Source organism: Sphingobacterium sp. SGR-19, from assembly GCF_011043555.1.
GTDB lineage: Bacteria > Bacteroidota > Bacteroidia > Sphingobacteriales > Sphingobacteriaceae > Sphingobacterium.
In genome coordinates this window covers 1-57671 of the sequence record NZ_JAAKGS010000009.1, presented here as the reverse complement: position 1 = coordinate 57671, position 57671 = coordinate 1, and the positions used below count along the sequence as shown (strand labels likewise).

General features: G+C 40.7%; 44 protein-coding genes (1 of these 44 running past the window's edge). 12 read left to right on the top strand and 32 right to left on the bottom strand.

From position 1 onward, the window contains the following. Nucleotides 1-93, bottom strand: the 5' portion of a protein-coding gene (locus G5B43_RS15570) for a YbaB/EbfC family nucleoid-associated protein (RefSeq protein WP_165295732.1). Its footprint begins 225 nt before the window's first position; the window shows 93 of its 318 coding nt (coding positions 1-93); it begins with the start codon at nt 91-93; the stop codon falls past the left edge of the window. 106 nt (nt 94-199) lie between these two features. Between G5B43_RS15570 and G5B43_RS15565 the strand changes: the two genes are divergently transcribed. Beyond that, nucleotides 200-697 carry an ABC transporter substrate-binding protein gene (locus G5B43_RS15565; RefSeq protein ID WP_165295731.1) on the top strand — a complete coding sequence of 166 codons (498 nt, stop codon included), beginning with the start codon at nt 200-202 and terminating at the stop codon, nt 695-697. Between the two features lie 40 nt (nt 698-737). Here the strand turns inward: G5B43_RS15565 and G5B43_RS15560 are convergent, their stop codons facing one another. Then, complete coding sequence (locus G5B43_RS15560) at nt 738-1694, bottom strand: hypothetical protein (RefSeq protein ID WP_165295730.1); 957 nt, start codon at nt 1692-1694, stop codon at nt 738-740. 93 nt (nt 1695-1787) lie between these two features. Between G5B43_RS15560 and G5B43_RS15555 the strand changes: the two genes are divergently transcribed. Next, nucleotides 1788-2378, top strand: a complete 591-nt coding sequence (locus tag G5B43_RS15555; RefSeq protein ID WP_165295729.1) for a thymidine kinase — start codon at nt 1788-1790, stop codon at nt 2376-2378. Here G5B43_RS15555 and G5B43_RS15550 read toward each other — a convergent pair. Both G5B43_RS15550 and G5B43_RS15545 read right to left on the bottom strand, forming a co-directional pair. Beyond that, complete coding sequence (locus G5B43_RS15550; RefSeq protein WP_165295728.1) at nt 2373-2888, bottom strand: glutathione peroxidase; 516 nt, start codon at nt 2886-2888, stop codon at nt 2373-2375. The two genes, G5B43_RS15555 and G5B43_RS15550, sit on opposite strands and share 6 nt — an antisense overlap. A gap of 42 nt (nt 2889-2930) precedes the next feature. Further along, a complete protein-coding gene (locus tag G5B43_RS15545; protein ID WP_165295727.1) occupies nt 2931-3794 on the bottom strand; it encodes an N-acetylglucosamine kinase in 864 nt (287 codons plus the stop codon). 113 nt (nt 3795-3907) lie between these two features. Here G5B43_RS15545 and G5B43_RS15540 point away from each other — a divergent pair, with 113 nt between their 5' ends. Beyond that, complete coding sequence (locus G5B43_RS15540) at nt 3908-5641, top strand: M61 family metallopeptidase (RefSeq protein WP_165295726.1); 1734 nt, start codon at nt 3908-3910, stop codon at nt 5639-5641. Nucleotides 5642-5706: 65 nt separating this feature from the next. Here G5B43_RS15540 and G5B43_RS15535 read toward each other — a convergent pair whose 3' ends face one another. From G5B43_RS15535 to G5B43_RS15505, 7 genes are read right to left on the bottom strand one after another with little or no spacing between them, the layout of a single operon-like run. Next, nucleotides 5707-6876, bottom strand: coding sequence for a glycoside hydrolase family 76 protein (locus tag G5B43_RS15535; RefSeq protein ID WP_165295725.1), 1170 nt, complete (start codon nt 6874-6876; stop codon nt 5707-5709). 3 nt (nt 6877-6879) lie between these two features. Further along, nucleotides 6880-8001, bottom strand: a complete 1122-nt coding sequence (locus G5B43_RS15530; RefSeq protein ID WP_165295724.1) for a glycoside hydrolase family 76 protein — start codon at nt 7999-8001, stop codon at nt 6880-6882. A gap of 13 nt (nt 8002-8014) precedes the next feature. After that, on the bottom strand, nt 8015-9160 hold the full coding sequence (locus tag G5B43_RS15525; RefSeq protein WP_165295723.1) for a SusE domain-containing protein: 1146 nt from the start codon (nt 9158-9160) through the stop codon (nt 8015-8017). Between the two features lie 19 nt (nt 9161-9179). Next, entirely contained in the window at nt 9180-10817 is a 1638-nt protein-coding gene (locus tag G5B43_RS15520) for a RagB/SusD family nutrient uptake outer membrane protein (protein WP_165295722.1), read from the bottom strand. Nucleotides 10818-10829: 12 nt separating this feature from the next. Beyond that, the gene (locus tag G5B43_RS15515) at nt 10830-13949 is read right to left on the bottom strand and encodes a SusC/RagA family TonB-linked outer membrane protein (protein WP_165295721.1); all 3120 of its coding nucleotides are present in this window, start codon (nt 13947-13949) and stop codon (nt 10830-10832) included. Nucleotides 13950-13990: 41 nt separating this feature from the next. After that, on the bottom strand, nt 13991-15247 hold the full coding sequence (gene fucP, locus G5B43_RS15510) for an L-fucose:H+ symporter permease (protein WP_165295720.1): 1257 nt from the start codon (nt 15245-15247) through the stop codon (nt 13991-13993). A gap of 27 nt (nt 15248-15274) precedes the next feature. Further along, nucleotides 15275-16693: a glycoside hydrolase family 125 protein gene (locus G5B43_RS15505; RefSeq protein ID WP_165295719.1), complete on the bottom strand. Its 1419-nt coding sequence runs from the start codon at nt 16691-16693 to the stop codon at nt 15275-15277. 500 nt (nt 16694-17193) lie between these two features. Between G5B43_RS15505 and G5B43_RS15500 the strand changes: the two genes are divergently transcribed. Continuing rightward, nucleotides 17194-18813, top strand: a complete 1620-nt coding sequence (locus tag G5B43_RS15500; RefSeq protein WP_165295718.1) for a DUF6377 domain-containing protein — start codon at nt 17194-17196, stop codon at nt 18811-18813. 53 nt (nt 18814-18866) lie between these two features. Here the strand turns inward: G5B43_RS15500 and G5B43_RS15495 are convergent, their stop codons facing one another. Continuing rightward, a complete protein-coding gene (locus G5B43_RS15495) occupies nt 18867-19394 on the bottom strand; it encodes a hypothetical protein (protein WP_165295717.1) in 528 nt (175 codons plus the stop codon). Between the two features lie 174 nt (nt 19395-19568). Between G5B43_RS15495 and G5B43_RS15490 the strand changes: the two genes are divergently transcribed. Continuing rightward, nucleotides 19569-21329 (top strand): AMP-dependent synthetase/ligase, encoded by a 1761-nt coding sequence (locus tag G5B43_RS15490; protein ID WP_165295716.1) that lies wholly within the window; start codon nt 19569-19571, stop codon nt 21327-21329. Between the two features lie 16 nt (nt 21330-21345). Further along, a complete protein-coding gene (locus tag G5B43_RS15485; protein WP_165295715.1) occupies nt 21346-22287 on the top strand; it encodes a YihY/virulence factor BrkB family protein in 942 nt (313 codons plus the stop codon). Between the two features lie 85 nt (nt 22288-22372). Here the strand turns inward: G5B43_RS15485 and G5B43_RS15480 are convergent, their stop codons facing one another. Genes G5B43_RS15480 through G5B43_RS15435 form a run of 10 tightly spaced genes read right to left on the bottom strand, consistent with a single transcriptional unit; the run spans nt 22373 to nt 36523 of the window. Beyond that, nucleotides 22373-23608: a DUF5689 domain-containing protein gene (locus G5B43_RS15480; RefSeq protein WP_165295714.1), complete on the bottom strand. Its 1236-nt coding sequence runs from the start codon at nt 23606-23608 to the stop codon at nt 22373-22375. 36 nt (nt 23609-23644) lie between these two features. Further along, nucleotides 23645-25216 carry a RagB/SusD family nutrient uptake outer membrane protein gene (locus G5B43_RS15475; protein ID WP_165295713.1) on the bottom strand — a complete coding sequence of 524 codons (1572 nt, stop codon included), beginning with the start codon at nt 25214-25216 and terminating at the stop codon, nt 23645-23647. A gap of 32 nt (nt 25217-25248) precedes the next feature. Further along, on the bottom strand, nt 25249-28365 hold the full coding sequence (locus tag G5B43_RS15470) for a SusC/RagA family TonB-linked outer membrane protein (RefSeq protein WP_165295712.1): 3117 nt from the start codon (nt 28363-28365) through the stop codon (nt 25249-25251). A gap of 51 nt (nt 28366-28416) precedes the next feature. Next, a complete protein-coding gene (locus tag G5B43_RS15465; RefSeq protein WP_165295711.1) occupies nt 28417-29811 on the bottom strand; it encodes an Ig-like domain-containing protein in 1395 nt (464 codons plus the stop codon). Between the two features lie 22 nt (nt 29812-29833). Continuing rightward, on the bottom strand, nt 29834-30712 hold the full coding sequence (locus tag G5B43_RS15460; protein WP_165295710.1) for a glycerophosphodiester phosphodiesterase family protein: 879 nt from the start codon (nt 30710-30712) through the stop codon (nt 29834-29836). Nucleotides 30713-30746: 34 nt separating this feature from the next. Next, nucleotides 30747-31343: a histidine phosphatase family protein gene (locus G5B43_RS15455; RefSeq protein ID WP_165295709.1), complete on the bottom strand. Its 597-nt coding sequence runs from the start codon at nt 31341-31343 to the stop codon at nt 30747-30749. Between the two features lie 2 nt (nt 31344-31345). Then, on the bottom strand, nt 31346-32779 hold the full coding sequence (locus G5B43_RS15450) for an FGGY-family carbohydrate kinase (protein ID WP_165295708.1): 1434 nt from the start codon (nt 32777-32779) through the stop codon (nt 31346-31348). Between the two features lies 1 nt (nt 32780). Further along, the gene (locus G5B43_RS15445) at nt 32781-34229 is read right to left on the bottom strand and encodes an FGGY-family carbohydrate kinase (protein ID WP_165295707.1); all 1449 of its coding nucleotides are present in this window, start codon (nt 34227-34229) and stop codon (nt 32781-32783) included. Between the two features lie 2 nt (nt 34230-34231). Further along, complete coding sequence (locus G5B43_RS15440; RefSeq protein ID WP_240904887.1) at nt 34232-35245, bottom strand: NAD(P)-dependent oxidoreductase; 1014 nt, start codon at nt 35243-35245, stop codon at nt 34232-34234. 27 nt (nt 35246-35272) lie between these two features. Further along, nucleotides 35273-36523, bottom strand: coding sequence for an MFS transporter (locus G5B43_RS15435; protein WP_165295706.1), 1251 nt, complete (start codon nt 36521-36523; stop codon nt 35273-35275). Nucleotides 36524-36720: 197 nt separating this feature from the next. Here G5B43_RS15435 and G5B43_RS15430 point away from each other — a divergent pair, with 197 nt between their 5' ends. Next, nucleotides 36721-37503, top strand: coding sequence for a DeoR/GlpR family DNA-binding transcription regulator (locus G5B43_RS15430; protein WP_240904886.1), 783 nt, complete (start codon nt 36721-36723; stop codon nt 37501-37503). Nucleotides 37504-37552: 49 nt separating this feature from the next. Here G5B43_RS15430 and G5B43_RS15425 read toward each other — a convergent pair whose 3' ends face one another. Together G5B43_RS15425 and cls are read right to left on the bottom strand one after the other, a co-directional pair. Further along, nucleotides 37553-40273 (bottom strand): carboxypeptidase-like regulatory domain-containing protein, encoded by a 2721-nt coding sequence (locus G5B43_RS15425; protein ID WP_165295705.1) that lies wholly within the window; start codon nt 40271-40273, stop codon nt 37553-37555. Nucleotides 40274-40350: 77 nt separating this feature from the next. Continuing rightward, on the bottom strand, nt 40351-41847 hold the full coding sequence (gene cls, locus G5B43_RS15420) for a cardiolipin synthase (RefSeq protein WP_165295704.1): 1497 nt from the start codon (nt 41845-41847) through the stop codon (nt 40351-40353). Between the two features lie 212 nt (nt 41848-42059). On the opposite strand from cls, the gene G5B43_RS15415 reads away from it, so the two are divergent. Genes G5B43_RS15415 through G5B43_RS15405 form a run of 3 tightly spaced genes read left to right on the top strand, consistent with a single transcriptional unit; the run spans nt 42060 to nt 47860 of the window. Continuing rightward, nucleotides 42060-43163 carry an efflux RND transporter periplasmic adaptor subunit gene (locus G5B43_RS15415; protein WP_206367392.1) on the top strand — a complete coding sequence of 368 codons (1104 nt, stop codon included), beginning with the start codon at nt 42060-42062 and terminating at the stop codon, nt 43161-43163. Between the two features lie 59 nt (nt 43164-43222). Further along, a complete protein-coding gene (locus G5B43_RS15410; protein WP_165295702.1) occupies nt 43223-46381 on the top strand; it encodes an efflux RND transporter permease subunit in 3159 nt (1052 codons plus the stop codon). A gap of 12 nt (nt 46382-46393) precedes the next feature. Further along, entirely contained in the window at nt 46394-47860 is a 1467-nt protein-coding gene (locus tag G5B43_RS15405) for an efflux transporter outer membrane subunit (RefSeq protein ID WP_240904885.1), read from the top strand. Here the strand turns inward: G5B43_RS15405 and G5B43_RS15400 are convergent. The 7 genes from G5B43_RS15400 to G5B43_RS15370 form a co-directional block, all read right to left on the bottom strand. Further along, a complete protein-coding gene (locus tag G5B43_RS15400) occupies nt 47857-48549 on the bottom strand; it encodes a sulfite exporter TauE/SafE family protein (protein WP_165295700.1) in 693 nt (230 codons plus the stop codon). The genes G5B43_RS15405 and G5B43_RS15400 overlap by 4 nt on opposite strands. 5 nt (nt 48550-48554) lie before the next feature. Then, nucleotides 48555-48977 carry a FixH family protein gene (locus G5B43_RS15395; protein ID WP_165295699.1) on the bottom strand — a complete coding sequence of 141 codons (423 nt, stop codon included), beginning with the start codon at nt 48975-48977 and terminating at the stop codon, nt 48555-48557. Nucleotides 48978-48985: 8 nt separating this feature from the next. Then, nucleotides 48986-50377: a cytochrome c oxidase accessory protein CcoG gene (gene ccoG / locus G5B43_RS15390; protein ID WP_165295698.1), complete on the bottom strand. Its 1392-nt coding sequence runs from the start codon at nt 50375-50377 to the stop codon at nt 48986-48988. 83 nt (nt 50378-50460) lie between these two features. Further along, nucleotides 50461-51357 (bottom strand): cbb3-type cytochrome c oxidase N-terminal domain-containing protein, encoded by an 897-nt coding sequence (locus tag G5B43_RS15385; protein WP_165295697.1) that lies wholly within the window; start codon nt 51355-51357, stop codon nt 50461-50463. 6 nt (nt 51358-51363) lie between these two features. Further along, a complete protein-coding gene (locus tag G5B43_RS15380; RefSeq protein WP_130139505.1) occupies nt 51364-51558 on the bottom strand; it encodes a hypothetical protein in 195 nt (64 codons plus the stop codon). An 11-nt stretch (nt 51559-51569) separates the two neighbouring features. Next, nucleotides 51570-53714: a cytochrome-c oxidase, cbb3-type subunit I gene (ccoN, locus tag G5B43_RS15375; protein WP_165295696.1), complete on the bottom strand. Its 2145-nt coding sequence runs from the start codon at nt 53712-53714 to the stop codon at nt 51570-51572. 178 nt (nt 53715-53892) lie between these two features. Further along, a complete protein-coding gene (locus G5B43_RS15370; protein WP_240904884.1) occupies nt 53893-54585 on the bottom strand; it encodes a lytic transglycosylase domain-containing protein in 693 nt (230 codons plus the stop codon). Between the two features lie 364 nt (nt 54586-54949). On the opposite strand from G5B43_RS15370, the gene G5B43_RS15365 reads away from it, so the two are divergent. Then, the gene (locus G5B43_RS15365) at nt 54950-56122 is read left to right on the top strand and encodes a pseudouridine synthase (protein WP_165295694.1); all 1173 of its coding nucleotides are present in this window, start codon (nt 54950-54952) and stop codon (nt 56120-56122) included. Between the two features lie 98 nt (nt 56123-56220). Further along, nucleotides 56221-56688, top strand: a complete 468-nt coding sequence (locus G5B43_RS15360; protein ID WP_165295693.1) for a nucleoside triphosphate pyrophosphohydrolase family protein — start codon at nt 56221-56223, stop codon at nt 56686-56688. Here the strand turns inward: G5B43_RS15360 and G5B43_RS15355 are convergent. Continuing rightward, nucleotides 56649-57623, bottom strand: a complete 975-nt coding sequence (locus G5B43_RS15355; RefSeq protein ID WP_165295692.1) for a TIGR01212 family radical SAM protein — start codon at nt 57621-57623, stop codon at nt 56649-56651. The genes G5B43_RS15360 and G5B43_RS15355 overlap by 40 nt on opposite strands. Nucleotides 57624-57671: the final 48 nt, after the last annotated feature.

Here is a 57671-nt window from a genome sequence, read left to right as displayed (position 1 = left end):
ACCCCCTTCTGTTTCTCCAAAAACAGAAATACTATCTAAACGTTTTTTTACTTCTTCGGCCTTTTGCTGTGCCTGAAACAACTTGTCAAACATAATCTATCCCTCGTTTGTATGATGCAATTTACGAAACCTATGACATAGGGACAAAAAAGAACAAACAAAAACTTAACTTTACGGCAACTTAATGAGCGCAACATACATGCAAAATCTTAACTTTTATACTACGTTACTTAAAAATATACAACAAACTCAGCCGAATTTGGCTGAACATTTGGATGAAGAGATCAATATCCTCATACACAAACTTAAATTCATTCCCGAAGATCAACGCCCTTCAGTTCTTATACTAGCGCAGCAAACGGATTTTCAACCCCTATTTAATGAACGACTGGTGGACAGCATAGCTATTGCGGGAGGAAAACTGCTTACAGAGAAATACGATAATCCATCCTTATTATTCATCGTTCAGGAAAACGACAGGCTCTATACAGAGGTACCCGCTCTTCTTTTAGATGAGATATTAAGTAGGACGGATGCCATACAATCAAATAATGTATATATTATTCAAAAAAGAAATTTTGGAATGGAGAGCACCGATTTTCTACATGATATAGAAATATGTGCAGAGATTGTACAACCGAAATATTTTATTTTTGGACGGAAAGGAAAGGATTGGGTTCAGTTCGATATAGCCTAAAAAAGGTGTATCGCCTTTTTTTAGGCTATATCGAACTTTTCTAAAACATAAACTTTTTTCGCAAAATGGCGTACAGTTTCTCTACTGTTTGTGGTTTATCTGCCCAGTTATTTTTCAATGCGTAATTTGTTTGTAAAAAAGTATCCGCTTCCGCGAACGTAGTATATCTGTTTAGAAGTTCAATTGCTTCACTATATGCCAACGAGTAGCCGTTGAACAGATCCTTGATAAACAATAACTTATCATTCAAGCTGATAGAAGATTTGAGATCAACGACTTTATCCTTATCATCCCCTACCGTTTGCGTGGAAAATAAGGAAGCAGGCACGTTTTGTGTTCCTGCTTTACGTTGCTGTTGAAGAATTTCATTCAATGTCAATGGACGTGCTGGTTTTTCCTCCTCAGTTGCTGATGTACTTTGACTTTCTTCCAATACAATTTCTTTGGGGTTTTCTACAACTTCATTAACAACAATCTCCGGCTTTGAGTCTTCAACTGGCTCTTGTTCAAACTTCATTTCTTCCTGCCCAGAGCTTTCGGGTTCCTCTACTACCTGATGAGGTTGTTCTCCTTGTTCAATAGGCGTCGACTGTATCTGTGGTGCCAACGGCTCCTCTTCGTCTGCCGCAATACGCTGCGGATCTTCTTCCAATGGAGGCACCTCGGTCTGTTTTTGTTCTGCAACCCGAGGTTCCTCAACCACTGATTCTCCACTACTTTGTTGCTGGGCATTCTGAGCTGCTTCTACAACATCGACTTCTGGCTGTTGCTCTTCTATCGATGGGGCTTCCTGAATCTTCCCGTCCCTTCCTATCGATGCGGTTAATTTCCGTAGTACCTCGATATGGCTCGTTAAAAATCTAGCTTTTGCTTCCAATAATAACAAGACTTCATCTGATTCTGCTATATTTTTATCTGATAATGTTGTATAATCATCATTAATCTCCACCAACAGTTCCCCTACTTTTGAAAATATAGATTCCTTTGTATATGCCATTTTTATACTTCGTTTTTGATATAGAACACTCAAATTTAAGATATAATTTCGATATTAGCACAGATTATAGGGAAGAATAATTTAAAGAATCCCATGCTATTTTCCGAACATAGTTTTATCCAAAAGAATAGACAAGCAGGCAGCATCGAAGTCATCTGTGGCTCCATGTTTTCCGGTAAAACAGAAGAATTGATCCGACGGATGAAAAGAGCACAATTTGCTAAGTTGTCCATCGAGATCTTTAAACCCGCTATGGACATTCGTTACGCCGATCACGCCATTGTATCGCACGATAGTAACAGCATTCCATCAATATCGATCACACATTCCTCGGCCATTTTACTATGGAGCATAGAAACAAAAGTAGTCGGTATTGATGAGGCTCAATTTTTTGACAACGAACTTCCGCACGTTTGTGTGCAGCTGGCCAACAGAGGTGTTCGCGTCATTGTAGCAGGATTAGACATGGATTATAAGGGACTTCCTTTCGGTCCCGTTCCAGCCCTCATGGCAATGGCGGAACATGTTACGAAAGTATACGCTGTCTGTGTGCAATGTGGCGCACCTGCAACCTATTCTTATCGAATAGCAGGAAGTGAAAACCGCATACTTTTAGGAGAAAAAGACAGCTATGAGCCGCGGTGTCGCACTTGCTATTTCGGGCTATCAGAAGGGAATCTATAAATTGCCGACAATCGCTTTATCCAGCGGATTTGTACGGGAACGGTAGCGATGTGTCAACTTCCCATCTTTATTGATCAAGAACTTTTCAAAATTCCATTTGATATCGCCTGTAAAATCAGGATTTTCCTGTGTAGTCAAAAACTTAAATAGGGGATTGATATCTTTCCCTCTCACATTAATTTTTTCAGACAATAAAAAAGTGACCCCATAATTTTTTTCACAGAAATATTGGATTTCTGCATTACTATCAAGTTCCTGCCCACCGAAGTTATCGGATGGGAAACCGATAATCACCAAATCACGACCATACTGCTCGTACAAGGCCTGTAAATCTTTATATTGTTTGGTGAAGCCACATTTTGAAGCCGTGTTGACAATCAATATGTTTTTTCCTCTAAAATCAGACATCTTCACCTCTTTTCCGTCGATAGTCGTGAAACTGAAATCATAAACCGACGTTGCCGGCGACATTATCGACGCCCACAATATGATACTTGCTATTATCTTCATCTGTATATATTATTTATGAGTGTAAAATTCACTCTTCTCTCATCACTTAATGATCAGTTTTGTTTCTCTTTCAACAACAAAATGGAATAATTGTTCTATCGGATTACTTAAAATCGATCCTACACGAACCCCCAATACCCCGCATACTTCACGCAACTGTAAATCAAAATGATAGGCAATACCGCCAACAAAGTTAACTTTATACTCCGAAAAGTCTGGATATGTAATAACATGTGTACGGATAAATTCATCAAATCCGTTTTTTAACAACATATCGATATAGGGATGCAACCTATTTTCGGCCATGAATTCTGCAAAGGAAGCCAGATAGGCATTGGGGCGGTCTTTTTGATATACATTTTTTATGACGATATCTTTATTAACACGATATTTCTCTGCAAACTTCTTACTGAGGTCTTTCGGCATCTTCTCGTAAAGAAAATCAACGATAAGCCGCTTCCCCAACCAAGCGCCCGATCCCTCATCGCCTAACACATACCCTACTCCATGTACACTTGAATGCAATTCTTGACCATCATAATAGCCAATATCTGACCCCGTCCCTATCGTACAAACATATCCTTTATTGTGTCCGCAGGTAGCATAGGCACATCCTAGCATATCACTTTCAACAGAAATAAATGCAGTTGGGAAAATTTCCGTCAGTGCGTTGGAAACGATCTCCCGTCTATCGGGTGTGACACATCCGGCTCCAAAAAAATAAACTTCGTGAATTTCGCTTGCATAGGGCAGTATTTCCGGAACCTCCTGCATTACCCGGGCAATTTCTTTCTCATTTACAAAAAATGGGTTTAGCCCTTTTGTACGAAAAGATATAGGTGCACTGTCTGGCAAATTAAGCATCCAATCAGAACTGGAAGAACCACTATCTGCAACTAAAATCATATATGCTGTTTAAATCTTATTTTGTGCATCCCAAAGATAACAATTTTTCGTGTATAAAATACTTTTGAAGCTTTGCTTCAATCTGTGTAGCTTTGCGATAAAATCAGCAAATCATGTCAAATCCTCGCATACACTTTACTATCTCGTTTACGGAACCTCAAGCGCACTACGTAGAAATCGACATGGACATCACCGACTTTACGGGAACTATCTTAGACGTCGCTATGCCTGTGTGGACGCCAGGTTCTTATTTAATTCGCGAATATGAACGTCATGTGGAGCTTGTCGAAGCTTTTGCGGGGACAGACCCTATCCATTGCGCGAAGATTTCTAAAAATACATGGCGTATACAAAATCCACTCCAACATATCAAAATACGGTATAGGGTATATGGTTTCGAAATATCGGTGAGAACAAATATGATCAATGTCGACCGCGCATTTATTAGTCCGGCGGCTACCTTCATGTATATAAAGAACCGTATTGATCTATCTTGCACTGTACAGGTTGTACTTCCAGAAAAGTGGACTCACATTTCCACAGGTTTGCCGAAAACATCCGAAGGTGAATATACTTTTTATGCAGAAGATTTCGACATACTATATGACTCTCCGTTAGAAATCGGAAACCAAGATATATGGTATTTTGAAGCAGCGGGTGTACAACATGAGTTTGCGATGGTAGGCGGCGGGAATTACGACAAGCATCAACTAACGTCCGACATAACAAAGATAGTGGAAGAGGAGACCGTAATATGGGGAGAAAACCCAAATACAAATTATGTTTTCATTACCCACAACTATCAAACAGGGGGTGGCGGACTCGAGCACCTCAACTCCACGGTGTTGGGTGCTAGCCGAAATGCATATCAAACGCCAAGTGCTTATAAAAACTTCCTAGGCCTTGTGGCGCACGAATACTTTCATCTTTGGAATGTCAAAAGGCTTCGCCCCAAAGAACTCGGTCCCTTCAACTACGATGAGGAGAATTACACAACAGGTTTGTGGATAATGGAGGGCTTCACGTCATATTACGATAATCTCATCATACGGCGATGTGGCTTCTTTTCCGTACAAGAATACCTCGATATGCTTGTCAACGATTTCAACCAAGTATATAATCGGCCCGGTTATCGTATCCAATCCGCAGCTTTAGCTAGTTTTGATGCATGGGTAAAGCATTATAGACCGGACGAAAATTCTGCGAACACAAGTATATCCTACTATAATAAAGGGGCTATGCTCGCCGCTGCACTGGATCTTCATATTCTAACGGAGACACAAGGAGCAAAGCGGCTGGATAATGTGCTTCGAGCGGCCTATCAAACTTTCTACAAAAAGGAAAATCGAGGTTTCGAAGAAAAAGAGTTTCAAATGTTGGCAGAAACCGTAACAGGTATAAACCTTTCAGTTATTTTTGAAGCTGCACATAGTACGGCGGAACTTGACTACAATGCGTATTTCAACCGTGTGGGATACGAACTGATCGATTTAAACCGTGACAGACAGGAACTGACTTTGGGAATTAAAACAGCGAACCAAGACGGACGGATATTTATAAAGAATGTGGAACGTAACTCCAGCGCCTGGGATGCAGGGTTAAATGTTGACGACGAACTTATTGCCATCAACGGAAACAGACTCGATATCGCCGGTAAAGAACTGGAGTTTATAGTACAACATGGTAAAATAGATGAAATTGTTGACGTCTTGATTTCCCGAGATGGATTAGTACGTACTATCCATGCCCCTCTTCGCCGCTCAATCAAACAGCAGTGGTCTATTCGAGAAAAGCCGGACGCCAATGAGACAGAGAAGGAATTAGGGAATCTTTGGTTGTCGGTATAAATAATGTAGAGACGCTGGATGTAGCGTCTCTACAATTACCTTCATACGCACTTCAACTAAAAATTTTATTTCAAAACTAAAATATTCGCGAACATTTCAACAATAGCAAATTGGTCTAGTAACCATTTTCTTTCATTCTTCTTTTCTCCTTTCCAATCCTTGTAAAAAAGACCATTTTCATCTCTATTGGTCGTCCATGCAAAATCCAGATTTTTACGAAATGCTTGTAAGTAAGTTGAGTTATCATCCAATTTATAGAGCTGGACAAATCCACGCATCATTACGGCTATAAACCAATTATCACTATTTTTTAACCGGTGTGAGCCATCTGTCTCAAAAAAATGATGGAAAGACACTTTGGCAACGTGCTGCGCTTCTTTAAGATATTGTGATTCGTTGGTTATTTTATATAATAAAGCAGCAGCTTCGATCATTTGTCCGGAGTTATACGGATACTTTGCCCGATCTATGCTACCGTCCAGACGAATATTATCCATATAAACACCATCTGTATCCTGAAGATGGGTTTTGGTCCATTCATATATAGATTTAGCCATTCCTAAATACTTCTTATCATGAGTAGCTTCATACAATTTCAATGCAAAAACCGCTGCTGGGGCATTCGAACAGGTATTTTTAGATGTCTTTTTTTGCTCGCACCAATAAATACCTCCACCCAATAAATCATCATGACCGCTATAAACAAAATCCCAAACTATTGTTGCTTTTTCCAGGTATTTCGTTTCACCTGTTAAAAGATAAAGATTGGTAAAGTCAATTCCGATCCAGATATTATCATCATAAAAACGGTCAGATACTGGTGCAGATGAGATATAAGAAGCGTATCCAGCTGGTTTTCTTTTATCGTCATAATATTCTTCTAATCCGGGGATTAACCGTTTATCGATAATGGATTTATATTTCTTATTTTTAGTTTGTTCATAGAGCGCAACCGTAGCAGACATCCCTCCTGAATAGGGCCAGAGATAAGCATATTCCTGCTTGCCGCTGGCACCATCGCCTAGATAGTCTGCTTTGTAACGCTCATCTAGGGGAAAATTCTCCCGAAGTAAAAAGCTACCTTTACTGCCATATTTTTCTAGAACAATTTCCAATGTGTTATCTGCAGCTTTCAACATATCTACTGATGTTGATCCCCACTTTGATGGAGACTCCTGGGAAAAAACGACTCCTGTCAAAAAAACTAAAATTACTATCGTGCAATATCTTATCATAACTTATCTTTTTATAAACCTTGCTTTTGCTTCTATCGTCATACAAGCACTCGCCTGTGCCGTCAGTTGGGCATTTCCCAGGGCAATCTGATCCCATGCCGGACCGAAAAGATTACCTTGTATATTGCGCCCTTTTAACCATAGTTCGGTCGCATTATGGGTCAAGAAATTTTCAAATTTGTTCCGGTAGGCTTGATCGAGATCATCAACATCCAAAAGGTACAAAAAATAACGAACAAAAATCCCCTTGAATAAAGCGTTGTCGCCTATACCCTCGTTTCGCAGTAAATTGGTGGAGGCATCAATACATTTGGAAACGGTGAAATTCGCAATTTTCTGCGCATCATTGAGATACAACCTTTCTCCGGTGATTAAATATAAATTCACGGCAGTGCCTAAGAATGTTCCTTGATTATAGGTAAGCGCAACAGTACTGATCTCACCGGTGTTTCCGTTGATATTGTCATATACCGCCCCGGAGCTCCTATTATATAGCGTGTTTTTTTGCCATTCGTAGATTTTAATCGCCCAATCCAAATACACCTGATCTTGGGTCAAATGATACAACCTCGTAGCCAATAAACTTGCCGGCCCATTGGAGCATGCATTTTTACTATATCGCTGATTTTTCACCCATGAGATTCCACCATCGGCAAAACTTTCTTCCCAACCATCAATAATGTCATCCCACAAGAATAATACAGTATTCAAATATTTCTGCTGATTGGTTACCTCATACATACGGAGCATTGTCAAGGCAATCCATTGCATATCATCATAAAACGGATTTAGATAAGTATTCCCATTTTTGACAAAGATACCTTCATACCAAGGATCAAAGTAGGCTAAATATTTACTGTCACCCGTCCGTTCGTATGCATCAATCACGACATCCATGGCATGCGCATTCGGCCAATATTGAAACCCCATATCGGATTCATCGCTCCCGTAGTTGAAATACCCTTCTTCATTCCAAAAAGAAGCGATCAATGCGTCTGACGCTGTATCAGCGACCGCAGACCAATTGTCCACGGTCTCGGTGTCATGCCTATATTCATCTTCCAGCTTTTGGCAGGATGACAGTAAAAACCCGACACTTATCATCAAGCAAATGTATCTTCTCATAATCATTCCTTTTTTAGTTTACGGTTACGGTATGTGTATATTCTTTATCTCCCTGAAGAATAACTTTTATAGTAGGTGATTTCCCATCAACGGCGCTTGCAAACTTCCATTTATTATCCCATTGCGTCACAGTTTCTAACCATTTAACAAAATAATAAGAAGAAGGAGATTGTGGTGTGGGTTGCGCATCTGTTCCATTCAAGGTGCCTAATTGTACAGTTCTGTCCTGTCCGTCGTTGATGGTCAACTGGAATTTATAACGTTCATCACGTCCCCAGTTTTCTTGTTTAAAATTGACTAAACCGGAGCCAGACCAGATACCTTTTCCTTCATAACTCAAATTCCATAATACTCTATTTTCCGGACTAAACCATAGTCCAAGTGTTTTGATCTCGGTCATGACCACCGTAGCCGTATTGAAATCTACCTGGATACGGAATACGCCAGTTTTGGATGCCGTCGTACTCTCGTCGGTATCAGATTCTATTAACTTCAGACTACCATCAGCATAAAATGCTCTGGGCGTGCCTTGATTTCTATCCACAAACTGATACGTATCTCCAGATTCTAGCTGGGCAAATATCTCATACTCTCCAGGCGCTATCAATTTGAAAGGCATAGCATCTGTTAATGTAGTACCTGCTTCGCTTCCTTCCCCGGTAAGAAATAATTCTTCAGGAATCTCCGCAAAGCCCTCGAGTGTCGTAATACTTAAACTACGTACGACAGTAGAAACAGCTGTATTAATTCCCCTTGACGCCACAACCGTCCAGATCAGCTCCCCTGTCTCACCTGGTGCAATTCCTGCCATACTGGCTATACGATTCAATATACGGTGGGTTATCGTCGCGCCATTGGAATATCCACTGTTGTCCGATACCATTCTATATAGAGGCTTCTCGAAATTATTACCCTCTAAATCGAACACAACTTCATATAAAGCAGCGCCTCCGTCTTCAACACGAACAGGTTCCCATTCAAAATAGACGGAAGCTGTGCTTGAACTCAACATCCTGATAGTTCGATTATCAACGGGCTCATACAGTGTATTTACTGCTGTAACTACAGCGTCTTTGTAATTCATATCGTCTGACTTACATGATACCACGAATACCAGTAAAGCCATAGAAAGATAAAATATTGTTGTTAACTTTTTCATAGTCGTAATTTAGTTTATGTTAGTTTCCGTAACCCGGATTATTTGGTCTTAAGTTATTGTTAATATCCATCTCTGCTCTAGGTACCGACCAGAGATAATCTCTATTTTCATCAAATCTTCTATTATCCAATTGAATATAATCTGTGCCACCATTAGCAAATTTAGCCCCATGTATAACACCATTCAGATATTGGGCTCCTGCCTTCCAACGAATAATATCGTAATAGCGTAGGCCTTCCAACGCCAATTCACTTCTTCTTTCGTTACGAATAATCTCCCGCAATTGAGCTTGCGTAGCAGTGGATGGATACGAAATTGCCGCAGGGTCCGTAAATCCAGCCCTTTCTCTTAGCGCACCGATGGTGTTATTCCAAGTATTTTCATCTATTTTTTCCACTTCATTTTGTGCCTCAGCATACATTAATAATATATCACCATAACGATACATAATGATATTTAATCCCGACTGATAATTGGTAATCGCTGTTTCATCATAATATTTCCGCATGTAATATCCTGTCGCGGTAGAATTGGAGCTAGAATTTATATAGACATCCATCTTTTCCTGCTCCGTTTCCCCTGTTCCGGGTCTGATATAGATCGTTCTGGTCGTTCCGTCGAAATTCTTCCATTGTCCACCATGAAAAACAATTGTTGCCGCCAGTCTGGGGTCACGGTTTATATACGGATTATTGTCATTATAACTTGGATCATTCCCTATGGTGAGGCCATTGGTGGTCAAATAGTTATCCACCAACTCCTGCAAAGGAGCGTATGCATTGAGGCGTGCTCCGGCCGATAAAGGTGCCGCATCATAATACTTGCTCCAATATTTTACAGGCGGCACATAAGCATAATCTAAAATCACTTCCTGGTTATATTCATTTGCTGCCTCAAACAAACCGGCGTAACTGGGAAATAAGCTATAATTGCCAAACGTTTCTCCTTGATTGATCAACTTCTCGCAGTATTCAATAACCTTTGGCCAATTACTCTCATACAAATAAGCACGAGCTTGAAATGCCGCCGCTGCGCCGTTGGTTATTCTTCCATTATCCGCTGTAGAAAGCTGATTACGATTAGGAAGAAGTGGGATGATTTCATCCAATTCCTGATGTATAAACGATAAAATCTGCGCCTTTGGCGTACGGGAAACGCTCTGTGACTCGTCAAGTGATACGTCGGATGTAAAAAAAGGTGCATCACCAAAAAAATTCACCAGCCTAAAGTAAAGGTGGGCTCTGATAAACCGGATCTCCGCTTTCCGCTTCTCTTTGTGTTCCGCGGTCATGCCCGGAACAATATCGATAAACTGCAAAAACACATGGCAGGTTTTGATTCCCTCATACGCCCATTTCCATTCAGAGGCGAAGAGACCAAGAGAAGGATCGGCAATACCATTTCGGATAATACGCTGGTGTGTATTCTCCCGTCCCTCGAATATATTATCACTTAATGCCTCGTCATTCCACATTTTATCGGCAGAATACATTTGGTTATAGGCCATATTGACGACCAGTTCAGCGTTCTCGGGTGAAGTCCAAAAATTGGCATCGGTAAAATCATTGGTAGGAATTGGATCCAATGTATTACAACTACCCAAGGCCATTAATACCGCTGCCAGACAGATTTGCTTTATATATCTTAATCTTTTCATTTTATTTATGCACTAAAATTGAATATCTAAACCAAAACCATAATACTTTAATGTCGGATAATTACGGGCACTATTCGCACTACCGCTCATATTGGAGTCAAATTCTGATGATTCCGGATCGATCCAAGAATTTTTACTTAACGTCAACAGGTTTTGTCCGTTAACAAATAACCGCATACTGGCAATACCAATTTTTTCACTATATGCACGCGGTATGGTGTAACCTAATTGGATATTTTTAAGTCGTGCGTAGGCACCATCAAACATATAAATATCAGAATCACGTCCGTAATTATTCGCGGTAGATGGAGCTCCGGCAGCAGTCAAACGCGGCCAGGTAGCACTCGTATTGGTAGGCGTCCAATAATCCAGTTGATGTTGATACATGGCAAATGAATAATTGGCATGAAATGGCTCGACCAATTCGCCTCGCACCATCATATCACGTTTAGCAGCCCCCTGTATCAACATATTGAAATCAAATCCTTTGTAAGACACATCATACGTAAATCCAAATGCATATCTTGGGAAACCCGAACCTAACACATAGCGGTCTCTAGCATCAACAACGCCATCTTGGTTCCGATCTACGTAACGGACGTCCCCGGGTTTAAGGTCTTCGGCAGTCATACCAACAGGTAGTGCTGCCGTCTCAATTTCCTGTATACTTTGGAAATAACCATCGGTTTTATAGCCATAATAAGACCTGAAAGGTACGCCTACACGGATTAAGTTCGTAACATTGTCAGCAGATGAGATTAATTCATCATTGGGATATTGTGTAACTTTATTGAAGGTATCACCGATATTACCTCCGACACGGTGTCTGAAGTTACCCGTTTCGAAACCATAGTTTACCGAAATCTCCCAACCCCGGTTAACCATTTCTCCCACATTCAAATACCCAAGATTAGTTCCAAAAACGGATGGGATAATCGGCGGAGTTAAAATATCGATAGTCTTGTTATTGAAATAATCCAAACTGGCATTCAAGCGTTGGTTGAAAAAAGTAAGATCCGCACCGATGTTAAAGGACTTAGTCGTTTCCCACGAGATGGTCTCATTACCATAGCGGAATCCAGCGCCGGATACACTGGTATTATTAAAACCGTAACTGTTATTAATCGCAGTGTATATAGTAAGATATTGATAATTGTCAATATTCTGATTCCCCAGATGACCATATGTTCCCCTGATTTTCACGTCACCTATTTTGTCTCTATAGTTTTCCATGAATAGCTCATCAGACAATCGCCATCCTAATGATACTGAAGGGAAAAAACTCCATCTATTCTCTTTCAAAAATTTGGATGATCCATCGTAACGGAAACTGCCCTCGATAAAATACTTTTGATCAAACGAATATCCTAAGCGGCCAAACAACGAGTTCAAACTAGTCTCCGTAGTTTGCTGTGGAGAAACATAACTACCCGGCAAGATCTCCGTTTCTGTAACCGGAACGCCCAAGATCGGATCCGTAAAGCGTAGCATGATTTCATTTGCCCGTCGTGTGTAGGACTCGTTACTTGCACCAAACAATCCAGTAACCTGGTGTTTGTCGAACGTTTTATCGTAATCTAATAAGAGCTGATAGTTCAGCAGGTAGGTTTTTTCATTGTAATCCTCCGTGTTTCGTTCAGCATTCACGAATACCAAAGGTGTTGTAGCATCCGGACTTGAATAAAGCGGTATTTGCAGGCGCCGTGTGTACCGATGATTAGAAAACAAATCCGCACCAAATACTCCCCTCAGCTTCAGCCCATCGATGATCTTGACATCCAATCCAAGATTGACATTGAAATAATCGTTGTCCGAGTCAATACTTCCTCCATCTCGGAGTTCAGCCAGTGGATTTTGATCGGTCAATGCGTTATTCACGAGGTATTTCCCGTTATCAGCCTGCATACGGTAATAATAATAAGATGGGACTCTCGAGGAATTGATAATAGCATTACTCGCTGTTGATGCCTTATTGTTATTTCGAGCATAGTTTAAAATACTACTGATCTTGATACGATCGTTAATATCCGAGGTAACGTTAGCCCTCAGATTATAGCGTTGTATTCCAAAATCTCCGACAAAGTTACTTTCTTGGTCGTAAAATCCACCCGAAAACAGATAAGTTGTGTTTTCACTCCCTCCGCTCATCGTGATGTTGTAATTTTGCTGGAGTCCATCTTGAAGAATGACATCATAATTCCATTCTTCTTCCGCGCGATGGTCGTACAAATCGCGGATTTGCTCCGGTGTAAATTGTGGCTGGGCACCGACGTTGGTCAATGACAAATTCCTCAACGTTGCATTTTGATAACCTTCTACAGGCCTAAACAGGACTTTAGGTGTCTGGATACCGGTCTGCGTACTCACCCGAAGTACGGGCTTTTGATTTTTCTTTCCTTTTTTGGTGGTGACTAACAGCACACCGTTAGCACTTCGGGACCCATAGATTGCCGCTGTACCCGCATCTTTTAATACGGAGGCGCTTTCAATATCGTTGGGATTCAAGCGATCTAGGCTAGCACCATCAGATACCAAACCATCAATAACAATTAATGGAGAGTTATTATTCATGGTTCCAATACCCCGAATATTAAAATTCATGGTATTATCATTTGGATTCATGCTTCGTTGTTGAATATTCACACTGGGCATGGTTCCTTGTAAAGCCTGTGTCAAGTTGGAAACAGGTCTATTTTCAATGATATCCGAATTGACATTGTCGACAGCCCCCACCACACGCCGACGTGTTGTAGTGCCATAACCGATAACAATCACTTCGTCCAGTTCAGTGTTGACGGCATCTTCGAGAATAATATCTAAAGATGTCTGCTGGGTCAGGGTGATATTCGCCTGGGTATAACCCAAATAAGAGATTTCGACAACGTCGCCTTGGGAGGCCTGTATTGAAAATTGCCCCCTGCTGTCTGTTTGCGTACGGACAGCACTATTTCTTACAGAGACACTAGCTCCTGCAATGGGGTTTGCTGATTTATCTTTTACAATCCCAATGTATGTGGTTTGATTCAAAGCATATACATTGGGATTGATTGGTTTTGCATCTATCGCATAGCAATCAACGCCAAATACAAAAAGATAAATAAACAATGAGATTATTATACATGGTTCTCTCATAAAAATAATAGTTTATATGGTTTATCGTAACAGTAATTAGTTTACTGGTGATTAGGCGGCAATGCGTGCTGCACTTTATAGAATTTAGCACCAAATAAAAATATAATGATATAACATACTATCGGTAAATAAAAGGCTGCAGCAATATCTGTGTCGGCGACCAATCCCATTAAAAAAGGAAATACTGCTCCTCCAACAACTCCCATAGAAATGAAAGAAGACGCCTGCTGCGTGTGTCCTCCGAGGTTTTTCAACCCTAAACTAAAAATTGTAGGGAACATGATACTGAAGAAAAAGTTGACACATAGCAGTGCTATAAACGAGACCCATCCCCATCCCTGAGCTACCACAACGCACATCAGAATATTAAGTAAGGCATACGCCGCCAAAAGCTTATTACTCGCTATAAACTTCATCAAGAATGTACCCACAAACCGCCCTAACAACATCATCCCCATAAATAACACCAGATAGCTTCCCGCTTTTTCACTGGAAAACCCCATAACGTCGTGTCCGTAATTGATAAAAAAGGCCCATGTGCCTCCTTGTGCGGCAACATTAAAGAACTGTGCAACTACGGCCCACACAAAATGTCTATGCTGGAACAGGTTTTTCCCCGGGGTAAGGTCTACATTGACCGCTGCTGCATCGATGTTGTCGACACTGGCATGGGGATTTTCTAACGAGGGTACCTTCACAAAAGAAAAACATAATGCAATAAGGAGAATAACAACACCTATAACGGTATACAGGTTTTTTACCGAATCCAACCCTTCGTCTGGTAAGATATCTGTACCTCGAAGCAGAAAATAGGTACCTATAGCCGGGCCGATCATCGTACCGACCGCATTGAATGCCTGCGCAAAATTTACCCTACGCTCGCTGCTGCGCTGATCTCCCAATGACGCCATAAAAGGATGCGCAACTGTCTCTAACGTGGCTAGGCCACAACCAAGAATAAAAAGTGCTACTCTGAAAAAACCAAAAGAGACTGTGTTAGCTGCAGGGACAAACAGGAATGATCCCACAGCGAAAAGAACCAAGCCTAACAAAACGCCATTCTTATATCCAAATTTCTTCATAAACAATCCGGCGGGAACACTCATAATAAAATATGCCCCAAAGATTGAAAATTGAACTAAACCCGAATCGGCTTTAGAGACATTCAGTACCGTTTGGAAATGCTTGTTAAGCACATCTCCCATGGTAATGGCAATCCCCCAAAACATGAATAACGAAGTGACAAAAACAAGTGTTATCAGATACTTCTTTTCTGTAAAAGTTACGTTTTCTTTCATTGTATTATATGGTAGTTTTTGTATGGTTTATACTAACAAATTCGGTTTCTCTTTGTAAACCTTCCATAATAATTCACCGAATAAGGTGTTTGTCCAGGCAAACCAGTGCCGGGTAAACTTTTTCGGATCATCCTTGTGAAACGATTCGTGCATAAATCCGGTGTCACCATGGGTATTTTTCAACGTCTTGATACATTGACGTATTTCCTCATCGTTTATGGAGGTCAGGGCTTGAATAATCAGTGCCATAGGCCATATCATATCCCGACCAATATGTGGACCGCCGATGCCAGCCGCTACTTTTCCTTTGAAATAGAAAGGATTGTTCGCCGACAGCACAAAACGTCGGGTGCGTTGGTAGACCTCATCATTAATGTCCACCGCACCAAGATACGGTAACGACAACAGACTGGGCACATTGGCATCGTCCATCATCATGTAACTGCCAAATCCATCTACTTCGTAAGCATAGACACGTCCGTGTACTGGATGATCGATGATACCATACTTGGTAACCGCATCTTCGACTTCATTGGCCAATGCTTCCATTTTAGCCGCCAACTCCGTGTTGTTTTTGACTTGACGTAAGATTTCAGCGGACTGTCGCAGGCTAACTACCGCAAACAGGTTGGCTGGGATCAAGAATAAGAATATACTACAGTCGTCGGATGGGCGAAAACTTGAACAGATCAAACCCACTGGATTAACAGGATAACCATATCCGTCGACCTGCAAGGTATCTGTTCCACGCGACGTCGTACGTTCGAATTTATAAGGCCCTAAGTTTTCCTTGCGCTGTTGCTCAACAAATGTCTTATAGATATTTTCTTGCGCTTGCACCCATTCGTTGTCAAAAGGGGTCGTATCATTTGTTTCCTTCCAATAGGCATAAGCGAGGCGTATTGGATAACAGAGTGAATCAATCTCCCATTTGCGTTCATGGATTCCCGGCTTCATATCCGTATGATCCGAAAACCATTCGCCTTTTTTCGTCGGGTCGTTATAGAACGCATTGGCGTATGGATCGATATTGATACACTTAGACTGTTTATTGATCAATCCGAGGATTAGGTTCTGGAGGTTCTGGTCTTTTCGCATAAAAGGTAGATACGGCCAGACCTGCGCGCTACTATCCCGCAGCCACATCGCATCAATATCTCCGGTAATGACATAAGTCAGCTTTTGATTTGAGGTTGACTCATCATAAATAGTAGTGTCTAAAGTATTCGGCAAACAATTGTTAAATAGCCAGCCCAGTTCTTTGTCTGCTACATTGGACTGAAATTCTTTGATAAGTCCCTCAATGACGTCACTTTTGAAATGCCTGTCTGGTTCCTTAGTCCTCACTAGGGGAAATGCCAAATTTGGGTTAGCATGAGAAAAATTGTGGGCCAATATACCTGCTCCAAGTATAGCCGAATTTTTAATAAAAGTTCTTCGTTTCACAGATTTTCGTTATAAAGTGATAAATTAATTGTATTGGAGATACATCTCCCATGTGATCGTTTTTTCGTCATTTAGAATACGCGAAGTAACTACTACGCTCTGATATCGGATGTCAGCATTGTTCATTTAGTAAGTTTACCATGTGCAAAGATTTATAATTTAGTTTTGAGAAATCAAAGTTATCAGATTTTAAAGTGTTCTTTTATACCGATTCCCCTCAATGTAGTAAGAATACAGGATAAATAAAACTTAAACAACTCGTAAACAAATACTTACACAAACACCAACATACACATAATGTAGTGAATAAACGCATTAAATTTTTTCATCTCGAAATTTTTCACTCCCTTTCCAATAAAAATAGTATACTATAAAGCCATATCTTCATATAGCAATGTTTATAAAATAATATTATTTTGTAGTTTTGAAGAAGCGTATTTTATCCGATTATTTTTATAGCAACCTTTATTGTATTTAATTCGCTCCTTATTATACCAAGTATGAAAAGTTTATTATTAATTATATTCCTTATATCTTCAATCCCTACAACTAATGCATACCATAAACAACTTGATTCATTACTGCATGTATTAGATAAGGCTATTCAGGATAAGGCTATATACGCGGCAAAAAAAGAGAGTTCTATCGATAGTTTAAAGACGAGGCTACACGTATCTTCCGATGTGAAAGATCAGATTGCTATTACGAAAGAAATCTGTCTTCACTATATTGTATTTATGACTGATTCAGCACTTTTGTACACCCGAAAATTAGAAAAGTATGCGCTGCAGGCCAACGATTATGAAGAATACATTGATTCTGAGCTTTTCCGTGTCCGTATATTAAAAACAATGGGATTACTCAAAGAATCTGTGGATATATTGAATACGGTAGATACGTTAAGAATCTCAAACGATCTAAAAACATTTTATTTGTATACAAAAATGTCCGTTTATAATTTATTAATAAAAACGTCTGAAAACAACGATGAAAAAAAGAGATATCAAACAATAACATCCTCATTAAGAAACAGATTAGTCTCAGGGGAAGCCCTATCACCAATGGATTATATATACGTAAATACAGAACGCCTTATACAACAAGAAAAGCAATATGATCAAGCCTTAAGGGATCTCCGTGATGCATATGCTGATCTCGATCCTGAAGAACGGGAGGCTGCCATTTTAGCTTATTCTATAGCTAAAGTATATGAAGAGAAGGGGGACACGGACAAAGCTATCGAGTATCTTGCAAGATCGGCAATTGCTGATATCAAAAGTGGGGTAAAAGAGTATATGTCACTCCGAAGACTAGCAGCTGTTCTGTTTGAATATGGGGATGTAAACCGTGCATATAGTTATATGAAATGTTCGATGCAGGATGCGATATTCTATAACGCCAGACTTCGGACGCTTGAATCTTCCGAAATGTTCGATTTTATTGATAAAGCCTATCAGAAAAAGGAAAACCAACGCCAAATATTATTGCTAACTATCCTTGTAATTATAATGGTATTGTTAGCGTTCATCTTCTTCACGTTAATATATGTGTATAAACAAAAGAAAAGATTATCAATAACAAAAGATGAATTATCAAGGTCCAACAAACTGTTAATGGAAAGTAATCAGAGTCTTTCGGATTCAAATATTCTTAAGGAAGAATATATCGGTTTATATATCGGACATTTTTCCGATTATCTTTCAAAAATAGAGCAATTCAGGTTGAAAGCTCAAAAGATAGCTAAAACACAGGGGGAGCAAGCGCTATTGAAATTCATCGATTTATCGTTAGACCCAAAAGATAATCTTGAGGAATTCTATAAAAATTTTGACGAGACAATATTACGCTTATTTCCAAATTTTGTTGAAGAAATAAACAAGTTATTATTAGAAGAAGAAAGAATCAGTTTCAAAACCAACAATAACCTAACGCCCGACCTTCGTATTTTTGCTCTAATCCGTCTAGGCATTACAGACAGTATAAAAATTGCTTATTTCCTCCGCTACTCGGTCTCAACTATCTATAATTACAGAACAAAAATGAGGAATAAAGCCGCTGGGAACAGAGATGAGTTTGAAGGTCTGGTCATGAAAATAGGTATTGACAAAAATCTAATATAGGAATAATAGCATGCGTACCGCGAAATCCAATACGCATGCCTTTAGCTCTTCTTCTAAAATTTATATCGAATAGTCAGGCCAAATGGATCTATGAGCCGGATAGAACTCTCCTGCAAAAAGTCAAAATAAGGTTTAACGTCCAGCGAAACGGAAAGTGGTGTCGTCGGAATATTGTATTCAACCCCCACAATACCGTCTATACTCAACGCTAGTTCCGATTTTGGGTCTGTACGTCTCGTTGTAACGGAACCATCCGGATTTGTTGTCTGAATGACCTCAGATTTGTATCGAAAACTCCCCACACTACCTCCGAATCCATAGAACCAAGTAAAATTTTCCGCCAAAGGTCTATGATACTGATAAAGTCCGACCAGTCGGAAGCGCCTTGATTTAGAATTGCTCTGTATACTGAGAATCCCCTCTACAGCTCGATCATCAGCCAACGTATAACGGTAACTAAAACCGGTGGCACTTCCAAAACGTCCACCCGCAGCATGCTGGCTATCCAATTGCGCCCATGATGTATCAAACGAAAATAAAATAATTCCTAATGTCAATAACAGCCAATTTGCTTTCTTCATGAATATTATACTAAGTTTTACGTACGTCAAAAGTACTACTTTATTTAAACGTTCAAAAGTTAAATTCTGTTATCATTCGCGGTTAAATTTGTGGCGTAGTTAACATTTTTGTCGATAAAACGTTATCTTAGTATAGAAAAAAACAGATTGTGAACCTCTTAACGGAAACGCTATATGAGTCAATTAAATAGATTGTTTGATGTTCTGGATAGATATACCTCTGCAAATGCCAGCAGCTGTATGGTTGCAGGAAAAAAGGATGGAGAGTGGCAACTCTACTCGCACGATCGCTTTACCGAGCTTACCGACAATTTGAGTAAAGCCCTTTTATCCAAAGGATTAAAAAAGGGTGATAAAGTTGCTTTGATGTCCGGCAACCGGCCTGAATGGAATATTGTAGACTTTGCCTGTAACCAACTGGGCATCGTTACTGTCCCCTTATATCCAACGTTAGCGGCCCACGATCTCTCGTATATCCTCAACAACGCCGAAGTAAAGTTACTGTTTACAAGCAATGCAGAATTGACTCATAAAGCAGAACAAGCTATACAAGATCAACAATTATCTGTGGAAATTTATACATTTGATGCTGTAGCAGATGAACCGCGTTACCAAGAGTTGATAGAGTCCGGTTCGCGGCAAGATATCAATCTACAACCGTATCGAGATACAGTTCAAAGTGATGATTTGCTCACCTTGATATACACTTCAGGCACCACCGGAAAACCTAAAGGAGTACTCCTCACGCACAAAAATATTCTCAGCAATGTAGAAGCCTGTCAGCATCTGGTTCCAAAAGACACAAATAAAGCTATAAGTTTTCTGCCGCTCTGTCATATTTTCGAACGGATGGTTTTTTATATCTACCTCTCAAAAGGTATCCAAATCTATTATGCGGAGAATCTGGATAATATCGTAGCCGATATCAATGATGTAAAACCGCAGATTTTCACGACCGTACCCAGGGTCTTAGAGAAAGTATACGATAAAATAATCGAAAAAGGGAAAGCGTTGACTGGCCTAAAAAAGGCCCTTTTTTTCTGGGCTGTAGAACTAGGGCATCAATACCAAGAACCTCCAAAAAATGGCTTATTCTATAACATCAAATTGGCCATTGCACGAAAGCTTATTTTCTCTAAATGGCGCGACGCTCTCGGTGGCAATATTAATTTAATCGTATCCGGCGGTGCCGCGCTTCAAGAACGTTTAGCTCGCGTTTTTTGGGCTGCAAACATTAAGGTCTTAGAAGGATATGGGCTAACGGAAACATCCCCTGTCATAGCGGTCAACTCACCTGCGGGAACTGACGTAAAATTCGGCACCGTAGGACGGGTATTGAAGAATCTAGATGTGAAAATTGCAGGTGACGGGGAGATCCTTGTTAAGGGTCCAAGCATAAGTCCGGGCTACTATAAGAATGAAGAAGCCACTCGTGAAGTCATTGATGGAGACGGTTATTTACACACAGGAGACATTGGAGAGATTACGCCAGATGGCTTTCTTAAAATTACTGATCGGAAAAAAGAGATGTTTAAGACCGCTGGCGGTAAATATGTAGCACCGCAGGCAGTGGAAAACAAGCTGATGGAGTCTATATTGATTGCGCAAGTGATGGTTATTGGTGAAAATCAGCGTTTCCCAGCAGCATTAATTGTGCCTGCTTTCGAGGAATTGGAAAAATGGTGCAAACATAAAGGCATACCTTTTGTTTCGAAGGAGGAGGTTGTTAAGGATAGGCAAGTCATCGAAAAATATCAGCGGGAGATCGATCGCTTAAATACCGGCTTTGGGCAGTGGGAAAAAGTAAAAAAATTTGAGTTACTTCCCAAAGAATGGACCATCGACGACGGTGAACTGACGCCGAAGCTGAGCTTGAAACGAAAAGTTATTTTAAAAAATACAGAATCTATAATCAACCGGCTATACGAACATTAAAAACGAAATTACACATATGGAGAAAGAAACACTTTGGCAAAAACTAAAAGGATTTGGACAATTGATATTAGATACTATCAATAGTTTTCTTGCCGATAAATGTCTTAAAAAAAGTGCTTCTTTAGCGTATTATACCGTATTCTCCATCGGCCCCTTGATTTTAATCTTAATTTGGGCACTAGGTTTTTTTTATGGTAGCCAAATGGATTCCCCAACGGGCGCGCGCGACGAGATTATGATGGAGCTTAATCAGCTTATGGGACCGGACATCACCAATATGTTGGATAATGCCATAAAAAAAATATCTCTGGAGAGTAAAAACAGCATAGGACTTTACATCGGTATCGGTGTACTTGTTTTTTCTTCCACAACGATATTTGTCGATATACAAAATTCCATCAACGAAATCTGGCATATTAAAGTGAAGCCTAAAAAGGGTTGGTTGAAAATCATTATCGACCGTCTTCTTTCTTTCTCGATGATTTTGGGTTTGGGATTCCTTCTTATGGTCTCCCTAATTCTCAGCAGTGTAATCGGCCTGTTGATGGGCAAAGTGGGTGATTTTTTGAGTGAATATATTCCAAACATCAACCTACAGATGATCAACCTAATTAATACCGGTGTATCGTTTTTAATTATCGCAACCTTATTTGCTTGTGTTTTTGCTTTTCTTCCTGATGCTAGAACGCGCTTTCGTGATGTATTATGGGGTGCCATCTTCACCGCCTTACTTTTTTTATTAGGGAAATCTCTTATTTCCTGGTATCTGTCGTCCAACGTTACCGCAAGCTCGTTTGGGGCAGCCGGTTCGATTATAATCTTGCTGAGTTTCGTGTATTACTCCGCAGCTATTTTGTATTTCGGCGCTGAGTTTACCAAACATTATGCTATCAAATACGGACGGGGAGTACGTCCCCGTTCTTACGCAGTTCGGGTTGAAATAAAAGAGATAGGATAAAAACAACAGCTTCTCTCTTAAGTTAAGAAAGAAGCTGTTGCTAATATAGTTAATCGCGTCTTAAAAGATTGCCGATCGAATTATGTTAATTATTATAGATCGTAAAATCGTCCATATTTAGACGACCATTGTTGTCGGCTCCCAATCCCAATTTATGGATTCTAAAACGAACCTGACCTTTGATATCCAGATCAAATTCAGCTATTTCAGGTGTTTTGTTATTGGCGACGACATCATTCCCCACCTGACTCCAGGTTACGCCACCATCAGTCGAAGATTCCAATCGCCAGGTACATCCCGGATCGGTACCATAAGAGCCGTGCAAAATAGTCACTTTCGAAGCTCCTCGATAAACATCAAAGTTCATTTGTAAATACAACGGTACTTCATTACGCTGGTTAAACTGTACGCCCTTCGTTCCGTCGACATTAATTGGGCGTAAATCTGTTTTAGTCACCAATGTCACACCATCAAAAGTCCAATTGCCCGACGCTAAATCTAGATTCGCGCGTGCATAAGCATCCTTGACCAAGCTGGTATTGAAAACTTCTGGGAAGCCTGCCGGATACGGAGATGGATTATATTCTTCTAAATCGGTATCATCACGCATCCATAATTGTATTGCTGAACCGTTGAGTCCGTATTGTACAATACCTGTGAAAGTACCGAACGACGGGACCTCTTTATTAGCAAAAGAGGCCGAACTGTTCGTATGTAAGTGTATCGTCCCACCAGTGCCATCATCTAATTCTTTATCCCCTTGAAAAGTATCGTTAGCTTGATGACCAAGAATTTCAGCACCAACAACTTTAACAAGTGAGCCCGCATATTCTGCAAAATTTGCATTCAGTTCTGCTATCACAGCCGTCCTAGGTACTATGGAAGCGTTCTCTTTCAATACTTCAACGTCAGAAGATTTTATGCCTGTAACCGTAATATTCTTATGAACAGCTGTAAGTGTTCCGGCTTCTATATTTACGCGAACGGAATCACCAAGTTTGAATGGAGCATTATCATCGAGCATCACATTGATACCAATCCGCTCTTCCTGTATTACTATTCCTTTTTCTATAGGAAGGTTTCCAGAAGAAGCAGCGGAGACAACTATCCCTGTAATGAAAATCTTCTTAAAGTGCTGTTTGCCGTTTAGCATTAAATCTTCTCCCTTATAGAATTCCTTCAGTTCTTTAATGGCTACGTTGATCTCCTCGTCAAACGCAAAAGAGTCATTTTCTTTTTCACACGAAACGGTAGTCAATAGGGCGACTATAAGTAAAAAATAGTCCGACCAGCGTCTACATATATACATTATATTTTCCATAATATTTTAATATAAAAACACCTACATTGTATCTCATTAATAATGCGGATTTTGTCCCAAAATAGGGTTCAAATCCCGCTCTACATCGGTAATAGGCCACCAATAGTCCCGTTGTGGATTAAAGCTTCGTTGCTCGATTATTTTGTTATCCCATGTATAAACACCCGTATTCATAACCGTCTCCGCAATTTTCCAACGCCTTACATCATTATAGTAATACCCCTCTCCCGCGAACTCCACACGCCGTTCTCGTTGAATAATACCTCTTACCTCCTCTTGATTCAGCCCTCTTGGTATATCAGGCATATCGACACGACGACGAACAGCATCAATCGCATTGTATACAGATTCATCTGGACCAGAAAATTCATTTTTTGCTTCAGCGTACATCAATAAAACATCGGCATACCGTAGGACGATATAGTTCGTATAGGATTGCCCCGCCTTCAAATCAGCTAAGGCATCGTCTGGCTTGTCTTCGGTATAAATACCATATTTTTTTAATCCAAATCCCGTGATTGCGAAACGCGTATTTGAAACTGTTTCTCCCATATAACGAGAACCTGGATATACTATAGTAGCTTCTAACCGAGGATCTCGATTGGCATAAGGATTATTAGGGTCATATCCTGATGCCGGGTCTACTATTGGCAAGCCGTTTTTCATTTCATATGCATTTACGAGACTCAGCGTAGGCGCATTCGTATTATACTGTCTATTGATAAGGTCAAAAGAATTTCCCAGAAATGGAAAGATAAACTGCACGTCAAAAATTACCTCCTCATTATTTTCATTATCCGGTAAAAAAAGACCACGATAATCGCGATAAAGACCATACCCGGTTTCATTAGCCATATTTATTACCTCTGCTGCTGCATCAGCCGCATTTTTCCATTTTTGCTGATCGTTTGTCGGATTAAACAGGGGGCTTGCTTCAAATAACAGTACTTTCGCCTTTAAAGCTTTTGCTGCTCCTTTTGTTGCTCTTCCTATATCATTGGACCCATAATGAAGAGGAAGCATAACTGCTGCACGGTCCAAATCTTCCCGTATCTGTTCAATAACTGTTTCCATGGGATCTCTTGGCAAATTTGATTGGGTTGCTGGGTTTGGGGGATCCAATATTAACGGAATGTCTCCCCAATAGGCGGTCAAATTAAAGTAAAACAGTGCACGCAGAAATAACGCTTCGCCTATCATACGCTGTTTTACACTTTCCTCCATAGGCACTTCTTCAATTCGTTGAATTAGCGTATTGCAGCGACCGATTCCACCATACGCGTGAGACCATCGTGCTGCAATAATTCCGCCGGTACTTCCAGATTGTAGTCCGACAGCTATGGAATTCCAAGAACTGGTGTTACTGTTGTTATACGCATTTGGTGACGCTGTCTCTTCAAATAAAGGTGTAGCATCACCTCCATACAAACCTGATGTCCGTAATGCGGCATAGCAAGACGTTAAATAACGGTCAGCAGAACTCTCTGTAACCCAAAAGTTTCCCTCCGTATAGCGATCTTTCGGCTGAAAATCTAACATGCTATCGCTACATCCTCCCACAAAAAGAAGTAAAATGGAGAGCAAAGAGAATAAATATATATTTTTCATAACTTTCATTGTTTATATCATTTACAGATTACCTAAAAGGTGAAATTTACGCCCATACTCAACGTTCTTAACATTGGATAATGACTCAGACCAACGGCATTATACATCGATTCTGGATCGCCCAATTTAAACGGTGTAAAGGTCAACCAATTTTCTGCATTAACGTAGACGCTTAACGCGTTTATCTTCGCTTTGGACAAAATCCTTTCGGGAATAGCATAACGTAATTGCAATGTTTTTAATCGGAGATAGGAGGCGTCTTTCAGTAAGAAAGTAGAAAATCTAAAATTATCACTATAATTTGCTTCCGTCAGAATGGGCAACGATGCATTAGGTCGCTCGGGTGTCCAACTGTCATTTATCCAATCCCAGGTAAGGTTAGCTCCATTATTCAATGGTGTCGCGGGTCTATTTAATGGAGCTGTTTTTATTCCTGAAACGCCTTGAAACTGTGCCATTAGCGAAATGCCTTTATAGTCTAGATTAAAACCAAAAGAATAGTTGTATTTTGGCATTATAGAAGAATAGTTCTGAATCACGCGGTCATCTCCATTTATGATACCGTCTTTATTCACGTCTTCATATTTTAGATAACCTGCTCTGGTGTCGCCACTCTGAAACGCACTCTGTTCTACTTCTTCGTCACTTTGGAATATTCCTTCCACATTCAATACATAGAATGCATTAATCGGATAGCCTTCCTTCGTTATCGTAGGCAAGTTGGTGTCGTGTCCATATATAATCTCCCCTTTTAAGTCCACCACCTTGTTTTTATTATAGGAAACATTTCCAAATACGCTATATCCAAATCCGTTCTCCAGAACATCCCGATATCCCAAGCTGAGTTCAACTCCTGCATTACTTACACTACCCACATTTTGTTGTGGTCCGGATAGATTACCGACTTGAGAAGGAAGACTAACCCTCCTCAATATTCCGCTGGTTAGCCGCTTATAGACGTCCGCAGTGAAACTAAGTTTATTATTAAAAATCAACAAATCTAGCCCCGCATTATAATTTGTTGTGGTTTCCCAAGAAATCGTTGGGTCGTTTGCAGCTGTTGCGGCGGCCCCGGAAGTCAGTACACCGTTTCTTCCGCCAAAACTGTAATCGTGTCCCAATGTTACCATATTTTGATAACTATATAACGGTACGGCCTGGTTACCCACCTGTCCTACCGAGGCTCTTAATTTCAGTTGGTCAACAAAATTTATATTTTCGAAAAATGGCTCTTGATCTATTTTCCACCCAGCCGATACTCCTGGAAAAAAACCCCACCGGTATCCGGGTGCAAAACGAGAAGAACCATCGTATCTGAATATCCCTTCCAATAAATATCGATTCTTAAAATTATAATTGACCCTACCAAAATAAGAGATAATGGCTTCTTGCGTCGTTCTGCCCGTGATTTCCGCGAGCACTGTCCCCGCATTAAGATCAGTTAAAATATCGTCTGCATATCCTTGCATTTGCGCGCCGGTGGCAATATCCTCATAGTAATCATATTGCGAGCCTAGCATTCCACCAATATAATGGTCCCCAAAGGTTTTCTTATAGTCTAACGTATTGTATATATGTACGTTGGTTTGATTATCATCATAACTATACGATCTAGGCGCAGTTGCTGGACTGTTATAGTTCTGACGTTCTCCCGTCTTGGCATCGAGCTTATACATGACCGGAACAAACCGTTCCAACAATCCATCATATTTATCAGCCCCGAACTTTACCGTATAAGACAAACCAAAAGGTAACTCATATTTTGCCTGAAGTGTAGTTAAATATCTTACTACGCGTTTTTCTTGTGAACCTTCATGGGCAAGCATGCGGGGATGTTCCCAGTTATTTCTACCCGGAATACGAAGGAAAGGATATCCGTAGTTCCCATCTGCCAAAAGATCATTTTGAAGCGGTAAAGCACGATTTACCAAGCTCATAAATTCCCCGATACCATAGGCGGGTTCCGTATAATTGCGAAAATAACCATGTGTTGACAAGTCAACCGTCAATCGTTCCGTTACCTTCGCAGAAGTATTTAACCCTAAAGAATATCTCCGTTCCTGATTTCCTGGCCCAAAAATCACCCCATCCCTGTCAAGATATCCTACCGAAAATCTATAGTTGTATTTCTCTGAGCTGCCCGATGCACTCAAATCATGTTTGTTCATGATACCATTTTTAAACGCAATATCATACCAGTTATTCGCCGGATAAGTATAAGGATCCAACGTCATTCCCAGCTGATACCCCCCTATATCTCGTTCTGAAAATGTTTGACTTGCCTTGCCCTCATTAAATTCTGCTTGATTCAACGCCTTCATATAGACAATAGGATCCCACACCAAATCCAACATCATCGTAGCCTGCTGGATACCGTGATAGTATCCATAGTTTATTTTTGACTTACCCCTACCTCTTTTGGTGGTAATTAGAATCACGCCATTAGCTGCTTTCGAACCGTATATGGCTGCAGACGCATCTTTCAAAACAGAAATACTGGCGATATCATTCGGGTTAACTTCGTCCATTGGATATTCGATACCGTCCACCAGGACCAATGGATTGTTATTATTTAATGTTCCGATACCACGTATCCGAATCATAGCTCGGTCAACTCCAGGCTGGCTTGTGTTCAGATTTACATAAAGTCCGGATGTTCCATACAAAGCGTTACTCACATTGGTTAAGGGTCTCCCTTCATTGTCCTCCATATCGATTGTCGCGATTGACCCGGTAATGTTCTCCTGTTTTTCGGTACCATACCCTACGACTACGACTTGGTCTAATGCTGTCGAAGAAGATGTCAATTGGATGTCCACTATATTACGATTGTCAATCGCAACCTGTTGTTGCCTGAATCCAACATACGTAAATACCAAAACCGCATTGTGCGGAATATTAGCTAATCGATAATTTCCCTCCGCATCAGTTGTCACCTCCCGTGAGGACCCTTGAACAGAAACTGTTACCCCGGGAATCGGGCTACCTGTTTCATCGGTTACTTTGCCTCGAATATCGTCGTCTTGGTATATAGTAGATATCGTGGCGTTAGTCGGACTATGGCGAGCAGACAAATGTCCGCCAGCCAAACAGAGACATAGCATCCATAGTAGTGCTCTTTTTTTAGTTAGATCTGTTATTGTATTCATAACTTATGCTTTATTTAATAAAGTAATTTTAGGTGTAAAAAGAGGTGTATTTTACTCACGTGCGCCATCATATTTAAAGATATTTGCTCTTCGGTAGTTTTCAGTTTCTTGGTAGGAAGCAAATCCTAGATACAACTGATTACCTCTTATCTTTATTCCCTCTGCTTCCATATATCCACTACTATTGGTGACACCTGCTTGCATTAATCTATTTATATCAGATAGCGCTGTCACCCTGGTGCGTGGGTATACGATATTTCCTTGAAGATCAAAAACAGTTACATACGCTTGTGATTGGCCAACAGAAGCGCCAGTTTCTGTCCAATTGCCTTCAAAAAAATAAACGTGGCGGCTTCCGTCTATATCGTATCCTTGGAAAGGAAAGGAATTCACATCAACAGCTTTGTTAGTGCCAACTGGAACAGAGAAACTACCCAAAGGCGTCAGTTCACTTAAGTCTCGTCCGTTAACCGTGCGGGAGATAATCTGTTCAACACTGCCCACTTCCTCTCCCCCAACTTTAACAGAGAATGTAAAATTCTTTGGGCTCAGTGATTCCGCTTCACTCAATTTATAAGTATAGAAATGTCTCTCGCCTCCTTGGCTAGCGTTAATACACAGCAAATCATTTTTCCTATCCACCGCGGCCTGGATTCTAAGTAAACCATTATTCAGAAAGTAGGACTCACCCGCATAACCATCATGTATTTGTCCTGATCGATAGGGTATGCGTGAAACGGATTGCTCATCCCAATATTCTCCCGAAGTGTATTTAGTAGCATTACTGCCCACCCAGACGTACAGTTCGCCGTTGTCATCTTCCTCAATTGCAATATTGCCCCCATGGCCAAAATATTTCAATGTCATGTAGTCTGTTTTCCCCTCTTGGTTAGGTTTACTTTTGATGATATAGATCTCATGTGCTTTGGTTCGCCCTGGCTCGAATCCTCCTGCAACACCGATCTGACTGTAATAGACATTTCCCGATTTATCAAAATCAAAAGATTGCATCACACGATAGGGAGCAATCAAGGACACATCGATACTATACGCCATCGGATCTGAAAAAGGTCGAGATAAAGATTTTGGGTTTAATGGGTGATCATAATTTGTATCTTTTACTTCTACTTCGCAAACAGCTTCGACAGATTGATAAATTGCTTTTATTGTCGCTCTTCCTGGTCCAACGGCGTTCACCTCTCCAGCATTCGTGACAATTGCAACCTGTTCATCGGACGATGTCCACGTTAAACTCCGTGAGGAGACTTTCGTCTCTCCCGTTGAAAACTTAATGAGATATTTCTCTCCCGTATTCATCTTGGCGCTGTTTTCCCCGAATGTCAGATCAAGAACATCTTTTCCAACTTCTTGACTTGGCTTATTACAAGAATAAAAGGGTAGAAAAACCATAACGGTTAAGACATGCGCTATTATATTTTTTTTCATAACAAATGCTGTATAAATAATTTTAGTTTATCGCCTCACTTACCTCAATAGGCAAATCGGACTCTAATACCGTGGCACCATCAGCATATACAGCACGATATTTCTTTGCCCGCTCCTCTTTGGTTGGCAATTTATCATACGTTGGCGCAGTCGATATCATGCACATCACGCCTTTAGATTTAAAGAAATCATACATTGCTTGGTTGGCTTCTTTTATTTCAGGTCCGATGTAAACAATCATCCGGTCATAGGGTAATCCAGACGCTTTAAACTCCTCCAAGGCGTTTTTATCTTTTATGTGCATGGATAGGTATTGATTCGGGTTTTTCTCTAAGTAGAACCTCGCCTGTTCGACATTATGTACCGTAACCCATACCCATTTATAAGCATTGTGCTTCCGGATTATTTCAGCTGTTACCTCCAAAGGCAGGTCTTTTTTATCTAGGTTGAGGATAGTCTTTCCTTTCGCCCACTTAATCATTTCGTCTAACGTGTTGATACGATATTTAGTGGGGTTACCCTGATGGTCTTTCAGCCGTAATTTTTTAAGTTCTTTCCAAGTATAATCAGCAACCTTCCCCGTCCCGGTCGTCGTGCGGTCTAAGGTTGCATCATGCACCATAACCGGTACACCGTCTTTGGACAAACGTGGATCGATCTCAAAAATAGCGGGTGTATGTTTCAGAACCTCTTTCATCGCCACAATGGAATTTTCGGGAAGCCCTTCCTCCATTGTCCCACGATGCCCGCTAATAATCTTTTTACCGGGTGCATATGCAAAGTATGCGTACATCTCCTCCACATTGTTAAAATTTAGTTTATGAAGCTTTTGTGCCGTCACAGAGGCGACGGTTAACATGCCTGTGAAACAAAGTGCAATAGCGTGTAGAATTGTTTTCATCTGTATAAATTTGTTAATGGATAAATCTATTTATTTAGGCATTTAACTTTAGCAATTGACAACCTCGATGATGCGTTAAGGTGAGTAACGTAAGTGCTGAATTGTCTTGAACCAGACGCCTATAGTTTTTTAATGGCATCCCCAATTGACTTGCTAAAAACAGTCGGTTCACTCCGTTATGTCCAACAACCAAAATGGTTTTATCACTATATCTCGCTATCAAATCGTCATAGAAGGATTGTAGTCGAGAAATCACCTGCATAGCAGTTTCTCCAGTTCTTCCCGCTGGAAAACGCTCAGGCGCCGCGAGCCAATTGTCCCAAGATTCGGGATCTTTTGCCTGAAATTCTTCCGGACGCATTCCTTCCCATTCCCCAAAGTCAACCTCTATCAGACGATCGTCTACCAATACGTTTTTAACACGACCGGAAGCAATCTCTGCTGTTTTTTTAGCTCTTTGCAACGGGGAAGAATAAACTGCATCAAAGTCGTATCCTTCTAGTAGCTCATACATTCTTTTTGCCTGAGAAATCCCCTTTTCGGTGAGTTCAACATCTGTCCGCCCGCAATACCTGTTTCCATCGGCGTTAAATGACGTTTCACCATGTCTAAGCAAACAAATTGTAACCATTTTTATAAATAATTTAGTGCCTTAAGTTTTTCTTTGAATTGTTGATATTGTGCTTCATATTTAGCCACCAATTCTACCTCGGGAAAAATCGCTTTTTCCATAGCGGTCATATGTGAAGCCGCATCCGTTACGGAGGCGTAATAGGTATTGGAAGCGGCCATGATGGCCGCGCCTAATGCACCACTTGCAGCTTTACATTTGTAAATAGGTACGTTCAATACCGCTGCCCTTATCTTTAGCCATACCTCACTATTGCTACCACCTCCAGCGGTATACACCGCAGCAATCTTTTCATCCGAGAGCTCTTCAATAATTTCGTAGGCAAGCCGTTCAATACAAGCCACACCTTCCAGATTTGCCGCATACAATTCTGATTTAGATATTTGCTCTGGCACAATCGCTCGCGCATATGGAGTCGATAGCGGAAAGCGTTCGCCGTCTTGCAGCAACGGCCAAGCAATTTTACCGGTGGGTATCAATTTCTCTGCTGTTTGGTTCCATTGTAATATATCCGAAGAAAAGTCAACGGTAATCCAATCTGCGCCCGTATTGCTTGCACCACCTGGCATCCAGTACCCCTCGGGATGTCGATGGCTATATAACCTTCCTAGCGGGTCAACCACTTGTTTTTTTGTTACACCTTTAATGACTAACGTGGTGCCAATAGTCGTGTTCCAATCGCCTGGCTTAACCGCACCGGATGCCACCTGGCTTGCACAGCCATCCGTCATCCCGACGATCACTTCTATCTCATTTAGCCCCCAACGGGTCGCTAAATCTTTCTGCAACCGTCCAACCACCGTACCCGATGGAACCACTGTCTGCAGCCATTCTTTTTTTAATCCTAATTCATCGATTATATACGCCGGCCATTTTAAATTGGCGACATCATATCCCGATTTCAATGCGTTCGTATAATCTGTTGTGTTATAGACACCAGACAACTTGCCTACCATATAATCTGACGCGTGGATCCATAGGGCAATACGACCTCTGTGTTCGGGATAACACTCCATAAACCAAAGCATCTTACTGATGCCGCTGGAGGCATTAAATCCGGTATAGCCATCTTTCATATGTTGCAAAGCGATTTCCTGAATACGTTTTCCTTGTTCAGCTGACCGCCCATCGCTATACATAATCGCATCGTGAATAGGTTGATTATTTACGTCCAAAGGAATAACCGTACCGGATGTCGAGGTAACGGATACAGCTTGTATCGCTGATTTATCGAAATCTGCTGCCAATCCATTCAACATTTCATCAAGAAGCTCTACACAAGCATTCCACCATACAGCGGGCGACTGCTCTTCTCTTGCTCGCTCATCGAACACAAAAGAACGGGAAGCAGAAGCTATTGATATTCCCCGCTGATCAACAAGAATAACCCTTGCTCCTTGTGTTCCGATATCTATCCCTATAAAGTACGCTTGCATGTTAGGATATAAGTTGTTTAAAGGTTTTACGGGCATTCTTCCACGTTATATATAACTGTTCAAATTGTTCATGCTTTTCCGGAAAGGTCTCATCCAGCAATACCGGCGTTGTATTGTTTATTCCAAGCGCATCGTTACATATAAAAACACCGCCCAAAACAGACGCTTGTCGATATGTCGCGCGAATTCGAATATTCTTGCCAAGTAGGTTCGCCAAAAATTGTCTTAACTTCTTACTTTCTATACCACCACCACATGCCCAGATATAGCTTTCTTCATGTGCTGAAACATCGCACAGAAATTTATAGTTCTCATAAATAGAACAGGCAATATCCCATAAAATGGAAAACACGAAACTTCCACGTGTAAGCTGATGAGAGACAGGTGCATTAAAAATAAACCCACCCTTGGTCAACGGCTCATCTTCATCGGCGATCAACGACCCCAAAGACGCTACACACTGGGAATAACTCGTATCGTCCAATTCTCGTTCGATCACATCATAATCTTCATTCGGGTAAAAAATCTCTTTTAAACGTTGATAGTTCAATCCCGTAACACCGGCATTAGCCTCTAAAATAAAATGTGATTCGTCAATGTGCCTACTTGTCCATGTGCGTTGATTACTATCTTTAACATACCGTTCAACCATTTTAATGATAGGCGTAGTGGTCCCGGAGACAATAACAACATCATTTGTTGATGGTTCCATGCTGCGTATCGCCAACTGCGTATCGCCACCACCTACTACGACAGCAGCTTCTGCTGAGATGTGCAGTATCTGAGAGACCTCTGAAAGTACTTTTCCCAATACCGTTCCGGATTGTTTCAACACAGGAAAAATGTCATTAGGGATATCAAACAACGCAATGAGTTCCGTAGACCACTTTTTCCGCTCAACATCATACAACAATGTTTCGGATGCCTGTGAATGCTCGTAACAGGTTATACCTGAAAACTTAAACTGTATCCAGTCACTAATACTCATAAAACAGGTCGTCCTTTCAAACAAATCGGGATATGTATTACGGAGACCTATCAATTTATATACAGAAAATAGGGATGTCGGATAACGTCCTGACAGTTCGTAAACCAGATCCTTTTGGGTCAGTTCTCTTTCCCACTTGCGACCGCGATGATCGATATTGGGCATACCCAAGAGGGATAATCCTTCTCTGTCGACCACAACAATCCCCTCACGCTGGCTTGTGGCGGTGACTGCCTTAATACAAACTTCTCCTGCATCCGACAACGCCTCCGCTGCTAACTTTAAGATCTGCTGCCACAACGCTTCTGGGTTAAAATAAATGGACTCCTCATAATTAGCATCGGCATGGTACTGTACATTTTCTCTTTTTATGGCCAGTATATCACCGGCTGGCGTTACTACGCCTACCCTGGCATTACCAGTACCTATATCGACGATTAAATACGCTTCTTTTTGTGCCATACTCAGGTTGTTGTTTGTTTTTCTAAAACCGCTTTATTTACGAGCTGTTTGATAGTTTTATCGCCCTTATGAAAAAATGCCCGCAAATTGTTGTTCATAATAAAAGCGTGGTGATCTTCCACCTCATGGGTCGCTCCAGCGATATGGGGTGTTGCCAATACATTTTTGTGATGAATCATCTTGTAATCTATTTCATCGGGAGGTTCATTGTAAAACACATCCAATACGGCTCCACGAATCTGCTCTGCTTCTAACAACTCCAAAAGATCTTCTCGATTGACCACGGTGGCACGGGCCGTATTCACAAAAATGGCGTCTTTCTTCAATAAGGTAAGATATTTCTTGTCAATCATACCTTTGGTTTCAGCCGTAACCGGCAAATGGATTCCTACTACATCACATACGGAAAACAATTCGTTTAATTCCACTTTTTTATATACTGGATTGGGATCCTCATAATAAGGGTCATAGTATAAAATCTCCGATGGAAAACTCGACAACATCCGTGCTGTATACTGTCCTACAGCTCCAAATCCGACCATTCCAACTTTTTTACCCGCCAACTCATTTCCTTTAAACTGTAGATACGAGGTATGCGCCCCCTCGCCCCAATTCTTGCCCTCTAGCCAATCAATTGCTGGCAATGTATTTCGCATAAGCGTAATCACATTCGCAATAAACATCTCGGCCACCGCCTGTGCATTTCTTGCCGGTGTGTGGAAAACCGGAATCCCTAGCTCAGTAGCCACGTCCAAATCTATGTTGGAAGGTGTACCTCGGCAGATACCTACAAATTTTAGCTGTGGATTAGCGCGTAAAACATCTGCTGTAATCTCGTCGTGTTCGGATATTAACGCATCCGCTTTTGTTTCTGCTAATAAAGCTTTTAATTCCGTTGGATTATATGCCCGTCCGTGAGGCTTCCATGACCTATAGATGATTTCATCAAATAACCCCTCTAATTCTCGAAGCGCTTTTTCATTCTCGTAAGGCGCTGTAAGTAATACTTTCATCATTATCCGCTAGTGTTTAATCTTATATTCTTATACAATTTCGTTCACTTCTTTCAATTCCGTTACTTTATTTATAGTGATAAACTTGGTTAAGATAGCGCTCAGCACATAAAGCCCCGCCAATACCCAGATGACACCTGCACTACCAATCATACCGATCAGAATACCCACCAGTGCAGGTCCAACAAATACAGGGAGCCCTGCTCCTAAATTCAAAATAGCCATAGCCGCGCCTTTGTCTTCCTTGACTAACGAAGGCACCAAAGCCGATAGAGGTACATATCCAGCCAACAACGCACCCCATGCTACACCTGCTGCCATAACCGCCCAATAGCTCCCGTCAAACCATACTGGCGCATAGTAGAACAAAACAGTAGTGATCGCACACCCCACACCGCCAAACCACATAATGGTATTTTGCCACCCCATCCGATCACCAACAAAGCCAAAAATCAAATTGAAGATGATGTTACTTGTAAAAATCGTCCCCCATATTTGCAGCCATTCTTTTGTTGTAAAACCATGTTCTGCCATATACAAAGGAAGAAATACTGGAAAAGCAAACTGTGCTGTTGTATTGATCACACGTACAATCCCACCCAGCAATACCTTAGGTTCCTTTTTTACAATGGTAAGTCCATTGGCCAATTCTCTCCATTTCGATCCTCGGGAAGCCTTTGTTTCGAATTTATCTTTATTGAGTACTAACGCGAAAAATGCACCTACTAAAACCCAGAATATGGAACTCCATAATGTATTTTCGTAGCCTAGACGCCCTATTGCCCAACTGGAATAATAAGCCCCAAGTACGTTCAACCCTCCCGTGAAAACAAACCAAAACCAGCCGACTGCTCTTCCCAACATATGCTGTGGTGTACGGTACGTAACCCATACCATAAATGAATAGGCAAAGAGTGGATATCCAAAACCACGGATGGCATAGAAAAACAACATCGCTCCATAATCTAGTTTTGCCATCCCGATACCGACAAACCCGAGGGTCCCAATGATGTAAAGGAGTAAGCCCATAAGCATCGCTTTACGCGGCCCATAACTCTCCGCCAGAACACCCGAAAACCAGGATGAAATAGCTATCGTAATGCCATATACGGTAAAGAGGGTAGCGGACTGTTGAATGTTCATTCCGTGTTCGATAAGATAGGGACTTAACCAACCCTGCTCTACCCCATCTCCCATCATGAAAATTAAAATACCCAAATAGCCCCACCCTAAATGGCTGGGCAGCCCTGCTTTGTTTAAAAGATTTTGGTTCTGTGTCATCAAGAAAAGATTTATAACGGTATTCTTACATAAATACAATTCAAATATAAGAAAATAAAAGATTATTAAACAAAATAAAATTGAAATAAAATGATTTTTAACTTTAAAATATTAAATAGTTAACATTATGTTTAATTTCACATACAAAGTCTTATTTTTGGTTTTAGATAAGGACTATATGCAATAGGCTAACTCAAATGAGCGCAACGATGGACATGAAAAATATTACAGATAGGCATGGATTTATCATAAACCATATCAATACACACGGTCGTGCAACCATTAATGAGTTGACGGAACTCACGGATGTTTCAGGTGTAACTATTCGTAAAGATTTAAAAGTTTTGGAAGAAAAGGGATTGCTTTACATTACTAGAGGGGGAGCCTCTATCAACAACCCTTACTCTAGCGATCGACCAATTCAAGAAAAAGCAACGATTAATGCAGACCAAAAGAATAATATCGCACGCGCTGCGGTTAAACTTATTGGTTCAAACGATTCGATCATCATCGGATCCGGAACAACGGCTTATTGTATAACACAGCACCTTCATCCCTCCACCCCTCTAACGGTTATAACGCCCGCCATAAAGGTAAGCTTAGAGCTTTGTGATCGCCCGAATATCGAGGTGTTACAACTTGGCGGCGTCATTCGCAAAAATTCTTCTTCTGTCGCCGGCTTTTATGCAGAATACATACTCGAATCCTTATCAAGCGCACTCATCTTTATTGGAGTAGATGGCATTGATCTGAATTTCGGTTTTTCTATAAGTAATCTCACTGAAGCAAATATTAACCAAAAAATGATCAATACCTCTCAAATTGTGGTCATTGTCGCCGATAGTACGAAATTCGGGAAACGAGGAATAGGTAAAATCTGCAATATTGAAGATGTAGACTATGTCATTACAGATAATAAAGTACCAAAAGAATATGTCAGCGCACTGGAAGAAGCGGGAATACAAGTTATTATTGCATAAGAGGCAATGGGCTTCTCCCATTGCCTCTTATATTTCATTATAAAAAGGCTTATTTTACATTATAGTAATAGACAGTTCGTCCGGCGCTGCCTGCTTCATCTTGTCCCTCAACAACCACTTTATATCTGCCATTACCATCACCATTGTAAAAATTCAGCGTAGCATTACCCTCATCGTCCAAAACTACATCCGGATTCCAATAGATAGTTGTCCGATAATCGTTTGTATTTTTACTATCCGGCGTATCGTATTTCGGCGCATAGAATTGTCTTTCTTTTACATACCCGAGAGGTACCATATCAATGACATTTGTCTTCGGCAGCATACTTTCAATTTCAGCCAGCGACATCCGAGGTTGCTTACTTTGATCTTTCTTTTTCGTCATGATCGAAACGACACCATCGTTTTGGTAAACCCTGCTTACTGTTCCCAATTCATCTCGTAAAAAAATCTCGATGGCTTCAATGTCTGAAGGGATAATAGAATTTAAAGCAGGCTCGTCAATCGGCATACCATCTAAGAAAAATTGCACCGGCACTCGGCTTCCCTGGTTATAGTTTCTTGTAATATGGTATTTTAAGGTCTGGTTGTCATAGGTGATACCTGTCAACATCGTTGTTAAACACATAGTCAGCACATTACACCCCGACAGACGCTCCCCCTCTATGCGATGTTCCGGCATGGATAGACCGGACAGGGACGAAAATTCCTTACTGGTAACCATTTTCCGCTGAACGCCAGTAACCTGGACTTCATCGATTAAAATAGAGGTCCTATATTCATTCTTACTATTCGTTAAGTAAGCTTTCATTTCTTGATCAATGTTTGGCACATTATCGCTGGCATAAGGATTTCCCTGATCTATTCCCGGGAAATACGTCTGATCCATATTAATGACCAAATTTCTAAAGTTATCATTACCCCGAGCATTTATGGTTACTTTGGAAGAATCTGGGAATACCAAGTTCTCGAACGTGAATCTTCCTTGGTTGTCTGTATAAGCATCCTTCCGTATGTTTCGTGAAGGAATCGATAACAACAGCCCTCCGTTGGGTTGGGGGCGTCCCGTATTCAATCGTAATATTCCCGAAAGCGTGATCCCCTGCTCTGGCATAAACTGGACCTGCGGAAGCTTTTCGGCAATCAATTCATCATATGAAAATCTTCTGAATCCTTGCGTCATCAATAACGCGTTTAACGCCTCTTCTCTGTTTTCATTTTCCGGATTAAAATAGTAATTCGGTTGCTCTACATAGCCTTTGAGGTCGGACGTTAATAAATAATTGCTCAAAATACCCAGCTCCTTGTCATCGTTATAAGGCACTTTTGCGTCATCAATCACCGCTACCGAATAATTACTTTTTAAGGAGTCTATGACGGGCACCTGCAGTGTCAATTTTACACCCTCCTTTTTCGCATAGGTTGTTTTATCTGTTTTTACACTTATATTTAGTACGGGTTGAGATTGATTTAACACTAGACGTTCGCTCAACAATTTTCCATCCGGTTGCATGATCGACAGTTGTACGATACCATTTGGAAGTTTATCCTTCGGGAGGCTTATCAATACCGAAGAGTTTTTTAAAGTAGCCTGCGCAGCGTACACCAAATGTCCGTTTGATTGTCCTAACACATAAAATGGTTGATTTGCCATTTTTTCATAATAGGCGTCATTTGCAATTAACCCCATCTGTAGCGAAGCATCATCTTCGCTATGCAAAACTACGTTAATTCCTTCCGCTCTGACTTCGGGAAGGTCATATGTTCGTTGTTCACCGTTTTCAAAAGTTACCATCGCCCTATAATGCTCACCAGTGACCGGCATGAAGTCAATTGCGCCCATACCAAATGCGATGTCTTTGAAAGAAGCAACTTCTTTCTTTTTACTGTCGATAATCTTACCCTGTACTTTTAAACCTTTACCTGTAGAGCCGACTGCTTTAAATGCTAACTTTTTGGACACGCCAGCAAGAAGATCACCTCCTTCGGGAAAAAATTGTACATCCGCATCCCATAAAGCGTGCTGTAAAGAATAGCTGCCCACTAAATCGGGATCCGTTTTGTCCCCCTCAATCTTTACATTTAACCTTCCTTTTTTTAGGTACTCTTTATCTTTTATCGTGAGATTGATAGTTACGCGCCCCATATCATCTGTCTCACCTTTTCCTTTGCTAAACGGATCCCAACCATCAATAGCTTCCCACGTCAGCTTTCGCCTTCCTAGCAGGTTCCCTTCTCTGTTCCTAAACTGTATGGTAGCTTTCGTCTTATTGCTACCCTCCGGTGTATAAGTAATTTCAGCTCCTAACTTTTTATTGATTGCGTCACCCACCGGCACAATCTTGTTGTAGAAATAAGCATTATCAAAATTTGCCATCCATTTCGTGTATGCTCGAAAACGATAATTATCCTGTGCAATAAATTGCGGATCCAAAACTAATTGCCCTTTTCCATTACTGTTTTTAAGTGGTACACGTAAGGTTTGTATCAACGAGTCTTTGCTCGTTAACATTTCCACGTAAACAATCTTACTCGGGCTGTATTCAAACAGATTATGTTGTAGATACGCTTTGAACCACAAAGTATCTCCTACAGCATAATAAGGCTTATCAAAATGTAAATGCACTTTCTCCACCGGATAAACTCCGAAATACTTTTGTACCCGTTCGACCACCGTATTGATAGGTATCGCAGGTCGTTCTTGGGTAAATCCATTTTTTGTTCCAAAGAGGAAGAAAATAACAAATAAGAAAATAAAAAGCTTCTTCATTAATATACAGTTGTTTCGAGGAGTTAAAGATATTTATTTTTTTCCGAAAATATATGTTTCCGGCTAGGTTTAACACCTTATAACAATGGAGCAAGCAAACGGCATACAGAATCGAGACCCCGTTTCCATACATTCCGTTTTTTCCACTCAGACAAGGTCATGAGCTCACAATCTTCTTTATCGCGCTCGAATTGCGCTTCTAACTGTCTACAAACAGTTTCATCAGAAACAACTGCGGCTATTTCATAATTGATATAAAAACTGCGTGTATCTAAATTGACTGTTCCGATATAAGAAAGCTTTCCGTCTATATTGATCGTTTTCGCATGGATAAAACCTTTTTTATAAAAATAAACCTTTACTCCTCGTTCCAACAGGGGTTTAATAAACGAAAGACTAGCATGTTGCACGATATAGGAGTCCGATCTTTCTGGCAGCATCATTTCTACTTCCAAACCCGAAGCCGCTGCCACCTTTAAAGCTGTTGATAATTCATCGCTCGGCACGTAATAAGGTGTAACAAGTTGGATTTTTTTGTCAGCCTCTCCCAATCCAACAAGAATGGCCTCCATATTGAAAGGCCCTAATGAACCTGGATCACTCTCAACAAAGGAAACTGCCGCATTTCCTTTTTTATCTTCGTCTGGCATTTGATGGAGAAGATATCCTTCATTCAATTGGAAAGGCGTCCCATCCGCTAAGTTCCAGGAATTCCAAAAACTAATCTGGAGCATCGCCACGGCCGCCCCCCCTATCTTTAACGAAGTATCACGCCAAAAAACAAGGTTATTGTTTGCTGGATCGTTAATGTACCTGTCTGAAATATTGATTCCCCCAATGTATCCTATTTCCCCATCTATAACGGCTATTTTACGATGGTTCCGATAATTGCTACTTCCCATAGACGTAAAAGTCACGGGGAGAAAGCGGCGGTATTCAAAATTTAAATCCTTTTGGCGTGCCAAATGTCTTACTAATGTTGGTGAACCAATACTATCAACCAATAGACGAACAAAAACCCCTTCTCTGGCCTTTTCTTCCAAAATATGCAAAACTTCCTTGCCGATTGTATCCACTTCGAAAATATAATATTCTATATGAATAGAATGGCGAGCTTCACGTAAGGATTTTAGAAAGTCTGGAAACTTTCCTTCACCATTGATAAGCAACTTCGCGCTGTTTCCAGTCGTTGGGGATGACAAGCGTTCATTTTTCAAAAAAGTAAATACCCTAGAAAGTGTCCCTATTCTGTCGTTGATACGCGCAATATTTTGTTCCATGTAGGGTTCTAGACGGTCCCATTCTTTCTTCAAGCGCAACGTCTGTGCATCGTTTACACGTCTGAGACGTCTAACCTTATTAAATTTTTGTCCAAAAAAATAATAAATTAGAAGACCAATAACAGGCAAAAAAACAATGACCAAAATCCAAGATAATGTTTTTGTAGGATTTCTATTTTCTATTAAAATAGTACTGAGCACCCCCAAATACAAAAAAACAACTGGTATCCAATACCATTGTTTTAAAAAATTGAGGAGTTCTTGTGTAAATTCCATATCTTCATCAAAATCCATTAAAAATAGTGCTTTTGCATGAATTAAATGCTAATTAGTTTACGTTAAGAATTGTTAAACAAACAACTATTCCACATAAAAAACGTTATAATTGCACGTTACCTGTAACTAAACCGTTACAAAAAAAACAGGTTTAAAAAGACATAATGCAAACGATGAATATAAAAAAAAGAAAGTTAAAGGTAAAACAAATTGCATACGCATTAATAGCTATGACCACGACAGTTTTTTTCACAAACTGTAATACAAGCAAATCAGAAGATACTGCAAATAAACCCTTAGCTTTACCGGTACATACAGTAGATACAAGTAGTGCCGTTACGGTAAAAGATTATCTAGGAACCATTGAAGGCAAGGTAAACGTGGAGATCCGACCACAAGTTGAGGGTATATTGCAGAAAATATATGTGGACGAAGGGCAATATGTAGAAAAGGGTCAAACGTTATTCAAGATAGATGCTTCGGTATATCAGGAGGGTCTCAATAACGCGGTAGCGAATCAAAATGTTGCAAAAGCAAGACTAGAAAACGCCAAGTTGGAAGTGGAACGTTTAAAACCATTGGTAGAGAACGATGTCATATCGGAAGTTAGACTTCGGAAAGTAATGTCCGACTATGACGTAGCCAAAGCCTCACTCGATCAAGCTGCTGCAGAGGTAAGAAACGCTGAAATTAGCAAAGAATTTACCATCCTAACAGCCCCTGTTAGTGGTTATATCGGTCGGATTCCGAAAAGAATAGGAAACCTCGTTTCCAAGGGTGACGGAGAACCGATGACCGTATTGTCCGATGTGCAGGAGGTCTATGTTTATTTCTCTATGAATGAATCAGATTTTTTATACTTTTCTAAAATAAAGGCACGGGAAGATAGTCTACTGGGCATCAAAAGTTCCAAAAACCGGCTCGTTTTCCCTGAAGCAACCCTAATTCTTGCCGACGGTGAGGAATACAGCAAAAAAGGTATAGTCGATGCTATCGACGGCCAAGTGGATCGAACTACAGGTGCTATATCTTTGCGCGCATCCTTTCCAAACGAAGACAATATTCTAAGAAATGGGAGTACAGGTACGCTAAAAATTTCAGAAACTAAAAAAGGGGTTATTCAAATTCCACAAGTCGCCACCAGTTCTTTACAAGACAGGACATTTGTGTATATCTTGGATGATAACAATCAAGTGGAGCGCCGCTCTATTAAAATAGAGGGCACCAGTCGAGACAACTATATTGTCTCTGGCCTGAATATCGGAGATAGGGTATTACTTTCTGGAATAGATAAAATTACGGACGGTTCAGTCGTAACTCCTATTTCCCAATAATTGCGGATGTTCTTCATTTGCAATCTCCTCTCACCAGATTGATTTAAAAGTATAGTTCAATGCTAAAAACATTCATAAATAGACCGGTGCTAGCCACCGTAGTGTCCTTGATTTTAGTTATTTTGGGCCTTGTCGGGATGATGACGCTTCCTGTCAGCAGGTTTCCCGAAATTGCTCCTCCCAGTGTTGTAGTATCTCTGAGTTATCCTGGAGCAAACTCCGAAACCGTAGCAGAGAGTGTACTGCTCCCTGTGGAGGAGGCCATTAATGGTGTTGAAGACATGACCTATATCCGGTCTACAGCGACCAATTCTGGATCGGGTAGCATACAAGTATTCTTCAAGACAGGTACTAACCCAGATATTGCGTCGGTCAATGTACAAACCCGTATTTCCAGAGCTATATCCACTATCCCGACAGAAGTTAACGAGAACGGTATCATCGTACAGCCAAGACAGAGTGGAGCCATCATGACGATAAATCTTTATTCGGATCATAAAGACTCTATCTATGATGAGACATTTTTACAAGCGTATGCACAAATTAATATGATTCGCCCACTTTTACGAGTGGATGGTGTCGCACAAGTTGCAAGAATTGGCGCACGGGACTACTCTATGCGCGTTTGGTTGAATCCTGAAAAATTAGCACTTTATAATCTAGTTCCACAAGATATTACAAAAGCTTTAAGTGACCAGAATTTCGAGATGGCACCCGGTAAGTTTGGAGAGGCTACGGACGAAGTTTTCGAAACGGTTATTCGGCATAAGGGGCGTTTTTCGCAGCCCGAAGAGTTTGAAAATATGGTCATTAAGACCAATGTCGATGGATCTATCCTATACTTGAAAGACATTGCCCGCATTGAGTTTGGCGCTACAAACCTAAATAGCGACAATAAAGTGAATGGGTATCCTGGGCTAACACTTAATATTACACAAACGAGCGGTTCCAATGCACACGCCATCGACCAAGAGGTACGGAAAGTACTAGAGGAAATATCGGTCGCCTTCCCAAAAGGGATACATTACGAAATATCCTATAGTGTGCGGGATCAAATTGACGAGTCTATCAACCAAGTAAAGCATACGCTTTTTGAAGCTTTTATTTTGGTATTTATTATCGTGTTCATTTTCTTACAAGATTTCCGTTCCACGTTGATACCGGCGATTGCTATCCCGGTATCCCTTGTCGGTACGTTCTTCTTCCTGGGCCTGTTTGGCTTCTCTTTGAATGTGCTCACGATGTTTGCACTCGTCCTCGCCATAGGTATCGTGGTCGACGACGCCATTGTAGTTGTGGAAGCGGTTCACCAAAAAATGCATGAGACAGGTTTGAAAGCAAAAGAAGCCACTATTCAAACGATGTCTGAGATTACAAGTGCTATTCTATCGATTACGATGGTTATGGCTGCAGTATTTCTCCCCGTGGGTTTTATGAAAGGTCCAGCAGGTATTTTTTATCAACAATTTGCTTACACATTGGCTACGGCTATATTGATATCGGCTGTTAATGCACTGACTCTTTCCCCCGCACTTTGCGCGTTGTTGCTCAAGCCAGTGCACCCACAACAAATAGAGGACGAGAAAAAATTAAATACGTTTCAAAAATACAAAAAGAGGTTCTTTGACTCTTTTAATACAGCTTTCGATAAATTTACCACCAAATATCTTTCTGGAGCAAAGTATTTATTGGATCATAAAAAGATTGCCTTTTTAGGATTGGCCATCGTTACGCTCATTGGAGTCGTATTCTTGACGAATACGCCACGAAGCTTTATCCCTACAGAAGACGATAGTTTCGTGACTTATTCATTGGCTATGCCTCCCGGTGCATCCCTATCTAGAACCACTGCGGTATTGCGCAAGGCAGACAGTATACTAAAGAAGCGAGAAGATATTGCGGGAATGACAACCGTATCAGGTTTTAATGCACTGGACGGAGGAGTTAGTCCGGCGTTTGCAGCAGGCTATATCAACCTAAAACCGCATAAGGAACGGACAGACATTAAGTCCATAAACGCGTTTATGGATACTATCCGGAATGATTTGTCCCAAATCGATGAAGCCACATTTACCGTCTTCCCACGACCTACTGTACAAGGTTTCGGTGAATTTGCTGGACTCGAACTGGTATTACAGGATCGTTTGGGGGGAGATATTCGTGACTTCGACCTCGTTGCCGATACATTTATCCGCCAGATCAACGAGCTCCCCGAAGTAGGCAATGCATATACAACGTTTAAATCTAATTTCCCACAATTTGAAGCAGATATCGATGTGGTCAAAGCAAAAAGTCTCGGTGTCGATATTCGCGAAATGATGAGCACCATCCGTCTGTACTTCGCCCGTGTAAACGGTGGGGATTTTAACCGTTTCGGCAGGACGTATCGGGTATATTTGCAAGGCGATTTTGACTTCCGAACCGATCCAGAATCATTGAACTCTATTTTTGTTCGAAACAAAGATGGCAACATGGTGCCGGTGGGGACATTGCTGACACTAAATAAGGTTATCGGTCCCGAATCCGTTTCACGTTACAATTTGTATAATTCCATCACGGTGAACGCTACCCCAGCTACGGGATATAGTACCGGGGATGCAATGGCCGCTATCGAACAGCTTGCTACAGCAGAACTACCTGCGAACTATGGTTATGAATGGACGGGAATGGCATATGAAGAAAGCCAAGCCGGCTCACAAACCATCCTTATTTTTGGGCTCTCGTTTATCTTTATTTATTTCCTTTTAGCGGCTCAATATGAAAGTTATATTCTTCCCTGGGCAGTCCTGTTGTCTGTTCCAGTAGGGTTAATTGGGGTGTTTTCGACAATTTGGATAGTAGGTTTACAAAATAATATTTATGTACAAGTAGGATTAATTATGCTGATTGGTTTGCTGGCAAAGAATGCCATCCTTATCGTTGAATTCGCTATACAACAACGTAACAAAGGTATGAGCATTTACGACGCAGCCATCATGGGTGCAAAATTACGCCTCCGTCCTATTCTTATGACCTCTCTCGCTTTCGTAGCTGGGCTCGTGCCATTAATGTGGACGGTCGGTCCATCGGCTATTGGAAATCATTCCATCAGCTTTAGTGCCGCAGGTGGGATGCTTTCGGGCGTAATATTTGGTATATTTATTATCCCTGTCTTGTTTATGGTCTTTAAGACATTAGATGAAAAAGTAAGACAGAAACTAAAATCTTCTGACGAATAACGCATGAAACTTATGACACTGAAAAAACTGGTATATATTACGGCGGTATTGGTCAGCTTATCAGCATGCAAAGTCGGTAAGCGGTACGTCCAACCGGAACTAAATCTCCCGGAAAGTTTTAGAGGGGATACACTGACCTATCAGCAGGACACGATTACTTTCGCACAGGTTCCCTGGCGTGATTTTTTCAACGACCCGCAGCTGATAGCACTTATTGATACGGCACTTGTCAACAACTATGATATGCGAACGGCGTTGAAGAATATTGAAATTGCCAATCGTAATCTAGGACAAAATAAATTGGAATATCTTCCTTCCATAGATGGTAATATCGCTACCGTAAATAGACAGTATCGGTCAAGAGACTTTTATGGAAATCCATCATCGAGATGGTACGGCGAGGAAGAGGCGCCAGACAATCTTTTCAACTATCAATCACAATTTGCTACGGGATTAGAATTTAGTTGGGAATTGGATATATGGGGACGAATCGCTCATCAGCAAGATATTCTAAAATCAGATTTTTTAGACTCTTACGAGGCAAAAAATGCCATCCAAACCCGTCTAATTGCAGATGTTGCCAAAGGGTACTTTAACCTTATTATGCTCGACGCTCAAATTGAAGTTGCCAAGCGTAACCTACAACTTAATGACAGCACACTGCGCATGATCCGCCTGCAATACGATGCCGGCGAGATTACGGCATTAGCCATTCAGCAAACGGAATCTCAGCGACTGGTCGCCGCTTCACTGATTCCCGAGTTGGAGAAAGAAATCGCCCTACAGGAAAATGCACTGAATATTTTAATAGGCGAGATGCCAAATGTTGTAAGTAGAGGGTTCAAAATAGACAGCTTGATGAACACCGAAAACAGCATCACCTTGGGCGCTCCTCTAGAGATTGTCAGGAATCGGCCCGACATTAAACGGGCAGAGTATGCACTCATTGCGGCCAACGCTGAAATGAATATACGACAGATTATGCGTTATCCTCAGCTTTCCCTCAGCGGCGTATTTGGTGTGAACGCGATGCTGCCGAAAAATTGGTTTAACATTCCAGGAGCTCTTCTAGGTGGTATTGCTGGTGGAATAACTACTCCCGTCTTTCGAAACGGCCGATTAAAAAATGCCTGGGAAGTGGCGAAAATCGAACGCGAAATGACAGAGTTGGAGCTACAAAAAGCAGTCATGGAAGCGGTACATGAAGTATCGAATACTGTCATTACGATAGAAAAGCAGAAAGAGCAAATCGAACTCGCTAGAAGAAGAGTGGAAAATTCCGAATTAGCTGTTAGAAATGCATCGTTATTATTTATGAGTGATTATGCAACTTATCTCGAAGTAATTACTGCCCAAAGCAACGCCCTTTCCAGTGAACTGGCACTAGTAGACGTTAGACAGAGACAACTGGAAGCTTATGTAGATTTATATAGGGCGCTCGGTGGCGGATGGCAAGAACAGGTACACGACCCCTATTAAGCGCAATTAATGGCTCCATCTACATGTAATAGCGGACTTAGATAAGGAATATCTAGGTTCGCTCCCCGTAAAATAAACCAAATGCCCAGGACTAAATAAAGAAACGGCAGTACACGATTAAATCCACGTTTAAAAATGGGTTTGGAAAAACTTCCGGCAAAAGATAGGATGAGAAGTAAGGGCAATGTTCCCAAGCCAAAAAGAATCATAAAAAGAAAACTATTCGTTAAAGAATCGGCGTTCATAGCCGATGCCAACGCCATATAAACCATACCACATGGCAAAATCCCATTTAAAGTTCCTGCAACAAAAGAGCCTCCCGGTCTATAAAGCCATCGCCCCATATATTTCGTGAACGGCTGAACAGCCCTTGTTTGAAAATGGGTTAACGCTCGTGTATTTTTCGCGAATAGATAAAACATACCGATTGTCAGAAGTAAAATCCCCACAGTTATACTCAATCCCTTTTGCCATCCTTGTACGGTGGCCACACTTCCCAGTACGCCTAATAAAAGTCCCATCATTCCGTAAGTGAGAATGCGTCCAGTTTGATAAAGTACACGGTTGAAGACGACTTCCCACGACAGCCCCATTTGACTATTTATAGCGATTAATAACGGTCCACACATAACAGCACAATGTACACTCCCGAAAAGTCCCATAAAAAATGCCAAATAGTTATACATCATTGTTTTTAAAAGTATAGATTATGGTCCGAAGTATAAGGTATTCCGTTTAGCTCCCAAGAAATTTCCAGACGCCAACTTCCTCTTTTAAAGTTGTCCACCGGTAATCTATAATCCTGCCCCTCTGTTACAAAAGGCAACGATATATCCAACATACTGTCGGATGGTCGCATAAAGATAAGGTCGCCGCGATTATGCGGTTTACTAAACATAATATACAAGGTATCATTTCTGACGTTTACCGTTGGACGGGCATGATCATCTAACAAATTCTGCTTACGTTGGTAAACTTCATCATAAGATAAACTTTTTTCATAGTAATCCTCATCTTCCAACGTATCCGTATTCTTAGTTACCATATATATTCCCGCGCTGACAATAAATATGATAAAAGCCCCTAACCCCAATACAATCTTTAGTCCCCAGTTCATGTTTATCCCTATTTTTTATTTGGAGGAGCTATAAAGGTCGTCTTTAAAGTCTCCATTACCTTTCCATCGGAAACGATGTTTATTTTTACATTCTGTTTATATTGTTCAATTTCTCTCTTATCCATCAGCAAGAAAAAACTCAATGTCGCGCTTCCCTCCTTTTTCAAGTCACGGATATTGTTGACCATCTGCACATCAACTTTGTCGTCGACACTTTCAATATTAAATTGTATATCTTTCCCAGATTTATTCAGCAGCTCCAACGTGTATAAGTTACTGACTTTTCCGTCTTCACGAAGCTGATGAGAACTTCCTGTTGCACGCAATAAGCGTCCGTCTATCTCTGAACGGCTAAACAATAAGAAACAAAACATCACAGTCAATACAACCAATATAGCAGAATAAGCGATAGCACGCGTATTATTCTTCTTATCTGCTTTTCTTTCTCCGGATAGGTCATCCATAGAATAAAAACCAATGAGACGCTTGGGTTTTCCTATTTTATCCATAACGGTATCGCATGCGTCGATACAGGCTGTACAGTTGACGCATTCTAACTGGGTGCCATTACGAATATCAATACCTGTCGGGCAAACATGTACACAAAGTTTACAGTCGATACAGTCGCCATGTTCCGTATCATTTTTTTTTAGTTTCCCTCTCGGCTCTCCCCGATTCATATCATAAGCTACCGTTAGACTTTTCTCATCCAGCAATACTCCTTGAAGCCGACCATAAGGGCACAACGTTGTACAAACGATCTCGCGCACATGTGCGAATACACCGTAAAAAGCAAAGGTAAAGATAATAATAGATGCAAAACCCACGATATGCTGATCCACGGGATCGGCCATAATGTTATATAGCGCATCGACACCGATAATATAGGCCAAAAAGATATTCGATATGAAAAACGAAATGGTAAAGAAAATCGTATGTTTCAATACCTTTTTCCAAGCTCTCGCATCCGAATCAGGACCTTCATTTAATTTCCGCTGTTGTATCCAATCCCCCTCAATAACGTATTCGATACGTCGAAATATCAATTCCATGAAAATGGTCTGCGGACACGTCCAACCACACCAGACTCTACCGTAAACCGCTGTAAAAAGAACGATACCCACCATCATAATCAGCATGCCGAAAACGAAGATATGTAAATCTTGCGGATAAAAAACCGAACCAAAAATCGAGAATTTTCGTTCTATAATATTAAACAATAAAAAAGGATTCCCGTTGATTTTGATAAACGGAGCGGCAAAAAGGAACAGCAGTAGTGAGTAGCCTACCCACTGTCTGTAGTTGTACAATTTACCACCGGGCTTTTTTGCATAAATCCATTGACGCTTCTCTTTACCAGAATTTGTACCGGCACTATTTCCGCCTACTACTGTTCCCATGATTATTTTACCATCTAATTGCTAAAAAGTTAAAGCGTGAAAAAGGACCTCTCTAACCCGCTAACTTCAAAATAAAAGCTTAACTACACCTCATTTTCAGCGGTCGCTTGTTCTGCTGATGCATCAGCACTTTCCTTTTCCTCACTCGCTTTCGGTGTCACTTTTTCTCCTTGCGGTTCTTTGGGGTTCGGTGGGTTTGTACCCATCAAGGTAATAATATAATTACTTACTTCTGCGATTTGTCCCGGTGTCAACGTTTGCTCCCAAGGCACCATTCCTTTCGCCGGAACGCCGTATTTGACCACGGCAAAAATATCTTTAATATCACTCCCATGTAGCCAATATTCATCAGTCAAATTTGGACCAATTCCGCCTTCTCCCGCATTTCCATGACAAACTGCACAATTCGCCATAAAGATTCCCTTACCCGATGCTGCCAATGTACCGGTATCGTCAATTTCTATCGTACTTTCGTCAATCAGATTTGCTGATTGTGCTAAAAATTCCTGTTTCTCCCTTTCCGCCAAGGCCATTTCTCGTTGATACTCCTGGTCTTGATTAGGTCCCCATCCGAAAACGTGGTACACGAGCAGGTAAACCACCCCAAAAGTAATTGTAGAATAGAATAAAGCATTGAACCACGCTGGAACCGGATTATCCAGCTCCTTGATACCATCGTATTCATGGTCGATCTCCAAATCTTTTTCCTCTTCGATTGGTCGCAAGCTTAATAACCGAGCCAAGATCGCCTGCCAATTTATCTTTTTAGTCTTTCTCGTCCGTTGTTCAGCTGCCAATTGTGGCATCGTTAAGGTAATAATCGATTTCATTGCCTTATTTACCACCAATGCTGACGCTAAAAGAGCTATCATGACAATGATGAGGGCGATAATAAGAATATCGTTGTATATATTTCCCGACCCAAAGACCCATTCGGATGCTTTTGTAGTGGTTTCGGCTGCTAATAATAATGTATTCATAAATCTTTATTTCTGCAATGATTGGTCATTCTCCTTTTCCGATTCCCCATCGTCAAAAGGAATATCTTTCATGTGATCGATATGATCTTTTTTCATCCAAAATAACATACAAGCCACCAGTACAAAAAATACCAGAAAGACCCATAACGATGCGATTAGATAAATCTCATCTCCATTTAAATTTGTTATTTGCTTAAACATAAGTCCTCCTTTTAATTATCCGATAACACAATCTCATCAGCTGATTCCGGTACTTCAGCCTTAATATCTTTACCCAAACGCTGTAGATAAGCTATCATAGCTATAATCTCACTGTCAGATCGAACTTCCACTTGGTTCGCAGCTAAATCCGCTGTAATCTCATCTGCCTGCTTTTGCAAATCTGTCAATGCATTTTGGATTTCCTCCTGTGAATAAGGCACTCCTAACACACGCATCGCATTCATCTTCTTATCCAAAAGATTGTTGTTCAATGTCTGCTCGATTAGCCACGGATAAGCAGGCATGATACTTCCCGGAGAAGTGATGGTCGGATCCAGCAAATGGTCAAAATGCCATTTATTCGGATATTTGCCTCCAAGACGATGTAAATCCGGTCCTGTACGTTTAGAGCCCCATAGGAATGGCATATCGTAAACAAATTCTCCTGCCTTACTATACTCACCATAACGTGCAGTTTCCGAACGGAAAGGCCTTACCGTTTGTGAGTGACAGTTAACACAGCCTTCCCGGATGTATAAATCGCGCCCCTGAAGCTCAAGTGCGGTATAAGGTTGAACCGAAGCAATTTTGGGCACATTACTACTAATCGTAAACGTCGGAATCATTTCCACAATACCACCAATAAGGATAGCAACCAAGGCCAATACCATGAATAAAACAGGTTTACGTTCCAAACGACGGTGTTGAGTAGGCTCTCTTGTCACCACAGGTTCCAAAGCCGGTGCTTCCGCAGCTTCGTTGGCAACCAGTTGTCCCGCCTTCATCGTTTTAATTAAGTTATACGTCATAATGATAACGCCCGTTAGGTACAACGCACCACCTACAGCGCGCATCATGTGCATCGGAAGAATTTCCAAAGTTGTAGCCAGGAAGTTTGGATATTTCAGTACACCTTCCGGGGTAAACTCCTTCCACATCAAACCTTGTACAACAGCTGCCCAATACATAGGTATAGCATAGAATAAAATTCCCAATGTACCGATCCAGAAGTGGACATTCGCTAATTTTTTCGAATACAACGGTGTTTTATAGATTCTTGGAATTATGAAATACAAGACAGCAAATGTCAAGAAACCATTCCACCCCAATGCACCTACGTGCACGTGTGCAACGATCCAGTCTGTAAAATGCGCAATTGCATTAACTTGCTTTAAGGATAGCAGAGGACCTTCAAAAGTTGCCATACCGTAAGCTGTCAACGCTACCACCATAAATTTCAGCATGGGTTCCGTACGCACTTTATCCCAAGCTCCACGCAACGTCAGTAATCCATTAATCATACCACCCCAGCTTGGAGCTATCAGCATGATGGAGAATACAACTCCCAACGATTGAACCCATGAAGGCAATGAAGTATATAGTAAATGGTGAGGTCCTGCCCAGATATAAATAAATATCAACGACCAAAAGTGAAGGATACTCAATTTATAAGAGTAAACCGGGCGGTTGGCCATTTTAGGTAAGAAGTAATACATCATACCCAAATAAGGTGTGGTCAGAAAAAAAGCAACTGCGTTATGCCCATACCACCACTGGACCAGGGCGTCTTGAACCCCGGCATATACATAATAACTTTTCCAGAAACTAATAGGAAGCTGAATAGAATTCACAATATGCAATACCGCGACGGTTACAAAGGTTGCAATATAAAACCACACCGCTACATACATGTGACGTTCACGCCGCTTAATGATCGTGCCGAACATATTGATTCCGAACACGACCCAAATTAGAGTAATAGCAATATCGATAGGCCATTCCATCTCCGCGTATTCATGCGAAGATGTATACCCTAACAGTAAGGTAACTGCTGAAGCCACAATAATTAATTGCCAGCCCCAAAAATGAATTTTGCTCAAGAGATCACTGAACATCCTTGCCTTTAGTACGCGTTGCATGGAGTAATACACTCCCATGAAAATAGCGTTACCCACGAACGCGAAGATAACCGCATTCGTGTGTACAGGGCGTACCCTGCCAAACGTCGTGTACTGCGTCAGAAAGTTCATCTCCGGCCAAATCAATTGCGTGGCCGCGAGCAGACCGATGGACATTCCCACCAGGCCCCAAATAATTGTGGCGACTCCAAAGTCACGCACAATCTTGTTATCATAATTAAATTGCTCAATCTGCATACTCTAATAGTTGATTTCTGCAGCAAAGGTAGAGGATCATCTATGGCAATGTAATGACGCGTATTTTATAAAAAAATGACACTTATCACTTCTTAACTATCGGAAACCATCATATATCATAAACAAAAAGACCTTCTTTTTTGAAGGTCTTTTTGTTTTATCACTTACAGTCTATAGATTATAGCAAATTCTGTTCATTTGCATGTTGATACCTATCGTACGTTTTGGCATAACGTTTATACCCGTGTTTATAAGGATTTTCTATCACCTGTTTCATCGAAACAAGTTTATAAACATAAGAACCGGTCTCTCTATTTAAATTTAAATTATAATAGTCCTTTGTACCCTGTCGGCGTATCGTATTCTTTAAACTGCCACCACCCACATTATAAGCTGCGGCGACTAACGTCCAATCATTAAATTCCTTATATAGACTTTTTAAATAACGCGCGGCAGCGTGTGTAGATTTGATCAAATCCTTACGTTCGTCTATGCTACCGTTAACCGTCAAGCCGTAAAGTCGAGCAGTAGCCGGCATAAATTGCCAATAACCACCGGCTCCTTTATGGGACGTTATCCGGGGATTCATGTCGCTTTCTACAAGAGGCACGTATTTAAAATCCTCAGGAATTCCATACGATTGTAATATAGCTGCTATTTTTGGTAAATGTTTCGCTGCCTTTTTATGCAAATCATACGATTGCTGTTTGCGAAAAGAAAAATTTGCTAGATATCTCTCAAATTTTTTCTCTACCCTGGGGTTGTGTAGAGGAACCTGTTCATCTGCAAACACGACGGAGCGATAATACGCTTCTTTTTGTTTCTCCGGCGATAAGGCTATCGCTTGCTTTTGTCTCTCAACCTGTTCCATTAAAACTTTCCGTATCGGATCCTTTTTGGAGGTTGAGTTCGGGGTGGAGTGTAGTTTTGACAAAATCATCACAGACAAAACTACACTGCAACACAGTACTCTTTTTTTTATCATTCAATCCCTTACTGCTATCTATCCACGAAATTAAGATCAAATACTTAAAAGCGATCAAACATAGCTTGGTTCAATTTCAGCCTGCGAAAATACGAAAAATTTGCCTACTGTCCAAACTATCGTTTGGTCAACAAATTCCTTATCGGCGGAAAAACATCTTTTATTATCCATAAAATACATTTTTTAGGGGCATTTTTTTTCCTGAGCCCAAATAAAAAAGCTACCTTTGTAACTTAATTATTTACAAAATATGCCATTCAATAACAAAAGGAACAGTCGCGACGACAACTCCAAAAAAAGCAGAAGTAACTCCGAAAGCTTCCGCTCAAAAAATGCTCGTTCACAGCGACCATCTTCAACAAATGATGTTAGAAAAACTAGATTTGAAGAGGAAGACAACAAAAAATCAAGTCCATTTGCCAAGTTTGAAAAGAAAAATAGAAAAGACGACTCCAATCGCTCTTTTAACAAAATAGACAAACTGGTTAAGCGGAACACGGAACGTCCTTTCCAAAAGGATGGAAAAGGCGCCTATAACGCCCCGAAGAAATTTGATAGGCCAGGGAAAAGAGCTTTCAATCGGTTTGATGACGAAAATAAAGGCAGATACGAAAATCGAGATAAATACAAAAACAAAGACTCAAAGGACTCATATAAAACATCATATCCAAGAAAAAAAATAGCTACCACGGAACCTAAAGACGATGGTCTGATCCGTCTAAATCGTTATATTTCCAATGCAGGTGTATGTTCACGTCGTAAAGCGGACGAATTAATCCAGTCGGGAGTAGTCACTGTAAATGGCGAGGCGGTCACGGAGCTAGGAACTAAAGTGGATCCGGCAAAAGATGAAATAAGATATAATGGAGAGCGGTTAAAACGCGAAAAAATGGTGTATGTTCTTTTGAATAAACCAAAAGACTTTATCACTACCACCGACGATCCACAAGAACGAAAAACCGTTATGCAGCTCGTAGCAAAAGCTTCGAAAGAACGGATTTATCCGGTAGGACGCTTAGATAGAAATACTACTGGACTATTATTGCTTACAAACGACGGCGCACTTGCAGAAAAACTTTCCCACCCTCGAAACAATATCAGTAAGATATACCACATTGAGCTAAGCAAAAATTTAACACAAGGCGATTTTAATAAAATACAATTTGGTCTTGAATTAGAAGACGGGTTCATCAAACCTGATGATATAAGCTATGTGCAAGGAGGAGGCAGAAACGAAATTGGTATCCAAATCCATTCTGGAAAAAACCGGATTGTAAGACGTATTTTTGAATCATTAGGCTATGAAGTCCTTAAATTGGATCGTGTTGTTTACGCCAATCTAACAAAAAAAGACTTGCCACGTGGAAGATGGAGATATCTAGAGGAAAAAGAGCTCATACAATTAAAGCATTTCATTAAATAGGAATCAGTATAATGGCTGCCTTATGATAATAATAAGGCAGTTTTTTTGGTATGGGTTTTATTTTTTACTTTTGGCTTTTAAACTTTTGACTTTAAAATATGACAGATCCTAAAACATTAACTTCCGTAGCAGAATTTCATAAAACCTTTCAACACCCTATTCTGGAGGAGCCAACCATCCCTTCGGAAGTACGTTGCAATCTACGTGTTGCTTTAATAGCGGAAGAATTAAAAGAATTACAGGAGGCCATTGAAGACAACGATATTGTAGAAATTGCCGACGCGCTATGCGATATCCAATATGTACTTTCAGGTGCCGTTTTGGAATTTGGATTAAAAGACAAATTTAATGCCTTGTTTGAAGAAGTACAACGCTCTAACATGAGCAAAGCATGTAAAACAGAAGAAGAAGCAAAAGCGACCCAAGCCCATTACCTCGCTAAAGGTATTAATTCTTACTATAAAGAAATCGATGGACTATTTTTAGTTTATAGAGAAGGCGATAACAAAACGCTCAAATCCATCAACTATTCTCCCGCTGATTTAAAGGGTATCTTAGGAAAATAGAGACTTCCCTGTTTCACCCCCCGGCTTTCCAAACCTTTGTCAATGTGTGTTTGTATCTTTGATTTTGGGAAGCCCCAATTGGGTGCGATTAACAATTCTCTATCCGCAATACCAAAAATACGTTGAATGATGATGTCGGGACGTAATAAAGGAATAAATTTGGCTAAAAAATCCGTATATTCCTCTATGGAAAACAACTTAAAAGGCTCCCGTTTATATTTCACTCCCATAATGGAACCTTCTACAATATGAAGGTGATGTAGTTTGATAAATTTTATGTGCGGATGCCTGTTGATTTCGTCCGCATATCGCAGCATCATTTCCTCCGTCTCCCAAGGGAAGCCAAAAATGGTATGTACACATAAATCTAGTTTTGTATTTTGAAGCATGCGCATAGTCGAAAGGAACTCGTCATGTGAACAACCTCTATTAATCTGCTCCAGTGTATCATTGTAGATTGATTCCATTCCCATCTCCAAATCAACATCAAAACGATCTGTATAAGATTCCAATAAATTAATTTTTTCAAAATCCAAACAATCTGGACGTGTGCCGACCGACAAACCTAGCGTATTTTCAGGATCTATACTTAAAGCTTCGTCATACATCATCTTTAAAAGATGCGTAGGTGCATAGGTATTGGTATTGGGTTGAAAATAAATAATAAACTTCTCAGCGCCATACGAATTCCGCGCTCGCATTATACCATTTTCAACCTGTTCTTGAATAGAGGGTATTTTACGGGCAGTATCAGGTGTGAAAGAGTCCACGTTACAATATGTACAACCGCCATAGCCTTTACTACCATCTCGATTAGGACACGTAAAATCCCCGTCCACAATAACTTTAAACACCTTTTGTCCGTCATACTTTTCTTTTAAGTATGCCCCATAATGATTATACGGTTTTATTCCGCTATCTAGTAAAGTAGCCATCTCTTGCAAAGATAAGAATTAGTACTGAGTGATGAGTAATGTGTAACA

What these genes read in the sequence shown, in the direction of transcription:
- G5B43_RS15565 (WP_165295731.1), top strand. Translation starts at nt 200, where the DNA reads ATGCAAAATCTTAACTTTTATACTACGTTACTTAAAAATATACAACAA.
- G5B43_RS15560 (WP_165295730.1), bottom strand. Translation starts at nt 1,694, where the DNA reads ATGGCATATACAAAGGAATCTATATTTTCAAAAGTAGGGGAACTGTTG.
- G5B43_RS15555 (WP_165295729.1), top strand. Translation starts at nt 1,788, where the DNA reads ATGCTATTTTCCGAACATAGTTTTATCCAAAAGAATAGACAAGCAGGC.
- G5B43_RS15550 (WP_165295728.1), bottom strand. Translation starts at nt 2,888, where the DNA reads ATGAAGATAATAGCAAGTATCATATTGTGGGCGTCGATAATGTCGCCG.
- G5B43_RS15545 (WP_165295727.1), bottom strand. Translation starts at nt 3,794, where the DNA reads ATGATTTTAGTTGCAGATAGTGGTTCTTCCAGTTCTGATTGGATGCTT.
- G5B43_RS15540 (WP_165295726.1), top strand. Translation starts at nt 3,908, where the DNA reads ATGTCAAATCCTCGCATACACTTTACTATCTCGTTTACGGAACCTCAA.
- G5B43_RS15535 (WP_165295725.1), bottom strand. Translation starts at nt 6,876, where the DNA reads ATGATAAGATATTGCACGATAGTAATTTTAGTTTTTTTGACAGGAGTC.
- G5B43_RS15530 (WP_165295724.1), bottom strand. Translation starts at nt 8,001, where the DNA reads ATGAGAAGATACATTTGCTTGATGATAAGTGTCGGGTTTTTACTGTCA.
- G5B43_RS15525 (WP_165295723.1), bottom strand. Translation starts at nt 9,160, where the DNA reads ATGAAAAAGTTAACAACAATATTTTATCTTTCTATGGCTTTACTGGTA.
- G5B43_RS15520 (WP_165295722.1), bottom strand. Translation starts at nt 10,817, where the DNA reads ATGAAAAGATTAAGATATATAAAGCAAATCTGTCTGGCAGCGGTATTA.
- G5B43_RS15515 (WP_165295721.1), bottom strand. Translation starts at nt 13,949, where the DNA reads ATGAGAGAACCATGTATAATAATCTCATTGTTTATTTATCTTTTTGTA.
- fucP (WP_165295720.1), bottom strand. Translation starts at nt 15,247, where the DNA reads ATGAAAGAAAACGTAACTTTTACAGAAAAGAAGTATCTGATAACACTT.
- G5B43_RS15500 (WP_165295718.1), top strand. Translation starts at nt 17,194, where the DNA reads ATGAAAAGTTTATTATTAATTATATTCCTTATATCTTCAATCCCTACA.
- G5B43_RS15495 (WP_165295717.1), bottom strand. Translation starts at nt 19,394, where the DNA reads ATGAAGAAAGCAAATTGGCTGTTATTGACATTAGGAATTATTTTATTT.
- G5B43_RS15490 (WP_165295716.1), top strand. Translation starts at nt 19,569, where the DNA reads ATGAGTCAATTAAATAGATTGTTTGATGTTCTGGATAGATATACCTCT.
- G5B43_RS15485 (WP_165295715.1), top strand. Translation starts at nt 21,346, where the DNA reads ATGGAGAAAGAAACACTTTGGCAAAAACTAAAAGGATTTGGACAATTG.
- G5B43_RS15480 (WP_165295714.1), bottom strand. Translation starts at nt 23,608, where the DNA reads ATGGAAAATATAATGTATATATGTAGACGCTGGTCGGACTATTTTTTA.
- G5B43_RS15475 (WP_165295713.1), bottom strand. Translation starts at nt 25,216, where the DNA reads ATGAAAAATATATATTTATTCTCTTTGCTCTCCATTTTACTTCTTTTT.
- G5B43_RS15470 (WP_165295712.1), bottom strand. Translation starts at nt 28,365, where the DNA reads ATGAATACAATAACAGATCTAACTAAAAAAAGAGCACTACTATGGATG.
- G5B43_RS15465 (WP_165295711.1), bottom strand. Translation starts at nt 29,811, where the DNA reads ATGAAAAAAAATATAATAGCGCATGTCTTAACCGTTATGGTTTTTCTA.
- G5B43_RS15460 (WP_165295710.1), bottom strand. Translation starts at nt 30,712, where the DNA reads ATGAAAACAATTCTACACGCTATTGCACTTTGTTTCACAGGCATGTTA.
- G5B43_RS15455 (WP_165295709.1), bottom strand. Translation starts at nt 31,343, where the DNA reads ATGGTTACAATTTGTTTGCTTAGACATGGTGAAACGTCATTTAACGCC.
- G5B43_RS15450 (WP_165295708.1), bottom strand. Translation starts at nt 32,779, where the DNA reads ATGCAAGCGTACTTTATAGGGATAGATATCGGAACACAAGGAGCAAGG.
- G5B43_RS15445 (WP_165295707.1), bottom strand. Translation starts at nt 34,229, where the DNA reads ATGGCACAAAAAGAAGCGTATTTAATCGTCGATATAGGTACTGGTAAT.
- G5B43_RS15440 (WP_240904887.1), bottom strand. Translation starts at nt 35,245, where the DNA reads ATGATGAAAGTATTACTTACAGCGCCTTACGAGAATGAAAAAGCGCTT.
- G5B43_RS15435 (WP_165295706.1), bottom strand. Translation starts at nt 36,523, where the DNA reads ATGACACAGAACCAAAATCTTTTAAACAAAGCAGGGCTGCCCAGCCAT.
- G5B43_RS15430 (WP_240904886.1), top strand. Translation starts at nt 36,721, where the DNA reads ATGAGCGCAACGATGGACATGAAAAATATTACAGATAGGCATGGATTT.
- G5B43_RS15425 (WP_165295705.1), bottom strand. Translation starts at nt 40,273, where the DNA reads ATGAAGAAGCTTTTTATTTTCTTATTTGTTATTTTCTTCCTCTTTGGA.
- cls (WP_165295704.1), bottom strand. Translation starts at nt 41,847, where the DNA reads ATGGATTTTGATGAAGATATGGAATTTACACAAGAACTCCTCAATTTT.
- G5B43_RS15415 (WP_206367392.1), top strand. Translation starts at nt 42,060, where the DNA reads ATGACCACGACAGTTTTTTTCACAAACTGTAATACAAGCAAATCAGAA.
- G5B43_RS15410 (WP_165295702.1), top strand. Translation starts at nt 43,223, where the DNA reads ATGCTAAAAACATTCATAAATAGACCGGTGCTAGCCACCGTAGTGTCC.
- G5B43_RS15405 (WP_240904885.1), top strand. Translation starts at nt 46,394, where the DNA reads ATGACACTGAAAAAACTGGTATATATTACGGCGGTATTGGTCAGCTTA.
- G5B43_RS15400 (WP_165295700.1), bottom strand. Translation starts at nt 48,549, where the DNA reads ATGATGTATAACTATTTGGCATTTTTTATGGGACTTTTCGGGAGTGTA.
- G5B43_RS15395 (WP_165295699.1), bottom strand. Translation starts at nt 48,977, where the DNA reads ATGAACTGGGGACTAAAGATTGTATTGGGGTTAGGGGCTTTTATCATA.
- ccoG (WP_165295698.1), bottom strand. Translation starts at nt 50,377, where the DNA reads ATGGGAACAGTAGTAGGCGGAAATAGTGCCGGTACAAATTCTGGTAAA.
- G5B43_RS15385 (WP_165295697.1), bottom strand. Translation starts at nt 51,357, where the DNA reads ATGAATACATTATTATTAGCAGCCGAAACCACTACAAAAGCATCCGAA.
- G5B43_RS15380 (WP_130139505.1), bottom strand. Translation starts at nt 51,558, where the DNA reads ATGTTTAAGCAAATAACAAATTTAAATGGAGATGAGATTTATCTAATC.
- ccoN (WP_165295696.1), bottom strand. Translation starts at nt 53,714, where the DNA reads ATGCAGATTGAGCAATTTAATTATGATAACAAGATTGTGCGTGACTTT.
- G5B43_RS15370 (WP_240904884.1), bottom strand. Translation starts at nt 54,585, where the DNA reads ATGGAACAGGTTGAGAGACAAAAGCAAGCGATAGCCTTATCGCCGGAG.
- G5B43_RS15365 (WP_165295694.1), top strand. Translation starts at nt 54,950, where the DNA reads ATGCCATTCAATAACAAAAGGAACAGTCGCGACGACAACTCCAAAAAA.
- G5B43_RS15360 (WP_165295693.1), top strand. Translation starts at nt 56,221, where the DNA reads ATGACAGATCCTAAAACATTAACTTCCGTAGCAGAATTTCATAAAACC.
- G5B43_RS15355 (WP_165295692.1), bottom strand. Translation starts at nt 57,623, where the DNA reads ATGGCTACTTTACTAGATAGCGGAATAAAACCGTATAATCATTATGGG.